Here is a 55,742-nt window from a genome sequence, read left to right on the forward strand (position 1 = left end):
CCCAGTTCAGCCAGTGGCCCGGCTCGTTCAGCCAGTCCAGCATGATGTTTTCCGCTACCGACAGCGTGGGGATCAGCGCGACGTCGACCTCTTGCTGCACCACGTGAATACCGTGACGGCGCGCCTGCAACGGGGAGTGGATCGCCACCGGCTGGCCGTCGATCAGGATCTCGCCGCGATAATGATCGTGGGCGCCGGAGAGGATCGCCATCAGCGTCGACTTGCCCGCGCCGTTGGCGCCGACCAGCGCATGGATTGATCCGCCCTGCAGCGTGAAGTCCACGTCCTGTAGCGCGTTGAAGCCGGCGAAGGCGATCGAGATATTGCGCATCTCGAGGCGTGAAGGCGTTGCGGTTGACATAGGGTGTTAAGGCCGTTTAGATGTTTAGATGGCTGTTTTGCTCTGTTGTAACATAGATTGCGCCGTTGGCAACCAACAAAATGGCATAACGGCGATGAAAAAATCGTGGGTGGGCAGGGGCGCAACCCGCGTCAGGCTGCGCCGGTGCGAGAAGCGGTCAGAAGGTGGTAGGGGTGTGTGCGCTGACGATGCGGCAAACGCGAGCCGAGGTATTGCTGAAGCTGTGCGGAATGCCGGTGTTGATGGCGTAACTCTGACCGGCGCTCAGGCAATAGCTCTGGCCGTTGATGGTCAGCACGATCTCGCCCTCCAGCAGGGTGCCGATCTCTTCGCCCTGATGCTTGATCTTTTCGCCGGTGGTGGTGCCGGGCTGGTAGGTTTCCAGCATCATCGCCAGGTTGCGCGTCGGGCTGCCGTTGTGCACCAGCTTCATCGACACCCCCTGGCTGCCGATCTCAATCAGATCCTCGGCGTCGATCACCACGCGCGGCTCGTCGACGGCCTCCGGTTCGGCAAAGAATTCCGACAGCGACAGGCCATACACCTTCAGCAGCTTTTGCAGCGTGCTGATGGCCGGGCTGACCTTGTCCTGTTCGATGGTGCTGATCGCACTGTGGGTTAACCCGGACAGTTCGGCGACCCGGCGCTGCGACAAACCCAATTGCTGACGGATCTGTGACAGGCGTTTGCCCGGTGCCAAGCTGGCTTCGCTCATAGCGGTACTTCCTTCTGGTAGGGGCGACAGGCAGACATGAATATCGTTATCGGGCGCCTGTCTGGGCGATAACGATGCTGCATGATATCGATAGTTAGGGCAGGTTTGGAAAATATATTGCCCATGTTCACTCTCGGTGCGTTGGACGAAATAGTTGACGTAAAAATGGCAGCAAGGCCTTTTCGGTCAATATTTTATCAATTTAGCAGCCGGTGGTGAATAATCAAACAGGATTGTAACATTTGCAAACCCATTCTGTTAATACTATGTTTCATATTGTGGATGTTATTTTGAGCGCCCGGCAGCGGCGCGACTTGGCGAGAAATCCAATCATGTGTTGAATCGAACGGCGGACGGGCGCTAACGCGCCTTAAGAGCATAATGGCGGGTGACGTATGCAAACCAATAGCGCAGCAGTTGAACATTTTGCACAGCATCATGAAGAGAGGCGAAGTAGCGCGTTCCAAAATGAGGTTGCTCATTATTTGGAACGCCATCCCGCCACGCAGTATGTCGATATCCTTCTTACCGATCTCAATGGTTCCTTCCGCGGCAAACGTATACCCGTCTCAGGGTTGAAAAAACTGGAAAAAGGCAGCTACTTCCCCGCGTCGGTGTTCGCCATGGACATCCTCGGTAACGTGGTGGAGGAGACCGGTCTTGGGCAGGAGCTCGGCGAGCCGGATCGCATTTGCCTGCCGGTGCCCGGTTCGCTGACGCCGTCGGCCGCCGATCCGGAGCATATCGGCCAGGTGTTGCTGACCATGCTGGATGAAGATGGCACTCCCTTTGACGTTGAACCCCGTAATGTGCTGAACCGCGTGTGGCAGGCGCTGCGACAGCGCGGCTTGTTCCCGGTGGCAGCGGTAGAGCTGGAGTTCTATCTCATCGACAGGCAGCGCGACGCAGAAGGCGATTTGCAGCCGCCGTGTGCGCCCGGCACTCAGGAGCGCAATACCCAAAGCCAGGTGTACTCCGTCGATAACCTGAACCATTTCGCCGAGGTGCTGAACGATATCGACGCGTTGGCGAAGCTGCAGGGGCTGCCGGCGGACGGCGCGGTGGCGGAGGCGTCGCCGGGGCAGTTCGAGGTCAACCTGCGCCATTCCGACGACATCTTGCTGGCCTGCGACCACGCGCTGGCGCTGAAACGGTTGGTGCGGCTGGTGGCCGAGAACCACGGTATGCACGCCACCTTTATGGCCAAACCCTATGAGGATTACGCCGGCAGCGGCATGCATGTGCATGTCAGCATGCAGGACGGGGCGGGCAACAACCTGTTTGCCGACGGCGAAGGCGAGGATTCACCGTTGCTGAAACAGGCGCTGGCCGGGATGATCACCCTGATGCCGGCGTCGATGGCGCTGCTGGCGCCGAACGTCAATGCCTATCGGCGTTTCCAACCGGGGATGTATGTGCCGATCCAGGCCGCCTGGGGCCACAACAATCGCACCGTGGCGCTGCGCATTCCCTGCGGCGAACCGGAGAATCATCGGGTGGAGTACCGCGTGGCCGGCGCCGACGCCAACCCCTATCTGGTGATGGCGGCGATCCTGGCCGGCATGTTGTACGGGTTGGACAACGCGCTGCCGTTGCCTGAGCCGGTGACCGGCAACGGGCTGGAGCAGGAGGGGCTGCCGCTGCCGATCCGCCAGAGCGATGCGCTGTACGAGTTTGAACATCAGCATGCGTTGACCCACTATCTGGGCGAGCGTTTCACCCAGGTTTATCACGCCTGCAAGACGGACGAATTGCTGCAGTTTGAACGGCGGGTGACGGAAACCGAGATCGACTGGATGTTGAAAAATGCCTGAATGGGCGTATAAAGTAAGAAGTATGTGCGGGCGACCGGCCTGCCGGTAGCGGATTAATTCGCCTGCCGGGCTGGTTTTCCGTTCGATCGACAAAAAGAATTTGTATTTGAGGGCTTCCGGATCTTGTCATCCGGAGGCATTCTGGTGCAAAATATCTCAAATGCAGATAGCCGACGTTTTGAAAGCGTCGGTTATTTTTTTTGCATTAAGTTTTACCAACGTAGCGTTTCATACACCAAGCGAGGCCGGACACCGATCCGGATAGATAAATAGTTTCGTGCACGATCAAACAAAACTTTATGGTCGTGACTCATGAGGATTAGAAAGATGGGGCAATTTTTCACTTTAGCGCCGGTGCCCGCCGGTTTCCGCTGTGGCCGCAGCGACTATGGAGCAGCCGAGGTTACCTCGACCCGTTATCCAGCTTACAATCCCCTTCTTTTAGAATTAAGTCGCTCGTTGCGAAGTTTCCCCGCAACCTTAAGTCTTGGCGTGTCCGCCATCCGCAAGGCTCAAGGTAAGGGGGGGCTGAACAATGTCCGATAACACCCTTAACGCCGCTCCGGCTCAGCGCACTCAGCTGCGTAAAACCCTGACATTAGTTCCGGTAGTGATGATGGGTCTGGCTTATCTGCAGCCAATGACCATCTTCGATACCTTCGGCATCGTATCCGGCCTGACCGATGGTCACGTCGCGACCGCGTACGCCTTCGCTCTGCTGGCGATCCTGTTTACCGCCCTGAGCTACGGCAAGCTGGTGAAGAAGTTCCCTTCCGCCGGTTCCGCCTACACTTACGCCCAGAAAGCCATCAGCCCGCACGTCGGCTTTATGGTGGGTTGGTCATCGCTGCTGGACTACCTGTTCATGCCGATGATCAACATTTTGCTGGCCAAGATTTACCTGGAAGCGATCTTCCCGGGCGTCCCGTCCTGGATCTTCGTGGCGGTGCTGGTCGGGTTGATGACGATTTTCAACCTGCGCGGCATCAAGCTGGTGGCCAACCTGAACTCCATCATCGTGGTGGTGCAGGTGGCGATCATGATCGTGTTCCTGGGTCTGGTGATCAACGGCGTTTACCACGGCGAAGGCGCCGGTACGCTGGTCAGCAGCCGCCCGTTCTGGTCCGATAACGCTCACGTGGTGCCGATGATTACCGGCGCGACCATCCTGTGCTTCTCGTTCCTGGGCTTCGACGGCATCAGCTCGCTGTCCGAAGAAACCAAAGACGCAGAGAAAGTGATCCCGAAAGCCATTTTCCTGACGGCGCTAATCGGCGGCATCATCTTTATCGTGGTGTCTTACTTCGTGCAGCTGTACTTCCCGGACATCTCGCGCTTCAAGGATCCTGACGCGTCGCAGCCTGAAATCATGCTGTACGTGGCGGGCAAGTTCTTCCAGTCGGTGATCCTGGTGTTCTCCTGCGTGACGGTATTGGCGTCAGGCATGGCGGCGCACGCGGGCGTTTCGCGTCTGATGTACGTGATGGGCCGCGACGGCGTGTTCCCGACTCGCTTCTTCGGCTATGTGCATCCGAAGTGGCGTACCCCGGCGCTGAACGTGCTGCTGGTTGGCGCCATCGCGCTGTCCGCGGTGTCGTTTGACCTGGTGACCGCGACCGCGCTGATCAACTTCGGTGCGCTGGTGGCCTTCACCTTCGTCAACCTGTCGGTGATCTCGCAGTTCTATATTCGCGACAAGATGAACCGCACCGTGAAGGACACGTTCAACTACCTGATCCTGCCGGTGATGGGCGCACTGACCGTCGGCGCGCTGTGGATCAACCTGGAAGCCAGCTCGATGACGCTGGGCCTGGTTTGGGCGGCCATCGGTCTGATCTACCTGGCCTTCGTTACCCGCAGCTTCCGTCTGCCGGTGCCGCAAGCGAGCGAAGACGCCGCCTAAGCGCGAGCCGTCTCCTCAGCCACAAAAAAGGCCGCTTTCGCGGCCTTTTCCTTTTCTGCTTGCTGCGGGTTTTATCCCACCAACTCTTTGCCGTAATCGAACAGCGCTTTCAGCAGGGCGGTTTTCTCTTTGTCGCCTTCGTGCAGGTTATACAGCGATTCGAGCTGCAGCAGGTAACTCTGCACGCGCTCCGCGCTCAACGTTTCCTGGCGGTGTTGCAGCCAGCGGCGCTGCTCGGCGTCGTCCAGCGTATTCGGATAGTTGCGCGCGCGGAAGCGGAACAGCAGCTCTTTCATGCGGCCGTCGCTGAAGGCCAGATCCAGCGCCGGCAGGTTCTGCGGCTTGGTCTGCTGGATAATCCTCATCGCCGCCTTGTCGGCGTCGCTGAAGAAACCGTCGTACAAGCGGGCGTCGACGTCCTCGGAACCTTTGAACGGCTCGGCTTCGGCGAACAGCGCCACCACTTTCTCGCGCACTTCCGGGTGCTGTTTCAGCAGCTGCAGATTTTGCAGGCTGGCCCGGCGATCGATGCCCAGCCGCTCGGCGTTCTCCGGCAGCAGGGTTTTGGCCGGCGCCAGCACCGGGCATTTGTTGATGTGCACCAGCTTGATCGGCACCGGCGCCTGATCCGGCGCCAGATCGTCGCGGCGGGTGTAGAGCCGTTCACGCAGCTGCTCAGCGCTCAGCGTCAGCAGCGGCGTCATGTCGCCGGCGAGATCGCACATGATCACCGCGTTTTTGTTGTCCGGGTGCCAGGCCAGCGGCGACACCCAGCTGGTGTTGCCGCGCGCCGCGCCGAACATGCCGGAGACGTGCACCAGCGGCGTCATTTCGGCGACGTCGATCAGGGCGTTCAGTTTGTGCTTGTTGCGGTGCTGCAGCAGGAAATCGAACAGCCGCGGCTGCGCCTGCTTAACCAGCTTGGCCATGGCGATGGTGGCGTATACGTCTGACATCGCGTCGTGAGCCTGCGTGTGTTCGACGCCGTTGGCGCGCGTGAGGTGTTCGAGGCGGAAGCTGGGGAAACCGTCTTCGTTTTCCGGCCAGACGATGCCGTCCGGGCGCAGGGCGTAGCAGGCGCGCATCACATCCAGCAGATCCCAACGCGAGTTGCCGTTTTGCCAGCTGTAGGCGTAGGGATCGTAGAAGTTGCGATAGAAGATATTGCGGCTCACTTCGTCATCGAAGCGGATGTTGTTGTAACCGAGAATGCAGGTGCCGGCCACGCTGAAGGCCTGATGGATTTGGCGGGTGAACTCGGCCTCGTTAACGCCTTTGGCGCGCGCCACCTGCGGCGTGATGCCGGTGATCATCACCGCCTCGGGTTCCGGCAAGTAGTCGTCGGCCGGGGCGCAGTAGATGACCAGCGGCTCTTCGATAATGTTGAAATCCATATCGGTGCGCACGCCGGCGAACTGCGCCGGGCGGTCCAGCGACGGGCTCTTGCCGAAGGTCTCGTAATCGTGAATATAAAATGTGGCCGTTGCCTTGCTGCTCAAAATCGCGTCTCTTCAGTGGCGGATACAATATGCCTCTATTGTAACGGCGTGGGGAGCGATGCCAAGCGGCGGTTAGCGAAATGCGCGCAATTACGCACGGCGATAGTAATCCAGCCGCTGATGAAAGTAGGGGAGCAGGTGATCGGGGATCTGTTGTTCCGTTTCCGTCTGGGTCGAGGCGATGCCGTAGCGCTCGTTGTAGATCACGCTGATGGCCAGCAAATCGGTTTCTATTTTCTCGCGTTGCGCCTGCGGTAAGCTATCCAGCTTTCGAGCCATCGTTATCTCCCTGTTAATCTTAGGGTATAATAGGATCGTTAGCTGGTCTTGTCCCTACCCATTCCGGGGGGCGGCGGAGGCCTGAACGCTTTGCTGCGGGCAGGGGGGCAGACTGTGGCGGGCGGCGAACTCGCTCTGCGCCTGGTGCGCATTGAGGCGATCTGTCCGATTATACAGCGAACAGGCGCCGCTTATCACTGCCGCCCAAAACAGGGTGCACAGCAGCAAAACCCCCAACCAGATTTTTTGGTTATAGGTCATAAGTCCTCCACGGACGAGAAGAGAAATAACATTGACCGTTAAATTTAATCAGGCACTACATCAATGGTATTTAAACGGCGGAGATTAATCATGGAGTCTACGCGGTTCTTTTGTTACTAAACCCATGATGGATGTTTCAAAAGATTCCTTAAGATAATATTAAGAAAAGTGTTTAAGGGCGCCGTAATTCTATTTAATATTTGTTTAAATATCCGCGGATACAATCAACCACATTCAATGCCAATGTGGGTGACAATGATGAAAACGCTACTGTTGACCGGCGCTACCGGCTTTCTTGGTGGTGCGGTTCTCGAAAAATTATTGATTGAAAATCAGTCTGTTAATTATCTTTTGCTGGTGCGTGCAGACGATGCGCAGCAAGGGCTGGCCCGTATTCGCGCGAATATGGAAAAGTTTAATATCGATGCGAATCTGCTGTCTAAAATTACGATTGAAAATATATTATTGGGCGACCTTTCCGAACCGGCCGACTTTTTAACTGACGCGCGTATTAACAATGTTACGCACGTTATTAACTGCGCGGCCGTTGCTTCATTTGGTAATAACCCGCTCATTTGGAAGGTAAACGTAGAAGGCACTCTGGCCTTTGCCGAAAGAATGGCGCAGGTGCCGGGATTAAAACGTTTCCTGCACGTCGGCACCGCCATGTCCTGTTCGCCGGAGCCGGGTTCGCTGGTGGCGGAGAGCGGCGAGTTTGAGGAAGACGCCGAACACCTGGTGGAATATACCCGTTCCAAATCCACCATCGAACAGCTGATGCGCCAGCGCTGCCCGCAAATGCCGTTGACCATCGCTCGTCCGTCGATCGTGGTGGGGCACACCCGCCTGGGCTGCCAGCCTTCCAGCAGCATTTTCTGGGTGTTTGGCATGGCGCTGATGCTGCGCAAGTTCATGTGCTCGCTGCAGGACAATATCGACGTGATCCCGGCGGACTACTGCGCGGATGCGCTGGTGATGCTGATGAACAGCGAAACGCTGGAGAACGACGTTTATCACATCTCTGCCGGTGAGGAGAGCAGCGTCAGCTTTGCCGAAATTGACAACGCCATGGCGGCGGCCCTGGAAAAAGCGCCGGTGGGCGATGAGTATGCGCAGGTGACCTATGACGCGCTGGTGAAAATGCGCCGCCAGCTGAAAGACATTTTCGGCCCGTGCAACGAGCGGCTGATGCTGAAGGCGATGCGCCTGTACGGATCGTTCGCCATGCTCAACGTGCGTTTCAGCAACGAGAAGATCCTCAAGCTGGGCATGCCGAAACCGCCGCGTTTCACCGACTACATCGCCGGCTGCGTGCAGTCGACGCGCGGGCTGTCTATCCAGCAGCAGATGGTGGTGGACTTCAAATAACCGCCGGGCGCAACGGGCGCCCGAGGTTACCGTCCGTTACCAGGACGAAGACGACCAGAAGACGCGGCCGAGCACCACCAGTTGCTCCTTGCGCTGCTGATAGCTGAGATGCTCGTCCTGGTACTCTTCCCGGTTGAGGGAGCGGATGACGACGCCGCCGTCCGGCTGTTCGATCAGCACCTTCACCCGCAGCAAATTGCCGTGGCGGATGGCGTAGGTCTTGCCCTCGCGGATGCGCGTGTCGTCGGTATTGATGCCGACCACGTCGCCGTCCTGCAGACGCGGTTCCATGCTGGAGCCGGAGATGCGGATAATGCGCGCGGCGTTGACCGCCACCCCCATCTTGTGCAGATAGTAACGGCGGAAGATCAGCGAAAACTCCTCGCGATCGACGATTTCGTAGCAGCCGTCGCCGGCGGAAAAATCGATATCCAGCAGCGGGATCTCCACAAACTCTTCCTTGTCTTGTTCGGTATCTTCCCATACCACCGGTTTCAAACGGGCGGGCTGGAAGTCCGACTCCGCCGCCACGTTGTCAAACGGGCGCACCAGCTGCTTTTCATGAAACACGTCGAACCAGCCCTTGGGCAAATTCAGCCTGGCCTCGATCCGCCTGGCCAGATTGTCGCCAAGATTGCGGGAGGATTTCTCCCCGATGATTTGGCTCAGCGTCGGCGCGGAAGACTCAACCAGCGTGGCGAACTCATTCTGGTTGACGCCTTGCCGGGCGTAGCGGGCCATTAATTCGCGCAGATTGTTGCGCCTGATTTCTTTAGTTTCCATCGTGCAATGATCGCACTCTTTAGCAAAAAGGTAAATAACGGTTTTGCTAAAAAACGCTTGCGCATGATTTAGCAATTAGCTAAAACAAAAAGGGTGAGCCAAGGGTTCACCTGTGCGGAGCGGCCTGTCATGATGAGAGGCCGCTCAGTGAAATCAAACGAGAGAGGGACTTTACGATGTACAAGATTGATTACAATAGCTACCGATCGGTCGCCAGCTTCGGCCACCGCGTGCGCTTTCTGGTGCTGCACTACACGGCGCAAAACTTCGCCGACTCGGTGACGTCGTTGACCGGAAAATCGGTCAGCGCGCACTATCTGGTGCCGGATCCGACCGATGCCACCTATCAGGCCGCCGGCTTCAGCGGCGTGCGCATTTTCAACCTGGTGGACGAGAACGAGCGCGCCTGGCATGCCGGCACCAGCCAGTGGGGCACCCGCAGCAATATCAACGACACCTCGATCGGCATCGAGATCGTCAACCTGGCGAGCGGCGACGGTGGAAACATCACCTTCCCGCCGTTCAATCCGCAGCAGATCGAGGCGGTCACCCAGCTGGCGCAGAACATCCTGCAGCGTTATCCGGACATCTCGCCGGTGAACGTGGTGGCGCACTCCGACATCGCGCCGGGCCGCAAGAGCGATCCGGGCCCGCAGTTCCCGTGGCAGCAGCTGTATCAGGCCGGCGTCGGCGCCTGGTATGACGAAGCGACCAAGCAGCAGCGCCAGCAGGAATACTGCAGCCAGGGTCTGCCGGCGCAGGCTGAGCTGCTGAAACTGTTCGCCCAATACGGCTACGACACCTCGGCGGCGAACACCGCAGAAGGCTATCGCCAGCTGGTGCGCGCGTTCCAGCTGCACTTCCGTCCGCAGAAGTATGACGGCGTGATGGATGTTGAAACCGCCGCCGTTCTGCGCGCGCTGGTCGACAAATACGCCGCCTGAGCCTGAGTGCGAATGAGGGACGCCTCATTCGCCTTTTCCTTGCCGGGCTTCCTCCGCTAAAATAGCGGCCTGGCTGGTGTTTATCGGAGGCACTGTGCGCCTCGATCGAAAAATCTCTTCACTTGAACTGCTGACCTATCGCCACTATCGCATCGTTCACGGCGTGCGCATCGGGCTGGCGTTTATCCTGACCTTTCTGCTGATCCGCCTGCTGGCGGTGCCCGAAGGCACCTGGCCGCTGATCACCTTGGTGGTGGTGATGGGGCCGATCTCGTTTTGGGGCAACGTGCTGCAGCGGGCGCTGCAACGCATTGCCGGCACGGTGTTCGGCGCGGCTTCCGGCCTGATCGCCCTGTATCTGGAACTCTATTCGCTGCCGCTGATGCTGGCATGGTGCGGCGTGGTGATGTTCGTCTGCGGTTACCTGACGCTCGGCAAACGGCCGTATATGGCGCTGCTGGTGGGGATCACGCTGGCGGTGGTGTGCGGCGCGGGCGCCGGTGACATGCACACCGCGCTGTGGCGCAGCGGCGACGTGATCTTCGGCTCGCTGCTGGCGCTGCTGTTCACCAGCATCTACCCACAGCGCGCCTATATTCTGTGGCGCATGCAAATGGCGGACTGTCTGCAAACCGCCGCCCGTATCTACGGCGCGTATTTTTCGCCGAACGTCATTGAGCGGCCGCGGTTGGAGCCGCAGCTCAAGGATCTGTTGAATCAGGTGGTGAAGCTGCGCAGCCTGATCGTGCCCGCCAGCAAGGAAACCCGCATCCCCAAAGCGGTGTTCGAGGCGGTGCAAACCCTCAGCCGCAATCTGGTGTGCACGCTGGAACTGATGGCCGATGCCTACTGGGCCTCGCGTGAAACGCACTTCATTATGTTGAACGCCCGCACGCTGCGCAGCACCCAGCTGCTGACGCTGAGCTCGCTGGAGTCGTTGGCGGTGCTGATGCGCGAAGGGCCGCAGGCGCAGCGGCAGGCGGCGGCGGGGCAGCTGGCGGAAATCGCCGGCGAGCTGAAAACGCTGATGCAAGAGGTCAGCCTTGGCCAGCACGGCGAAGCGCCGATTTACGGCTATGTCTGGCTCAGCATGGAGCTGGCGCAGCAGTTGGAAGAGCTGGGGGATCTGCTCCAGGTCTGCACCGCCGCCGGGCGCGAATAAGGGGTCAGATCATGAAGGCGGCGCTTTGGGTTTTGGCCGCCGGGGCAAAGTGGGTAAGATAAGCCAATCACTGTTGTGCCGGACCGCCACAAACCTGTATCTTGGTGCCATGTGGCCGTAAGCAAATGAATCTGTGTATTACTAAAGCAAGGGTATAAAGATGGATAATGCAAATAAGCCGAGTTTCCAGGACGTGCTGGAGTTTGTGCGTATGTTCCGCCGCAAAAACAAACTGCAACGCGAGATCGTCGACAACGAAAAGAAAATTCGTGATAACCAGAAGCGCGTGCTGCTGCTCGACAACCTGAGTGAGTACATCAAGCCCGGCATGAGCATTGAAGACATTCAGGGCATCATCGCCAACATGCGCAGCGACTACGAAGATCGCGTTGATGACTACATCATCAAAAATGCCGATCTGTCCAAAGAACGCCGCGAGCTGTCCAAAAAGCTGAAAGCGATGGGCGAAGTGAAGTAGCCCGCCTTATCGGGCCAGGCGTCTTGCCTGGCCCGCATCCTTATCCCGCCTGATTTTCCGTTCTTGCCGACACTGCCGTTTCCGTTGGGGCGTTCCCCGGCGGCCGAAGGCGCCTCCCCATCCTGCAGGACCTGCAGGTGACCGCCGGGGAACGCGTGTTACTGCTCCGCGCCGTACATGTCGAAATCGAAATACTTGTCGTTGATTTTCTTGTAAGTGCCGTTGGCGCGGATCGCCTGCAGCGCGGCGTTGAAGGCGTTAAGCAGCGCGGTATCCTCTTTGCGCACCCCGATGCCGTCGCCGACGCCGAAGTATTTGCTGTCGCTCAATTCGGCGCCGATAAAGGCAAAGTCTTTGCCGCCGGGCGTTTTGAAGAATTCGCTGGCGCTGACGCTGGCCAGCAGCGACGCATCCAGGCGGCCGTTGGCCAGATCTTCGTTCACCTCCTGCTGGCTTTGGTAGGCGACCACGTTGACGCCGGCCGGCCGCCACAGCGCGTTGGCGTAGGTCTCCTGGCTGGAACCTTGCTGCACGCCGACCGATTTGCCTTTCAGCGAGGCGGCGGTAGGCTGCAGATTGCTGCCTTTATGCGCCACCAGCCGCGCCGGGGCGTTGGAGACTTTGCTGGAGAAAGCGATCTGCTGCCGGCGCTGCGGCGTAATGGTCATCGACGAGGCGATGGCGTCGAACTTCTTCGCCTGCAGGCCGGGGATCATGCCGTCCCAGCTGCTTTCCACCCACACGCATTTGGCCTGCATCTGGTCACACAGCGCCTGGGCGATATCGACGCCGAAGCCGGTCAGCTTGCCCTGCGGATTTTTATACTCCAGCGGCGGAAAGGTGGGATCGATGCCCAGCTTGATCACGTTGCCGCTGAATTCACCGCTCAGCGCGGGAAAGCTCGCGGCCAGCGGCAGCAACAACAACAGCCCTTTGATGATTTTCATGTCATTTCCTCTGTGTTGGCGATTAAACCGCGGGGCGAGCCAAAAAGCGCTCGACCAATTTGACCCAGTAAGTGGCGCCCAACGACAGACTGTCGTCGTTGAAGTCATAACCGGGGTTGTGCAGGGAATTGCCCGGCGTGGCGGGGCCGTTGCCGATCGAGATGTAGCTGCCCGGGCACTTCTCCAGCATAAAGGCGAAATCTTCGCTGGCGGTGAACGGCCGCAGCGTGGGGAGCACTCGGCTCTCTCCGGCCCATTCCAGCGCCACCGCGCGCGCCAGTTCGGTTTCTGCCGGGTGGTTCACCAGCACCGGGTAGCCGTGCTGATAGTCGATCTCCGCGCGGGCGCCGAAGCTGGCGGCCTGCGCCGTGACCAGTTCAGTGATGCGCTGTTCCAGCCGCGCACGCACCGCCGCCGTCAGCGCGCGCACGCTGAGCGTCAGGGTGGCGGTCGCCGGGATCACGTTGGCGGCCTGGCCGGCCTGCATCGCCCCCACGGTGACGATCGCCGTTTCCTGCGGATCGATATTGCGCGCCACGATGGTTTGCAGGCTCATAACGATGGCTGCGCAGGCCACCACCGGATCGACGGTGCTCTGCGGCACCGCGCCGTGGCCGCCGTGGCCGTGCAGGGTGATGTGCACCGTATCGGCCGAGCACATGAAGGGGCCGCCGGCGAAGCCCAGGTGGCCGGTGGGTAAGCCGGGCACGTTGTGCATGGCGAACACCGCGTCGCAGGGGAAGCGCTCAAACAGGCCGTCTTCGATCATCACTCTGGCGCCGCCGCCGCCTTCTTCCGCCGGCTGAAAGATCAGGTGCAGCGTGCCGCAAAAGTTCGGCTGCCGCGCCAGATAGCGCGCCGCTGCCAGCAGCATGGCGGTGTGCCCGTCGTGGCCGCAGGCATGCATCACCCCGGAATGGGTGCTGGCGTAAGGCAGTTCGGTGGTTTCGGCAATCGGCAGGGCGTCCATGTCGGCGCGGATGCCGAGCGATTTTCCCGGCCCGCGCTGCAGTGTGGCGACAACGCCGGTTTGTCCTACGCCGCGCGTGACGCGGTAACCCCATTCCTCCAGCCGCCGCGCCACCAGATCCGAAGTGGCGAACTCCTGGAATCCCAATTCCGGGTGGGCGTGAATATGGCGGCGAAGCGCGACCATCTCATCATGAACGGCGGCGATCTCAGGCAGTAGCAGTGAATGCATCATCACGGTCTCCGGCAAAAGGGGCCCGGCCAGTGGGCGGGGAACGGGGCAGAGGGGATAGGCATCGAGACTAGCAAACTCCGTTTTTGCCGGGTAGCCGCCGTTCAGTTATGCTGACAACCTATGATTGTCAGGAGGTGGACATGAAACTGCACCAACTGCAGGCGCTGGTGGCCAGCGCCGACAGCGGCAGCATTCGCGCGGCGGCGCGGCATCTGGGGCTGTCGCAGGCGGCGGTGACCCGTGCACTGCGCGAACTGGAGCAAGAACAGGCGCTGCCGCTGCTGATCCGCACGCCGACCGGGCTGGGTTTTACCCCCTACGGCAAAACCCTGCTGGCGCACGCCCGGCTGGTGCTGAACCAGTTGGAGCAGGCGCAGGGCGAAATGGCGGCGCTGCGCGGGAGTGCGGCGGATCTGGTTAAGGCGGCGATCACTCCCTGGCTGATGCTGACGGTGCTGCCGCCGGCGGTGATGGCGTTTCGCAGCAAGGTGCCGGCGGTGCGGCTGGAACTGTCGGAAAGCCTGATGGCCAACGCCCAGTCGCAGCTGCGCGAGGGCACGATGGATTTCGCCATCACGCCGCTGCCGGCGTCGTCGGCGCCGCAGGAGTTTCACTGCGAGCCGCTGCTGGAGTATGAAACGGCGTACATGGTGCGGCGCGGCCACCCGCTGGCGCACAGCACCTCGCTGCATCAGCTGCTGGAGCAGGATTGGGTGATGAGCTATACCCAGGAAAGTTTCGATGCGCTGCTCGACGAGGTGTTCCACCGCCACGGCGTGCGCCTGCCGCGCCAGCGCATTATCCAGGCGCATTCGTTCGGTATGCTGCAGGCGCTGGTGGAGTCCGCCGAGATGTGTACCTGGTGCCCGCGGCCGATCGCCGCGCTGCCGCAGTTTGCCTCCCGCGTGCAGCCGCTGGCGCTGCGGGAGAGCTGCCAACCGGCGCAGCTGAATATCGTCACCCGGCGCAACAGCATTCTGAGCGCCGCCGCCCATGCGTTTATCGACACGCTGGTGCGCACCCTGCGCCAGCAGGTGCGATCGTCGCGGCCGGAAGATCGCCAGATCTACGATCGCGTGCGCCTGCTGATTTAGCGGATCTGCCCGGATCGCCGATCCCGTAAATGGGATCGCGATCCGCATTTGTAGCATTTTTAGCCGCAATGTTAACGAACTGTGATTTTGCTCAAATAATTATTTTTGCAGCTTTGGTTATATGTCGCTCTATGTTCACGTTGTCATTTTTAGTTATCGGGATGTGTAATGGTTAATTTGTTGAAATTTATAATTTTATAACTCAGTTTGTTTTTTGTTTGATAAAAATGACAACGTCAACATTTATAATTTTCAAGCGTTTAACGAGAATATTGGAGGGATAGATGAGCCAGTTGCCGGAAAAAATGCGCGCGGTCGTTTGCCACGGCCCGCAGGACTACCGTTTCGAACAGGTGCCCACGCCGCTGCCGAAGGCGCGCGAGCTGGTGATCAAGGTGGAAGGCTGCGGCATCTGCGCAGGCGACTGCAAGTGCAAGAACGGCGCGCAGATGTTTTGGGGGGAGACCCCGTGGGTCAAACCGCCGGTGGTGCCGGGGCACGAGTTCTACGGCCGCATCGCCGCGCTGGGCGAGGGCGCGGAAGGCAAATACCGGATCGGTGAGCGGGTGATCGCCGAGCAGATCGTGCCGTGCTGGGAGTGCCGTTACTGCAAATCCGGCAGTTACTGGATGTGTGAGACGCATAACATTTACGGCTTCCAGAAAGACGTGGCGGAGGGCGGCATGGCGGAATACATGCGCTTTTCCGAGAACGCCATCGTGCACAAGATCCCGGAAAGCCTGAGCCATGAAGACGCGGTCTTGATCGAACCGATGGCCTGCGCCATCCACACCGTGGCGCGCGGCGACATTCAGCTGGACGACGTGGTGGTGCTGGCCGGCGCCGGGCCGCTTGGGCTGTGCATGGTGCAGGTGGCACGCCTGAAGACGCCGAAGAAACTGATCGTGATCGACGCCATCGACGAGCGGCTGGCGCTGGCGAAGGAATTTGGCGCCGACGTGGTGATCAACCCGCTGAAGGAAGACGCCGACCAGATCGTCAAATCGCTGACCGGTGGCTACGGCTGCGACGTCTACATCGAGGCCACCGGCGCGCCGATCGGCGTTACTCAGGGGCTGCAGATGATCCGCAAGCTGGGCCGCTTCGTGGAGTTCAGCGTGTTCGGCAAGGAAACCACCGTCGACTGGTCGATCATCGGCGATCGCAAGGAGCTGGACATTCGCGGCGCGCACCTGGCGCCCTACAGCTATGAGATCGCCATCGATCTGTTCGAGCGCGGGCTGGTGACCTCAAGCGGCGTGGTGACCCACAGCTATTCATTGAACGACTGGGACGAAGCCTTCGCCCTGGCGGACTCGACCGACTCCATCAAGGTGATCCTGGTTCCCTGACCCTCCCGCCGTACCGCTGTTGCAGTCACGATCGCCGGCCCGCTCCGCAATGGGGGGGCCGGCCGGTCGGCCAAACGTAAAGACATGCTGTTGCTCTGATAACCACAACAAGAAGCTTCCCTACAGGAGAATTGGCTATGTTTTCATTATTCAAAAAGACCCTGCCTTTTATCGTCGCCGGTGGAATGTTGGCGGCCAGCCATGGGGCGCTGGCCAAGCAAATCACTATCGGTATGTCGTTCCAGGAAATGAACAACGACTACTTCGTCACCATGAAGCAGGCGCTGGATCAGGCGGCGGCGGATATCGGCGCCAAGGTGTATGTGGCCGATGCCCGCCATGACGTCGCCAAGCAGATCGGCGACGTGGAAGACATGCTGCAGAAGAAGGTGGATATCCTGCTGATCAACCCGACCGACTCGGTGGGGGTGCAGTCGGCGGTGATCTCCGCCCATAAGGCCGGCGCGGTGGTGGTGGCGATCGACGCGCAGGCCGAAGGGCCGCTGGACTCGTTCGTCGGCTCGGAAAACTACGACGCCGGCTTCCAGGCGGGCGAATACCTGGCGAAAGCGCTGGGCGGCAAAGGCAAGGTGGCGATCCTCGACGGCATCCCGGTGGTGCCGATCCTGGAGCGCGTGCGCGGCTTTGAAGCGGCGATGAAAAAATACCCCGACATCAAGATCGTCACCAAACAAAACGGCAAGCAGGAGCGCGACACCGCGCTGACCGTCACCGAAAACATGCTGCAGTCGGCACCGGATTTGGCGGGCATCTTCAGCGTCAACGACGTCGGCGCGCTCGGTGCCCTGGCGGCGATCGAAAGCAACGGCGCCAAGGTCAAGCTGGTGAGCGTCGACGGCCAGCCGGAAGCCATCAAAGAGATCCTCAAGCCGAATTCGCCGTTCATCGCTACCTCGGCGCAGTTCCCGCGCGACCAGCTGCGCATCGCGCTCGGCATTGCGCTGGCCCGCTACTGGGGCGCCACGGTGCCGAAAACCGTGCCGGTCAAAGTGAAGCTGATCGACCGCAGCAATGCGGCCGGCTTTAGCTGGTAACAGCGGCCAGGTTCGCCCCGCTGCGGCGGGGCGTTCGGCGCGGAGGGCAATGCGGCGACACCTTTACTGGAACTGAAGCGAATAAAAAAGAGCTTTCCCGGCGTGAAGGCGCTGGACGGCATCGATCTGGCCATTCAACGGGGCGAGGTGCACGCCCTGCTGGGCGAAAACGGCGCCGGCAAATCGACGCTGGTGAAAATCATGTGCGGCATCCATCAGCCGGACGAGGGCGACATTTTTATCGACGGCGAGCAGCGCCGCTTTAACAACTATCGCCAGGCGATCGAGGCCGGGGTCGGCATTATTTTTCAGGAATTCTCGTTGATTCCCTACATGAGCGCCATCGACAACATCTTCCTCAACCGGGAGATCAGGAACCGCTGGGGCCTGCTGGATCGGCGGGCGATGCGGCGCAAGGCCGAGGCGATCTTCAAGCGGCTGACGGTGGCTATCGATCTCGATTGCCCGGTGGAGCAGCTGAGCGTGGCGCAGCAGCAGTTTGTGGAGATCGCCAAGGCGCTGTCGCTGGAGGCGCGGGTGCTGGTGCTGGACGAACCGACCGCCACGCTGACGCTGGGCGAGGCCGAACACCTGTTCAGCGTGATGAACGATCTGCGGCTGCTGGGCGTTGGCATGGTGTTTATCTCGCACCATTTGGACGAGATCTTCACCATCTGCGATCGCATCACCGTGCTGCGCGACGGCGCCTACATCGAAACGTTGGCCACCAGTGACACCAACGTGGAAGAGCTGGTGCGGCTGATGGTCGGGCGCAAAATCGAGAACGCCTTCCCGGTGAAACAGCATCCGGTCGATACCGCGACGGTGCTGCTGGAGGCGGAGATCCAGCGCGAGAAGCACGGCGCGACCGACCGTTTTCGGCTGCACAAGGGTGAGATCCTCGGCTTCGCCGGGCTGGTGGGCTCCGGGCGCACCGAGACCGTCTCGGCGCTGATCGGCGCCAGCCGCTGCCACCGCAAACGCGTCAGCCTCGGCGGCCAACCGGCGGCGCTGCGCTCCCCGGCGCAGGCGCTGGCGCAGGGCATCGGCCTGCTGCCGGAGAGCCGCAAAACCGAGGGCCTGGTGCTGCCGTTTTCGGTGGCGCAGAACATCACCCTCAACCGGCACCACCGGCGCGGCAAGATCTTCGTCAGCGCCCGCAAGGATCGCGACGTGGTGCAGCGGCTGATCCGCGCCGTGGGGGTGAAAACCCCGGACGCCGAGACCGCCGTCAGCACCCTGAGCGGCGGCAACCAGCAGAAAGTGGTGATCGCCCGCTGGCTCAACAACGACTGCAACATCCTGATCTTCGACGAGCCGACGCGCGGCATCGACGTGGGCGCCAAGGCCGAGATCTACCAGCTGATGCAGCAACTGACCCAGCAGGGCATCTCCATCATCATGATTTCCTCCGAACTGCCGGAGATCATCGGCGTGTGCGACCGCGTGCTGGTGTTTCGCGGCGGCCACATCGTCGCCGAGCTGACCGGCGACGACATCGAATCCAACCACATCATGCTTCACGCGACCGGGAGTGCCTTATGATCGGAATTGAACAACCCGCCGTGGCGCGCCGCGCCGCCGGCCCCAGCCTCGGCAAGCGCTGGGAAAAACTGCTGCATCACCCGGCGGTTCTGCCGTTTATCGGCTTCGCTGTCCTGTTCGTGCTGATGAGCCTGCTGAACGACAGCTTCCTCAGCGTCAACAACCTGACCAACGTGGCGCGCCAGGTGTCGATCAACGCCATCATCGCGGTGGGCATGACCTGCGCCATCCTGACCGGCGGCATCGATCTCTCGGTGGGGCCGGTGATGGCGCTGGCCGGTTCGGTCGCCGCCGGGCTGATGCTGGCGGCGGTGCCGATCCCGCTGGCGATGGTGGCCGCGCTGGCGCTCGGCGCGCTGTTCGGCCTGGCCAACGGCGCCTGCATCGCCTACCTGCGCATGCCGCCGATCATCGTCACCCTGGCGTCGATGGGCATCGCCCGCGGCTTGGCGCTGCTCTATACCGGCGGCTACCCGATCTCCGGCCTGCCCGACGTCTTCTCCTTCTTCGGCCGCGGCACGGTGCTGGGCATCCAGGTGCCGATCCTGATCATGCTCGGCGTGTACCTGCTGGCCTGGCTGATGCTCAACCAGCTGCCGTTCGGCCGCTACGTCTATGCAATGGGCGGCAACGAAGAGGCGGCGCGCCTGAGCGGCATCCGCGTGCCGCGCTACAAGATGCTGGTGTACGTGATAAGCGGCCTGACCGCCGCGCTGGCCGGGCTGGTGCTGACCTCGCGCCTGATGAGCGGGCAGCCCAACGCCGGCGAAGGCTTCGAGCTGGACGCCATCGCCGCCGTAGTGCTGGGCGGGGCGGCGATCTCCGGCGGGCGCGGCGCCATCGTCGGCACGCTGGTGGGGGCGATGATGCTCGGGGTGCTCAACAACGGCCTCAATCTGATGAACGTGTCGCCGTATATCCAGAACGTGGTGAAGGGCGGCATCATCCTGGCCGCCATCTACCTCAGCTCCGTGCGGCGCAAATAGGAGGCGCGATGTCAGTCTTTCTTGGCATAGACGTCGGCGGCACGGTGATCAAGGCCGGGCTGTACCGGGCAAGCGGCGAAGAGCTGGCGATCGCCGAGCGTGACGGCGCGGCGATCGCCGCCCAGCCGGGCTTTAGCGAGCGCAATATGGACGCGCTGTGGGATGACGTTTGCGCGGCGATCCGCCAGACGCTGCACGCGGCGGGGCTGGAGGCCGGGCAGGTGCGCGGCGTCAGCTTTTCGGCGCACGGCAAAGGGCTGTACGCCATCGACCGCCACGGCAAGCCGGTCGGCAACGGCATTCTGTCTTCGGACAACCGCGCGGCGGCCACGGTGGCTGAGCTGCGCTGCGCCGGCGTGGATGCGCAGAGCTACCCGCGCAGCCTGCAGCCGCTGTGGCCCAGCCACCCGGCGCTGCTGCTGCGCTGGCTGAAGCAGCGGCAACCGGCGCAGTACGCCGCCGTCGATCGCATCCTGATGGCGCACGACTACCTGCGCTTTCGCCTCACCGGCGAGGCGGCGGCCGAAGTGACCAACATCTCCGGCAGCAACCTGTTTAACCAGCGCAGCGGCGCTTACGATCCGGCGCTGATGGCGGCCTTTGGCATCGAAGAGGCGCAGGAGAAGACCGCGCCAACGATCGGCTCGGCGCAGCTGGCCGGGCGGGTGACGGCCGCTGCGGCGGCGCAGTGCGGCCTGCGAGCGGGCACCGCGGTGTACGGCGGCCTGTTCGACGTGGTGGGCGCGGCGCTCAGCTCCGGCGTGGCCGACGATCGCACGCTCAGCGCGGTGGCGGGCACCTGGTCGATCGCCACCTGCGTGACCGAGCGCATCATTCCCGCCGATTACCCCTACGCCTGGGGGCGCTACTGCATCGACGGCCGCTATTTCGTGCACGAAGGCAGCCCGACCTCGGCAGGCAACCTGGCCTGGTTCCTGCGCCAGTTCTGCGCCGACGACCGGCAGCGCTACGCCCAGTTCAACGCCTGGGTGGCCGAGCGCCGCGAGCAGCCCAGCGGGCTGCTGTTCCTGCCGTATCTGTACGGCTCCAACCTCGGCGGCAACACGCCGGGCGGGCTGATCGGCCTGAGCGCCCACCACGAGATGGCGGACGTGGTGCAGGCGATCTACCAGGGCATCGTGTTCTCGCACCTGATCCATCAGGAGCGCATGGTGCAACTGAACCCGCGTATCGAGCGGGTGCGCATGACCGGCGGGCCGACGCAGTCCGAGGTCTGGATGCAGATGTACGCCGACGCCGGCAACCTGCCGCTTGAGGTGGTGGAAACGCGCCAGAGCGGCTGCCGCGCCGCCGCCCTGTGCGCCGCCGTCGGCGCCGGGGAGTACGCCGGGTTCGCCGAAGCGATCGCCGCCGCGCCGCCCAAACTGCGCTGTTATTATCCCGCGACCGCCGCCCATCGGCGCCTGCGCGCCCAGCAGGCGCGCTATCTGGCGGTCGCTCAGGCTTTGAGTGAGGTGACTGATGCAAACGACTAACGCCGCCTGTCTGGGGCTGTATGAAAAAGCGCTGCCCGCCGATCTGGACTGGCCGCAGCGGCTGGCCACCGCCGCCGAGCTGGGCTTTGAATTTGTAGAGATGTCTATAGACGAACAGCCGGCGCGCCAGCAGCGGCTGGACTGGGATCGCCGCCAGCGGCTGGCGTTTATCCAGGCGCGGCTCGACAGCGGGGTGACGGTGCCGAGCCTGTGCCTGTCGGCGCACCGGCGCGATCCGTTCGGCAGCGCCGAGGCCGCCACCCGCGAGCGGGCGCGGGTGCTGATGAGCAAGGCGCTGGAACTGGCGACGGATCTCGGTATCCGCAACATCCAGCTGGCGGGCTACGACGTCTATTACGAACCCGCCGATCGCTACAGCCGCGAGCGCTTTATCGAGGGCATGCAGTGGGCGGCGGCGCAGGCCGCCAGGGCGCAGGTGATGCTGTCGGTGGAGGTGATGGACACGCCGTTCATCAACAGCATCAGCAAATGGCGCGACATCGCCCGCCACGTCAACAGCCCGTGGTTCACGGTGTATCCCGATCTCGGCAACCTCAGCGCCTGGGGCAACGACGTCGCCGCCGAGCTGGCGCTGGGCATCGGCAGCATCACCGCCGTGCACCTCAAAGACACCGTGGCGGTGGGGCCGGGTAGCGCCGGGCAGTTCCGCGACGTGCCGTTCGGCGAAGGCTGCGTGGATTTCGCCCACGCTTTTTCCGTGCTCAACGCGCTCGGCTATCGCGGCCCCTACCTGCTGGAGATGTGGGCGCGCGAAGACGGGCAGGATAAGCAGCGCATCGCCCAGGCCAAGGCCTGGATCGAACAACAGATGAATGAGGGAGGCATCGCATGCTGAACGACCTCAAGCGGCAGGTGCTGGCGGCCAACCTCAGCCTGCCGACATACGGGCTGGTGACCTTTACCTGGGGCAACGTCTCGGCGATCGACCGCCAGAGCGGGCTGGTGGTGATCAAACCTTCGGGCATCGCCTACGAGGCGATGACGCTGGAGGATTTGGTGGTGGTGGATCTGGAGGGTAAGGTGCGCGAAGGGCACCGCAAGCCCTCATCCGACACCGCCACCCACCTGGCGCTGTACCGCGCCTTCGCCGATATCGGCGGCGTGGTGCACACCCACAGCCGCAACGCCACCATCTGGGCGCAGGCCGGGCAGCCGATCCCGGCGCTAGGCACCACCCACGCCGACTACTTTTACGGCGACATTCCCTGCACCCGGCCGATGAGCGAGGCGGAGATCGCCGGGGATTACGAGGGGGAAACCGGCAAGGTAATCATCGAGACCTTCAGTCAGGCGGGGCGCGATCCGCAGCAGGTGCCGGGGGTGCTGGTATACTCCCACGGCCCGTTCGCCTGGGGCAAGGACGCGGCGGATGCGGTGCACAACGCGGTGGTGCTGGAGGAGGTGGCGATCATGGCGATGGCGACGCGCCAGCTGGCGCCGGCCATCGCCCCGATGCAGCCGGAGCTATTGGACAAACATTTCCTGCGCAAGCACGGCAAACACGCCTACTACGGGCAATAACACCCGTCAGCGATTCAACAGCGAGCCGGTGAAGAACTCTCTGCGCACCGGCAGCTCGCCGCGCGGGCTGTTAATGGCGCTGAACAGCAGCTCCGCGGCGATCTCCCCCAGTTTCTGCGTATCGTGATACACCCCCGGAATGTGCAGGCCGTAAGCGCCGGCGCGCGGCGGCTCGTCTATCGAGAAGAACTTCACCTGCTGATAAAGCCCCATCTCGTGGCAGATGGCGATGGCGCCCAGCGTGATGATGCCGTTCAGGCCGATGATGTAATCCGGGCGGTTCTCCGGCTGCGCCAGATAGGCGCGCACCTCGCTCTCTTGCGAGGTGAAATCGTAGTCGCCGTTGATGATATGAATCTCACGCCCGCTGCCCTGCAAGGCCGCGACGATGCCGGCGGTGCGCGTTAGCGTAATTTCCGAATCCGCCGGGCCGCCGATAATCAGCAGCTTCTGCTCCGGCTGCTCCGCCAGATAACGCCCGGCCAGCACGCCGATCTCGCGGTTATCGAGGAACACGCCGCTCAGCTGCTGATCGTAGAGATCGCGGTCGATCAGGATCAGCGGCACGCCGTACACCTCGGCCAGCTCGAGATAGGCGGGGCGGTAGCGCTTGTCGTCGCGCACCGCCGAGAGCAGGATGCCGCGCGCCTTGTAGCCGAACAGCGCCTGAATGGCGCGCATTTCCGCCTCTTCGCTGCCGTCGGTGTCGAACAGCATGATCTGGTAGCCCTGCTGACGCGCAATGCGCGACACGGTCTTGATCAGGCCGGAATAGAACGGGTTGTACATGCTGCTGGTGACGATGCCGATAATCTGGCTGCTGCTGCTTTTCAGCCCCTGCGCGAACGCGTTGGGCACATAGTTCAGCTCTTTGGCGATGGCGTGAATGCGCTCGCGGGTTTCCGGCTTGACCAGCTCGGGCTTATTGAAGGCGCGGGAAACGGTGATATTGGTCACCCTGGCGCGGCGGGCGATATCCACGATAGTGGCATTGGGATTGGCTTTCGACACCGTCTTTCCTTGCGTTATGCCTCAACAGATCCCTTATTGTAGGGAAAGGGCGGGGGCGGTGCTAGGGGGGAGTTGGGGGGATGGGCTGGAGCGGGGGAGGGAAAATAATGGAATGAATATAGAGATAATAATGTCGTTGGTTTATTAATTGTGAATTTAATCATTTTATGTGGTTGTATTTTGTTGGCGGAGAGTTTGGTAAGGTGTATCGCATGGTCGAGGTTAGGTGTTAATGGCTGCTTTGTGCTAAGAGCGGACGTTGGTTCAGTACTGCCTTTTTCCATCCAATGGTTCCAGCACTCAATCCCTTAATGTGCTTTGATAACCTCCAGTGTCCTATATTCAACAAGGTGTTGACAGATCTTTTTGGGGTGAGAAAACCACGACCGTACCACAGATTGCAGATATGATGATCTCGAATAACTCCCTCTACGCTGTTTAAATTTGCTCTCGGGGAAAACTTAATTGATGCAATTATACACAGAACTTCGAATTTCCTTAATTTTGTGTTAAATTTCAATGGTGAGTATAATTGGAGGTCGTTATGAAAATTGATTATGACGTAAATCTTTACAGAGAAATTGCAAATTTTAGTGTAAATAAAGTGGTTCAAGTATCTAATAGAAAAGGTATAAAAAGCACTATCCATATCACAAATATAACGCAGCTTTCGTGGCAAAATTTGCAATTGCTAGTATCCAGTGGTTCGGATAGATTCAGTAAAATGGTATTTCTCTATCGAGAGTATTCCCAGCAGAGACAGACTTCTGAGTCAGTTATTAGAGGAAAATCTCTTTCTTTGAATGAAAATAAGGAAATCAACGAGTACATAAAAATTTATCGAGAGCATGGTTGCACGAAACACCACGAAGTTAATGAAATTATAACCAAAAATAAATTGTGGGGTAATTTCAAAACTATTCGTTCGCTAAACGATCATGGTAAATTCAAAGGAATCAAAGGCATTCAGCCGCAATATTTTGAAATTATTTGTAATATCCTTAAAATTTCAGGAGATAAAGGCTTACCACTTGATGGCTATCAAAAGTATTAAAGTAGCTAATGGGGCTAATGGCGTCTATACGAAAACGCATAATCTTCTTAGAATTCCTATGAATGTAGACTAGACTTCACTTGAAGTGAACTTCCGCTTCTCGCTCAAAACCGCCCCTCTAATACCGCCGTTCAAAGCAATAAATCAACACCAGTAGCTGTGGAACGGAGGTGTTGTGGGGCTAATAGGGGAAAACCGCAATTCCCGCTTAAGAATGATAGAATAAGCAACGCAGGTGATGAGCTCTATGCTCGATTACCGATAACAACACCGCTAATTTGAATTTGACAGCGACTTTTCACCCCCAACCCCCCGCCACAATCCCGGCAACAACCCCAACGTCTCATCAATCAGCGCCCGTCGGTCATTGCCAGGCTTCCAGATGGTCACCATGGTTTGGCTGATCCCCTGGCTGCCTACTTCGGTGCGCAGCGTGTTGACGTTTTTCCACTGTTCGGCATGCATATGCGTCGGCAGGAATCCCCAGCCGCAGCCCTGTTCGAGCAGGGCGCGCAGCATTTCCAGCTCGTTGGTGAAGATAGTGTGCCCGGAAATTTGCAGGCGTCGCGCCACCGGTTCGTCAGAATCCGGGTGCATGATTATCTGCGGCGTGAGCGAGAGCTCCAGCAGCGAGAGCGGCTGTTCCGCGCCGGGGAAAAGCGTTATGGCGGCGTAAAAATCCATCTCTATCGCCCCTAAGGCGCGCCACTCCATGGTGTCGCCCACGCTGCGGTGGCGTGCCTGGCAGATGCCCAGATCGGCCTGGCCGCTTGCCAGCAGCCTTTCCGCTTCGTCGCGCGAGACGTTAATCAGGCTCAGGCGCGTGTTGCGTTGGGCCATGGCGGCAATCAGCGCTTGCAGCAATGCACGGGGCGTGAAGGGATCGTAGACCAGCGAGATTTCCTGCGCCGCGCTCTTCGGCACGTCTTTGGCAAACGCCTCAAACGCTTTCACCTGGCGCATCAGCAGGTGCGCCTGGCGTTGCAGTTGCTCGCCTTCCGGCGTCAGGTGCAGGCTGCGCCCCTCGCGCAGGAACAGCGCATAGCCCAAGCCATCCTCGAGAAAATCAATCAAATCGCGCAGCGTCGTGCGGTCTTTGCCCAGTTTGAGCGCGGCTTTCGCCAGGCTGCCGTGCTCGGCTACGGCGGTGAAGGCTTCCAGTTGGGCAAAGGAATAAATCAGGCTTGGCACGCGGTTCTCCCGTCGATTTTTCGGGGGATTTTCCCCCATCAGGCGTTTTTTATTATAGGCCGCGTTTTTTTAAGCTGAACGCCTTCCTGAGCTAAGCGAGAAAAAATATGAAAAGCAAAGTGTTTAACCGCAGCCTGCTGGCGGGCGTTGTCATCAGTCTCTGCAGCGGCCTGTTGGCGCCCGCCGCGCTGGCCGCCTGTGCGGGCACCGAACTCAGCGCCTGTCCCGCGCCTTTCGATGCGCAACTGCCGGACACGCACAAGATGCTCACCTGGAGCCAGAGCGACCGGGTGATCGGTTTTCGTAACGACTACCGCAACTATGCCGGGGATGTGTTTCATCACGGCAACGCCGCGCCGCTGCCGGCTGCCGCTAAACCGCTAACCGACGCCAGCTATCGGGTGAATGGCAAAACCTACCACCTGCAGGATTACCTGCAGCGCCAGAACGTCAGCGGCATGCTGGTGCTGAAAGACGGCAAAATCGCCTGGAAATATCTGGGGCAGGGCAATACCGACGCCACGCTGTGGACGTCGCGCTCGGTGGGCAAATCCGTGGTCGCCACGCTGGTGGGCGTGGCGATTAAACAGGGCAAGATCCTCTCGCTCGACGATCTCATCACGCAATACGAACCCGATCTGAAAGGCACTGCGTGGGACGGCGTGACCCTCAAGCAGCTGATCACCCATACCTCCGGCGTGGCGTGGAATGAGGATTACACCAACCCGAAATCGGACTTCGCGCAGCTGACCGAGTGTGAAGCCAAACCCGGTACTTATGCCTGCGTGCGTAAGCTGGTGGCCGGTTTGCACCGCGCACACCCGGCCGGGCAGAACTGGTCTTATTCCTCCGGCGGCGCGTGGCTGCTGGGCGACGTGTTGGAGCGCGCCACTGGCATGCCGCTGGCGGCCTATTTGCAGCAAAGCATCTGGCAGCCGTACGGCATGGCGAGCGACGGCGTGTGGCATGCCTACGCCAAAGGGCTGCACGACGTGGGCGCGCACGGCTTTAACGCCACGCTGGAAGACTGGGGGCGCTTCGGTGAGTTCATTCTGCATAACGGGACGTTGCCGAACGGCAAACAGATCTTGCCGGAAGATTGGGTAGCCCAGTCGTCCAACTGGACGCGGGCGGCGGGCTCGGTGTCGGCGGCGCATCCCAACGGCATTTACGGCTACCAGTGGTGGAACAACGAAGTGCCAATGAATGCGACTAACGTAGAACCCGCTCCGCAGGCGTCCCTCAAGCATTCCCTGTGGGCGCTGGGGATCTTCGGCCAGATGATCATGGTGAATCAGGCGGAGAATCTGGTGATCGTCCAGTGGTCCACCTGGCCGCAGGCGGAGCCTTCTTTCAGCGCGCAACCGCTGGAGGCCTCGCTGATGTTTAGCGCGATAGCGAAGGAGTTGCGTTAGCGTCGGCAACTATCGGCAGAGCGAGCAGGGGCGAAGGAGTTGGACGTATAGGGATATTCTTTGTTGATGATGGATGTTGTAGCCCGACGTCAATGGAAACGTTACTTGATGGAGAATGCATCTGGGCTGCGAATATTTAAGCCAGATGCAATCGGACAGCTCTGTATAAATAACCGGCAGCTGTCAGATCCGAGTTAGTGAAATTACTGCGTTTCCTTTGCTCCTTTTAAAAGCATGAGCTCGAGTATTTTCTTACACTGTTCATTGTATTCTGAGCCATCTTGGCTGTCTTTTATTTGCCGATTCACTGCTGTTAACAGCGAAAGATTGTTTATATTTACCGGGTTAGGATTCGCACCCCGATTGAGCAGTAGGGTCATGTGCTCAAAGGCTGAGCTAAAAAAAGCATCCATTAATAAGGTTTGTTGCAAGGAGTCTCTGATATTTATATCCGCGCCATAATCCAGCATTACCTTTAACGTTTCAGTGTTCTTGGCTTTGATTGTTTGGAATACAATGGGCTCATTGAATACCTTATCTTTTGCGTTTGGCGGTAAACCGCCGTCGAGCATGGCTTTGACCCAAATCCCCTTGTCGGCTTTCATGACGAACTCCGCTGGGCTGCTTCCTCCTTCTGGTCTGGGTTGCAATGGGTCTGCGCCTGCTTTAACCATGTCGGTTATAATACTCAGTCTTTTTGGCGTATTTTTATCGTAGATTGCGTTTAGCACCGACCAAAACAACAGGGTCATGTCCGCCTTAACCTGTCGATTCAGTTCTTCCTTGCTGACAGAGGGAAGTTTCTCTTTCAGTTTCACTTCATCACCATCATAAATCAGCTGTGCGATGTCCAGTTGACGGCCTTCAAAAAAATCCTGTGGTTCATATTCCATGTTTTTTTTGCATCCTTGCATCATGAGAACAGTAAACAGTAACGCTATTGCCATTATCAACTTGCTCATATTCTCCCCTTGATAGTGGCGATAGAATAGAGTCAGTTTTCTACAGGTAGTGGAGGCCAATCACCACCCTTTTTAATTAATAACTCTTTTATCTTGTCAATTTTCTCTTTATCCTCGGCATCGCCTACACCTCTATCTATAAAGCGCTGAAGCTGATTGCCCATAGTCCAACCAAATTTCCCTTTTATTTTGCTATCTGCACCTCTCTCTAACAAAAAAATCGTATGATCAAACGAATGAGAATCCAGTGAGCTTATCAATAAGGTGTTTCCCAATGAGTCTCTTGTATTTATGTCTGCGCCATAATCCAGCATTACCTTTAACGTTTCAGTGTTCTTGGCTTTGATTGTTTGGAATACAATGGGCTCATTGAATACCTTATCTTTTGCGTTTGGCGGTAAACCGCCGTCGAGCATGGCTTTGACCCAAATCCCCTTGTCGGCTTTCATGACGAATTCCGCTGGGCTGCTTCCTCCTTCTCGTCTGGGTTGCAGCGGGTCTGCGCCAGCTTTTACCAAGTCGGTTATTATTTTCAGCCTTTCTGGCGTGTTTTTATCATAAATTGAGTTTAGCACCGACCAAAACAGCAGGGTCATGTCCGCCTTAACCGGTCGATTCAGTTCTTGCTTACTTATTGAAGGAAGCTTTTCTTTCAGTTTCACTTCATCGCCATCATAAATTAGCTGTGCGACTTCCAGTTGCTGGCCTTCAAAAAAATCCTGTGGTTCATATTCCATTTTTTTATTGCATCCTTGCATCATGAAAACAGTAAACAGTAACGCCATTGCCATTATCAACTTGCTCATACTCTCCCCCTGATAGTGGCGATATCCTCGTCTTTCTGATCTTCAATCAACTTTATTGTCTGGTCTATACCGTGTTTATCGAGCAGGGTTCCTGTCCCTCCGGCAAGCGTGTGCGGTATGCCGGCAGCATCAGGCAGCGCTAGTGATGACCACTCTTTCAAGGTGAAAGGCAATGCTACCCCCCAGGGTTTTTGTAACGAATCGGGCAGGGCATTTTTTATAAGCTCATAATCACTTTCGTTATTAACCTCCTGTAACGTGGTTAACAGCTCACCTTCCACTCGATAGGCTTGTATGTTCTTGGCTGAACCAAGAGCCCCCCCTCCGTATTTTCTAATTGTTCCGCTGTTGAGTCCGGCTGCATTAAACGTCCAGGCGGGTTTTCCACTGGTCATTGATGCGGCGGAGGCCATGCCGCCACCTAATGAATGACCAGTAATATCAATGCCGGGGGTTTTTGATATGCTTTCGCCAATATTGATGGCCTTTTTATAATACTCGGAGTTTGCCCCCATCCCCTGAGCGCCATTATTTATCCAGTCATTCACATTTTTAACCCCTGATAAGTCGCCCTTAAGGGCCTTTTTGGCGGCGCTGCCGATTCCCTGCGGGAACTCTGGCGCTCTTGACCCTCTGAACACGACCGTCGGATTCATCTCTTTACCAAAAACACTGCTATCAGGTTGATATACCCTTGCCAAAAAATCCGGCGATTCATCCTTGTCAAAGAGCATATTTCTGTTTAGCCCAATTTTACTCAGGGCCGCATTATCGTTACTGATATCTTTCCAACCTTCAGGAACGCCGGGAGTATCCTTTAGCGGGTTCGTGGTCTTGTAGATATTCTCCGCCAGCTTTGCCTTCTCGACGGCGACATTGTTTGCCGCCAGGCGTTCCGAGGCGATTCGGGCGTCGGGGTAGATACTCCGTTGCCCGCGGCCAATGAGGTACTTTCGCTCCTGCCAGCGTTGTGCCTTGGTCAAGGGCCCTGACACGACCTGCTGTGCAGCTCTTCCACCTTGCGCCGGGATATCCGGGCCAAGGGCCGGTTTGGCCCGCGTGACTTGTGCGGGGAAGACGGACGGGCGCGCCCGGCGGCCGCCATAAGACTTCACGGCCTCTTCGTACCGTTTCACTATCCTGTCCACCGGGTAGTTGGGCTCTTGTCGCCCCTGTGGTATCAGATAACCGTCGATGTCGGCGTAAAATGGCCCCATCGTCGCCAACACGCCGGGCCGGGTTTCGACCGCTACGACAACGCCGCTCATCAGGTCACTCTGCACCTTTGCGCGCAGGTTGGAGCTTATTCCGTTTTGCGTAACGCCGACTTCACGGCGGATCCGTTCACCACCGCGGAAACCAGAAAAAAGCGACAGAATGTCATTGTCCGGCATGTATGAAAGGCCGTGACAGGCGCTGGAGGGGCTGACTATACGGGGGAATTCATCAGGTGAAATAATATCATCGGCGATATACAGCAGTTTCAAACTGGAAAACATAGTGTGTCTCTTCCTTTGCTTGCTGCGTCTTAGCCTGTTCAGGCGGGCGCTCGCACTCCTTGCACTCGATGGCCCCCTGAGGGGCATGTTATCGAACGGCAGCCAGCGATAGCTAACGGCGCATAGGACACCAAATAAGGGATAATAACGGCTCAGGCCAATTTGTAAAGCCGGCCAACTATTAACCGGAAAGTTCTTGTTTTCTAAAGGCTGCTGTAGGGTGTTAACTTCGCCGCTCAAATCGATAAACCAACGCCAGGATCAGTAGCGGCGGGGAAACGCCCCTGTTTCTGTCCTTAACGCTATCAATCTTTGCCATACCAGGATTTAAAATACTTCAGGAAACTGTAGGCCACGGCATAAAACCCAGTGACGGCGCCGACTTTGCCTTCCTTCCATGCCCCGCTCAGTATGTACCATTTAAAAAATGCGCCGATCGCGCTAACGATGCCACGAAATATCGAGGGCCTAATGTTTCTGTATTTTACTACCCTTGTCGTATAGCTATTGAGCTTGTTGAATATTTCATGGAGAGAGTAAAAGGTATCGTGCTTAACATTGCCGGGAATGACCGACGTGTGAATATAGCCTTCAGCGGCATCATCTACCGGAGCATCATTGAACCTGACCTGCGTTCTATTGAACAGCCGAACGGGGTAGTCCGGTGAGGAGATGGGATAAATCGTTCTGACTGGCTGTCCGAGAACAAACCAATTCCTTTTAATTCTAAAGGCTTGCTGTGGCGGTGGGTTTTCCTGCGCTTTGAATTTTAAAATGGATGCTATGGTTTCGGCATCAAGGATTTCGTCGCTGTCCAGGCACAACACCCAGTCATGATGAGCTTGAGAAATCGCAAAGTTCATTTGCCGTCCGTGAGTCTCGAAACGATGATAAATAGGGCTTATTCCAAAGCTTTGGCAAATAGACAGCGTTTTATCCGTACTGCCGGAGTCCACCACAATCCACTCATCCGCAATGCCCATGAGTGGAGAAAGCACCTCGTGTAATAAACGAGAGGAGTTAAAAGTCAGTATACAAACAGCTATCTTTGCCATTAACTAACATCCTTAAAAATCGCGAGCAGGTGAGTGCGTGATGTTTTCTCTGGAATGGAAATTGCGATTCTCTTCTTATCCCTTATCAACCTCAGAAAATGCTTAACCCCGCCGGTCAAACCGATAAACCAGCGCCAGCGCCAACGCCAGGAGCAAAAGCGGCGGGGCGAGGGCGGTGAAGGGCGCGTTGAGGGCGAACAGCAACCCCAGGTTGAGAACGATCTGGTAAGCGATGTAGGTCAGCAGCCCGATGATGACGCCAAGCGCTAGCCGGCTGCCCATGCCGGGGGCGCGCGGGGCGGTGAAGGTAAACGGGATGGCCAGCAAAATCATCGCCAGCACCAGCAGGGGCTGGCCGAGTTTTTTCCACAGCGCCAGGCGGTATTCGGTGCTGGGTTGCCCCGAGCCTTGCAGGTAATCGATATAGCGATCCAGCTGTTGGAGCGAGAAACTGCCCGCCGGCAGGGTCAGCTCTTTCAGGCTCGGCACGGCGAACAGTGAGCGCCAGAGCAGGCTGTCTTGTCGCGCAATCGTCTCCTTTCTGCCTTGCCAGCTTTTCTGCATCACGTTGTGCAGCAGCCAGCTGCCGTCGGCGGCGGTGCTGGCGCTGTCGGCGTAAATGTAAGACTCCAGCGCGCGGTTGGCTTGATAACGGAAGATCTCAATGCCGTGGGGCTGGTCGTTCTCATCGACGGTCTTCACTGTCACAAACTCGTTGCCGCGCCGCGCCCACAGCGGGTTAACGGTAACGTCGTTATTATTCGACTGCGCCAGGGCGTTATTCTTCATTTGCAGCGCGCGTTGCTGCAGCGGCGAGGCGGCCCATTCATCGAGGGCGCCGAGCGAGAGGTTCATCAGCAGCCCGGCGGCGAGCATCACCAGCGCGATGCGGAATATCGACATCCCGGCGGAACGGATCGCCGTCAGCTCCAGGCTTTTGGAGAGCTGCCCCAGCCCGACGATGCCGCCGAGCAGCGCGATAAACGGCCCCAGATCGACCAGGCTGCGCGGCAGGGTCATCACGGTCACCAGCAGCGCCTGCTGCCAGCGGTAGCCGCCTGGGGTCACGTCCTCCAGCTCGTTGATCAGCGTAAAGGTGGTGAACAGCGGGATGAGCAGCCCGGCCGCGGCGGCGAAGCCGATGAACACGTTGCGGATCAGATAGCGGCTAAAAAGGGTCATCGGGAGGGTTTCCGCAGCAGGGAGAGGTCGCGCGCCAGCAGCAGGGCGATACCGACAGCCATCGCTATCGGCACCAGCCAAACGCCGGGGATCGTCGGCAGAGAGCCGTTGGCCACCAGCGTGCGGCAAATGTTGCCGCCATAGAAAATCACGGTAAACAGAACCGTGAGGGGCAGCAGCGCGGCGTAGCGCCCCTGCCGCGGCTTGATGCGGCTAAAGGGGATCGCCAGCAGCACCATCAGTACGGTGGTCAGCCCGCGGCTCTCGCGCCATTGCAGTTCGGCGGCGTCGCCCGGATCGGCGGAGCGCGCCAGTTCCGCCGGCGAGGCCGACTTGTGCCGGCTCTCGGCGCTGGGCACGAACGGTTTGAGCGCGATGTCGAAGTTGTCGTAGTTCTGCCCGTTGTCGTCGGCGCCCTCACGATCCAGCACATAGGCGGTGCCGGTTTTCAGCCGCACGGCGGGGCTGGCGGGGGAGGCGTCGAGCACCTCCACCGACTGCGCGCGGTACAGGTTGGTGTGATGGCCGCCGCGCACATAAATCAGGGCGTCCGTCAGGTGGTTGGCCGTTTTGTTGACGTGATTGGCGAGGATCATGCGGCCGTTGCCGCTGACGTTGAATTTGTCGGCCTGCAGGTGGCTCACGTCCAGCACCGATTGCGACTGTTGCTGCAGCTGATAAATATTGGCGTACGCCCAGGGCCTGCCATACAGCGACAGCAGCGTGACCGCTATCGCCAGCGGCACGGCGAGTATCAGCACCGCCTTGTACAGCCGCAGCGGGCTGGCGCCGGCGGCCAGCATGGCGGTGATCTCCGCATCGCTGTACATCTGGCTCAGCGCGACCGCCACCGAGACATACAGCGCGACGGGCAATATCATCTCCAGCGCGATCAGCGACTTATAGAAAACCACGTCGGTCACCACCCGCAGCGCCAGCGTGCCGTTGGCGGCGTCGGTCAGGTAGCGCTGAGCGGAGTAGCTGGCGAACATGAAGATCAGAAACCCGGCGATCATCATCACCAGGCGGCGGATCTCAACCGTGATATAGCGTTCAATCAAAGACATGCGTTATCGGTTCCCGGCGGCGTGCGCTTCATGGCGTCTCCTGCGCGATCAGCGCGCGCAGCAGGGTGATCACCTGGTCAACTTCTTGCGGGGTGAGTGCGCCGTCCTTCGCCCACTGCACGCGCCCGGCCTTGTCCAGCACTACGATGGTGGAGCTCTCCTCCGGCAGCCGCCAGGCCATGCGCCCCAGCCCGTCGCTGTCGACGATGAATTGCGCCCAGGGGTAATGCCGTTTGTTTTTCTCGATCTTGCCGCGCACGAAGAAGCCGGAACCCGGTATCGCGTCGTCGGTGTTGACGATGGTGGTCGGCTGGAAGCGATCGCCCGGCAGGTTCGCGTCCTTAACGGCGTTGATCAGCAGCGAGTTCTTCTTTTTGGCGGAGGTGCGCCCGGCGATGTACTGGATCACCCGCACCTTGCCCGCCAGTTTTGCGCTGTTCCACGGCCGGTAGCTGAAATCGCCGTTGCGCAGCAGCAGCTCGCCGCGATCGGCGATGGCGATCGGCGCCACCGGCCGGCCATGCACGAAGTTATGCGCAGATGCCGTCAGCGGCGACAGCAGCAGCGCAAGGGTCAGCAAGCGACGTAACGTCATCATGGCTCCGTGCAACCCGCTTATCTGCCCGCCGCGATGGCCGGCTGGGAAAACGACAGCGGAAAACGCGCCAGCAGCAGCTCCAGGCGCTGGCGGATGTCGATATCCAGGATCGCCGGCCGATCATAGATATCGCCGCCGGCCAGCTTGTCCGCCACCATCACGTCATGCCGGTCGCCCATCAGGCCGTTAATCGCCGCCAGGAAGCGCGAGATCTGCCGGGCCTCGCGGTTGTCGGGATCGATCGATCTCAGCGTGTCGTAGAACGAGACCTGGCGGCTGACGATTTTGCGCACGTCATGGAACTGATGCCCGGTCAGCGCCGGGCCGGCGATCAGCGTTTGCAGCTGGCGCATTTGCTCCTGGCGGTAGGTGATAAAGCCCTGTGCGCTTTCCAGCCGGGTGTGGCGCAGCGCATAGCGCACGTAAGACCACACCGGCTTGCTGAGCAGCAGCCGCAGCAGGTTGCCGTAAAGCGTCAGGTTCTTCTGGTTGCCGTTGCGAAACGCGTCCTGAAAATGGCCGAGCACCACGGTGGTGGTGTGGAACAGGCGGTTGGCGCGGTGCGGGGTGCCGTACAGCTGCTGGGCGAAGCGCAGGTGCTTATAGCGGGCGCGGATATATTTGTAGCGCATGCGAGTAGCCGCCGCCAACTGCGGGTCTTGCAGGAAACCGTTCACCAATTGCAGCAGCTCGCGGCGGGAAAAGCCGTCTTCCCAAAACTGCAGGCACAGCGCGTAGTTGTCCCGAATGCTCTCGGGGGAGCATTCCAGATCAATCTGCTGCGGCAGGCTGATATTCGCCTCAACCAGGTCGTCCTCTTCCACCGCGACAAACAGCGCCTGGGTGGTTTCGGCTGAGAACTTTTTCCAATTATTGCTAGCGGTCATTGATTACTCTCTTTGGGCACATTCAGCCCCAACATAAAGCGATTGCGGTAGGCGCCGATCGTCGGTATCAGGGATAACAGAACGTCTAAACATTGCCCAAGTAAATAAGCGAAGGCGGCGCCCTGCACGCCGAAGGCATACGCCATCGACACCAGCAGCGCAATGTAGGCCGCCGAGGCCGTCGCCTGCGCGATCAGGAAGGCGCGCTGTTTGCCCGCCATAAACAGTAAGGATTCCTGCGGGAAGCCCATCATGGAGACGATGATCGCGCCCAGCATGATTTGAATCAGGTCATAGGCTTCCAGGTATTGCTGCCCGAATACCGCGGAAATAAGCGGCTTGCCCACCAGCAACATCAACACCGCAACGGCCAGGCCGATGCCGCCGGCCAGCAGCGAAGAGCGCAGGCCGAGCAGCCACGGGGTCTTGGTGCGCGGATCCAGGCGCATGATCTCGGGATAGAAGCTTTTCTCCAGCAGCTTGGCCGGGGTGCCCGTCGCATCGAAGAAGGTCATGGCGATCTTGAACAGCCCGGCTGCGGCCGGGCCGAGCACCACGCCCACCAGCACGGTGGTGCAGGAGTTGCGGGCGGCCCAGATGGTATGGGCGATGTTGGTGGTCCAGACGAAGTTCCAGGCGCCCTCGATGCGGCGCGCGACGTTGAACAGGCGCGGCCTCAGCGCGCCATGGATATCGCGGCGGCGCAGCTCGCGCGCGGTGAACCACCAAAACAGCGTGCCGCCGATCAGGTTAGAGGCGTACCAGGTGACGATAAAGCCGGGGAACCCCAGATCGAAATAATAGGAGATGACGCTGCCCACCGCCTGCAGGAACGGTTTGATCGCCTGCTGGATGGCGATTAAATCGAAGCGGTTGAAGGCGCGCAGCACGCCGGTCGGCGTGGACGAGGTCATCGATGGGATCAGGGTGCAGTACAGCATGGCGAGCCAGAAGCTTTCGCTGTCCAGCCCCAGAGCGTGAGACAAGAACGGCAGCATGATCATGCCGCCCAGCACGGCGATGACGCCGCTGGCGATATCCAGGCCAAAGGAGAAGGCGACGACGTCGCGGAAGCGCCCGGTATTTTGATGTTCCAGCGCCGGAGTGCCGAATTGCACCACAAACTGCCAGGTCTGGAATTTGATGAAATCGCTGACCGCTTTGGTATAGGCCTGAATCACCACCAGCACGCCGAACATTTCAGGCGACATGCCTTTACCGGCGCAGGAGAGCGCCAGCAGGCCGAGCAGTGCGCTGGCGACGCTGCCGGAGCCCAGGTAGGCGGCATTACGTAAAATGGAACGAAACGCGCCGTCGGAAAACCACCGTTTCATAGCCAAAACCAGCCGTTATCGTTGTTTTGCTGCATTTTGTATTCCGCAGTCATGCGTTTGCCCTGTATTCGTTTAATAAACCTGAGTTTCTTTACCGGCGTTCTCGCCGGGTTGCCCGAGATCACTCTGCGGGCGCTTCGCGGGGTTCACCACGGCGGAAATGGCGTTGAGCGCATTGCTCAGCACCTCGTCGTAAGGGGCTCTGGCGTCCAGCTCGATGATGCGCGAGCCGTTGTATTGCAGGCGCACCATGGCGGCGATCTTGTCTTTCAGCTCTTCGTAACTGTGATCGGGCTTGCGGGAAAAGGCCGTATCGACGTCGATATCAAGGCGAATGATCAGCTCCGGCCGATAGACGGCCATGCGTTGATATAAACGGCGTTCGCGCGCCGCCAGGCGGCTTAATAGCCACCCTTTTGCGCGTTCCACGCCGATGCCGGGCCCATCGTAGTAAAAACCTGAGATTTCCGCCTGCGGGTAGCGATCGCTGATCACCAGAACGCCGCTCTGCGCCAACCGCCGCACCTTGCGCAGGTTGGATGCGCGCCACAGCGAAAAGCCGTACATGATCAGCGCCGCCCACAGCGCCGGCGGCCTGTTGCTCATGCGCTGGGTTTTGTCGGATTTGGCCGCCAGGCGCCGTTCCAGCCACACGCCGATGAACGGTAAACGCTTGATTTTGTCGCCATCTTCGCCGGAGATCAGCCCCAAATAGCGCCGCTCCGTGGGGCGATGTTGCTGCAGGTTTTTCACCAGGTCGGCGGTCAGCGTGGACTTGCCCGTGCCGTCGCTGCCCACCACGGCAATCAGCCCGGTGATGCAGGTGGGAGAGGTATCCTGTTCGGCGGTGAGTTTATTTTTTTTCATCTGTTTCGGTACGGAAAGGTTATTTGTCGGCTAGGCATTGGCGGCCCTCAGCGATATTTTAACGGCGCGCAGCGATGCGTCGAAAATACGGTCGGCCGGTTCGCGGCCGTCTAAATCCAATATGTTAGCGCCGTTAAACGTTAGGTGCGGGATGACGGCGATCTTTTCACGCAACGCCGCCAGCGAGTGATCGGGTTTGCGTGAATAGGCCGTTTGTTCGTCAATATCCAGCCGAATTAATAATAAGGGCTGATAAGACGCCATCCATTGGTACAGGTTTTGTTCGCGCTTTCTCAGCCAGCGGATCCAGCGATTGCCGCCGGCGGTTTTCGCCAGCTGCGGGCCATCGAAACGAAACCCCGCCACTTCGGCTTGCGGATAACGATCGGTGATCAGTAATGCGCCGCTGCGGCTTTTCTTCAGCATGCGACGAAATTTATAAACGCGCCAATAGGAGAGTAAAAATATCACCAGCGCCGTGGCATTATCCGGCGGTGTGGAAGGGCGCTCATGCACGCGTTCCGATTTCTTCAGCAAATAACGCCCGAAGGGCGCGCCAATAATCGGCAGCGAACTGATCCATTCGCCAATACGCCCGGAAGACTGGCCGAGATACAGCAGTTCGGCAGGTTCTTGTGCCGATAAAGCGTTGACCAGGCTGGCGGCTAACGTGGATTTTCCCGAGCCGTCACAGCCGGTTATCGCTATTACGCGCACGGGCGAGCGATCAGATGAAGGTCTTATCTGCTGACTCACAATAATTGATCCAATGCGAAAAAAACTATTGTATTCCAATACGCCTTGGGTTCAAGATATTTATTGTGCTTTGCTGCGATAAAATAATGAGATCGGTATTCCTTTTCGTTATTTGAATTGATATTCATGGCGTTTGTTCTTGTTATTTTGTGCTAATTGTTCGTGCGTGGGCTGGTTTCGCTTTTTATGTTAATTCTCGGCATGGCTCACGGCGAAAAAAGAGCAGAGGTTTTCAATTTTCGCTTAATCTTTTGTGCTTTTTGGCGCTGCGTATGGCAAATTTTTTTTCACGCAGCCACCGCGGCAATGATAAGCGATCGTTCGCTTCAAATATGGCACGCCGTTTCTGGTGTATTGAAAGAGAGTCTTATTATGAGTGCAAAATTTCCGCCGCTGATTGCGGTTATCGGCAGCGACGGATCGGGTAAGTCCACCGTTTGTGAACATCTGATCGAGTATGTGAAACATTATGGCCCGGCGGTGCAGGTGCATCTGGGCAAACAGGCGGGCAATGTCGGGCGCGCGGCGGCGAAATTGCCGCTGCTCGGGCGCTCGGTGGGCAAGGCTATCGAGAGCAATACCAAAAAAGTCAAAACGAAAAAATCCCGGATCGGCCTGTTGCCGTCGGCGGTGATCATCGCTTTCGTGGGGCGGCGGCTGCTGCGTTTTCGCCGCATGCTGGCGTATCGCCGGCAAGGGTTCATCGTGTTGACCGACCGTTTTCCGCAGGCGCAGATCCCTGGCGCTTACGACGGCACGGTTTTTCCCGTCGACGTTGAAGGCAGCCGTTTCGTCCGTTGGCTGGCGGCGCGTGAACGGGCGGCGTTTCAATGGATGGCGGGGCAAAAACCGGATCTGGTGCTCAAGCTGAATGTCAGTCTGGACGTGGCCTGCGCGCGCAAACCCGATCACCGCAAAGCGGCGCTGGAGAAGAAGATCGCCGTCACGCCGCTATTGACGTTCGAAGGCGCCGACATCGTGGATCTCGATGCCGATCGGCCGATCGAGGAGGTGCTTTCGGCGGCGGAAAAAGCCATCGCGGAATTTATGGCGGCGCAGGGGTATCGCTATTCGGCTGATGGGGTATCAACGGCTGCGCACTGAGGTGCGCATCGGTTCGGCAGGGCGGCGTGGCCATTTTCGGCACCGCCGCCGCGGCCGAGAAGGAAAGACTTTATTTTTTCAGCGCCGCAAAGGCGCGCACGATGGTGTCGATTTCTTCATCGCTGTGCGCGGCATTGACGCTGCAGCGCAGCAGGGTCACGCCCGCCGGCGCGGCCGGCGGCAGCACCAGGTTCACATAGACGCCGTGGGCGATCAGCTCGCGCCAGAAACGCAACCCTTCTTCCTTTGAACCGATCATCACCGGCACCACCGGGCTGATGCGCGGCCCCAGGGTATAGCCCAGCTCGGCGAGGCCGTGGTACAGGCGGTGCGCATTGCTCCACAGTTTTTCCCGCAGCTCGGGATGGCGGGCGATTTTTTGCAGCGCCGTGCGCACCGAAGCGATGCTGGACGGCGACGGCGAAGCGGTAAAGATATACGGCCGGCTGCTGTAGCGCAGCACGTCCATCCCCTTGCCGCCGACGGCGAAGCCGCCGATCGAAGCCAGGCTTTTGCTGAAGGTGCCCAGGATGATATCCACGTCTTGCTCGACGCCCAGCGCTTCGGCCAGGCCGCGGCCGTGCTCGCCCATCACGCCGAAGGAGTGCGCTTCGTCGACCAGCAGATACCCGCCCAATCGCCGCTTGATGTCGACGATTTCCACCAGCGGGGCGACGTCGCCCAGCATGCTGTAGATGCCTTCCACGATAATGATCGCCTCGCGGGCGCGTTCGCCCAGGCGCACCATGCGGCGCTCCAGATCGGCGGCGTCATTGTGGCGGAAGCGAATAATTTCCGCGCCGCCGAGGGCGCAGGCGTCGTAAATGCTCGCGTGGCTGTCCGCGTCGATCAGCACCACGGCACCCGGCCCCGCCAGCGTGCTGATGACGCCCAGGTTGGCGGTATAGCCGGTGGAGAACACGATGGCGCTCGGGCGATCGAAGAATTCCGCCAGCTCCCGTTCCAGCGTCAGGTGCGATCCGTAACTGCCGTTCGCCATGCGCGAGCCGGTGGTGCCGGTGCCGAGCGCGGCCAGAGCCGCCTGGCCGGCGGCGATCGCCTGCGCATCGAACGTCAGGCCAAGGTAATTATTGGTGCCGGCGAGGACAATCTTTTGATCGCCGATGCGCCCTTGGGTGGCGGAATACACTTCGTCGATACAGGTGCCGAACGGATTCAGACCGGACGTTTGAAATTGTTCACGGTCATTGGCGAGCCGCGCAAACTTATCATACAGTCCCATGGTTTTTCTCCAGATAAGGGCGCAGCGCGTCAAGCAGTTGCTCAGGCGTTCTGACATCAAGCAATATATTGATAGGAATGGAGATATCTAATTCATCTTCCAGCATCATCAGCAGATCCAAGACTCTGATGGATTCCAGGCCAAGATCATTGACGAGATCGCTATCAGGTTTTATTTCCACTCCGCCTTCGACGATACCTTGCAAACACGTCAGGATATAATCCATTACAGCATCGCGATTTAGCATAAGAACGTTGACACACCTCTACTTGGAATAATTAAAACAGCCCTTCACGCAGCGCGCGTTCCAAACTCACCTGTGGAAACCAATTAATCTGTTGCGACAGCGCCTGATTACTGGCGGACCAGTCGCGATGCGTTAATTCGCGTATTTTGCTGCGCGTCAGCATCGGCTCTTTTTTTACCAGGCGGTTCCACACCACGCTGATATCCGCCAGGGCTTTCAGCAGCGGCAGCGGAATGCCCACCAGCCGCACCGGCCCGTGACGCACGGCGGCGCCGATGTCCCGCAGGCGCAGCCAGTTATAGCCTTCGGCCACGCCGTCGCACAGTTCGTAAATATTTGGCTGCGCGGGTTCGGTTTGCACCCATTGGCTGACCGCCTTTGCCAAATCGCTCACGTGCAGAAAAGAGAGCCTGGCGTCAGGCGCGCCCAGCCGGGGCAGCACGCCGCGCAGCAGGCCGTTGAACAGCGGTTTCAGCTCTTTATCGCCGGGCCCGTAAACCGCCGTCGGGCGGAAAATCCCCAGCGCGATATCGCCCGTGGCGGCGATGAGTTGCTGCTCGGCGGCCTGTTTTGAATGGGCGTACCAGGACAGCGCCGGATGGCGGGCCGCCAGCGACGACATGAACAAGAAGCGATTGCAGCGGCCGTTCTGTTTGGCCGCCTGCATCAAATTCAGGCTGCCGGTGACGTTGCAGCGGGTGAACACCGCTTCCGCATGCCCGCGCACCTGGCCCGCACAATGCACGACGCACTCCGCGCCGCGCACCAGTTCGGTGAGCGAGGGCCGATCTTCCAGCGCGCCGGGGATCCACTGCAGGTTGTCTGCGGCGGCTTTTCCGGCTTGCCGCGTCAGGGCGCGCACGCTAAACCCTTGCGCCAGCAGTTCCTGGACGATGTGCCGGCCGATAAAGCCGGTCGCGCCCGTCACTGCCACGGTGCCGCTCATTGCGCGAAACCGGCCAGCTGCGGCATTTGCGGGTAGAGCGAAGCGCTCAGCCAGCGTTTCTTGGCCTCCGCGCGTGCGGGTTTACCCGACGACGTGCGGGGAATGCTGTGCGGCGGCAGCAGCTCGATGTCCACCGCGATGCCGAACTCGCTTTGAATGCGCGCGCTCAGCGAATGCACGATTTGTTCACGGCGTTCTTCCGAACTGACTCGACACTGGATCTGCAAAATGATCCTGGCCGCTTCGTCGTGTTCTTCGGTCACGAAGGCAATCGCATCGCCGGAACGGATTTCCGGTTCGGATTCCGCGACGTACTCAATATCCTGCGGCCAGATATTGCGGCCGCGAATAATGATCAAATCCTTCTTGCGGCCGGTGACGTACAGATAGCCGTCCAGCAGATAGCCGAGATCGCCGGTGTCCATCCAGCCGGTCACTTGGATCTGCTGCTGGGACTCATCGTCGCAGAAATAGCCGTTCATCAGGCTGGGGCCGGAAATCGTGATATGGCCGACCTGACGTTCCGGCAGCGGTTGCCCGGTTTCGCTGCGGATCTCGATGCGGTGGCCGGGCAGCGCACGGCCGCAGTTGACGAAGGTCGAGACGGCGCGGGTCTTCTTGCCCGGCGCGACCGCTTTACCCTCGTATTCCAAAATATCGCGGTCGACCTCGTTGGTTTGCGGGCCGGAGCAAGGGTCGGAAAAACTCACCGCCAGGGTGTTCTCGGCCAGGCCATAGCACGGCATGAAGGCTTTGCTGTCGAAGTTGATGCTGCTGAAGTGTTCGCCAAACTGGGCGAGCAGCTCGGCCGGGATCGGCTCGGCGCCCACGCCCGCAACCCGCCAGCTGGAAAGATCCAGATCGGCCAGCTCTTTGGCGTTGCTGCGGCGCAGACACAGATCGTAGCCGAACGGCGGGGCGACGGACACCGTGCCGCGATTCTTGGCGATCAGTTTCAGCCACTGCATCGGGCGCATGGCGAAATCTTGCGTGCGCAGGTAGTCGACGGACAGCTGGGTCGCCACCGGCGTAAGCAGGAAACCGACCAGGCCCATATCGTGATAGAAGGGCAGCCACGAAACGCAGCGGTCGCCGGCGCGCAACTTGATCCCGTCGCGACTGATCGCGTTCAGGTTCGCCATGGCCGCCCGCTGGGTAATGATCACGCCGCGCGGAAAGCGGGTGCTGCCCGAGGTGTATTGGAGATAGGCGATATCGTCGGGCGAAGGCGCCGGCAACGCGATTTCCGGTTCTGGCAAGGCGTTAAAGTCTGCGTCGCTGAGGATGTGCATCGCCGAAGAGTTTTCCGTGGCCGACGAGATGAGCGGTGTCCACTCTTCGCTGCTGATGATCGCCGCAGGGTTGCAGCTGGCGATCAACCCTTTCAGTTTGGCGGTGTAGGAGTCGCGCTGGCCAACGCCCATCGGGATCGCCAACGGCACCGCCACCAGGCCGGCATATTGGCAAGCGAAAAAGGCTTCGACGAAGCCCGGGCTGGTTTCGGCGATAAGCGCCACGCGATCGCCTTTCTTGAGCTTCAGGGACAATAAACGCCGCGCGCCCGCGATCGCTTTTTGCTGCAGCGTGCGATAGTCGAGAACGGTCACGAGTTGATTGCGACGGTCGTAAAAATTCATTCCCGTATTACCGAGTGCCGCGTAATCCAACGCGTCCACTAACGTGGGGAAGTCCGCATAGCGCATGGGAAGAGAATGAACGGAACTTGTTTCAGACATAGACAAACTTAGCCATAGATTAAAAATCACCAAAAGAGAGAAATCACTCTTGGCGAGGTAATTGATGTTTTACTATGAATAGGTTTTGAATAAGTTTGTTATTCAACCATCTTCATTCCGCGAACAGCGTATATTGCCGTGCTCGAGCGGCATGCCGGTTATTAACCGGGCAGAGCGTGAGTAGCCCGAGTTATCAGCCTTGAGCGGCACCCTGGCGAGATATGAGAGACTATTGTAATATCCGGACTTCGCCGTTCTTTAGTCTGCATCTGTCGGGCAGGAAATAACTGTCGGCTCATAGGTTATGACCTCATGCATGGCTATCTTGGAACTTAAACACTTCCTAAACAGTATGCCGCAAGAAATTCAAAAGTGAACGATTCATTTAAGGCTAATCTTAAAAATAGCATTAAGTGGTAAAAATGGCGGCGCACCTCCTGATTAAAGTCGGTACACTAAAAGCGGCGAGTTTCTTTTACCATAACAGCACGAAATAATAAAAGAGCACTATTAGCGTAGCCTGACTGCGCCGCTTTCTGTTTCCTTTTTTTATCAATTATGGACATCACAGGGTGAATGTCAGGCAACACGTTGCTGATTCGCCGAGGGGGAATATTCGGTTTTTCTTATCAGTGAGCCGGAGGCAATACACAATTCAATAAAAGGCAACAGCATAAAAAATGCTAAAGGCGTTGTCGCGTGCTTATTTAATTATTTTATTAAAACGTAAGGCTATTTATGATCCGTATTGAGAAAGTTCTGGATAAACGCGAACTTAAAGAATTTATTGCTTTCCCCTCGCAACTGTTTCGCGATGATCCGAACTGGATTGAGCCGCTGCATGTAGAGCGCGAAGAGCACCTGTCAAAGAAGAATCCCGGGACCGACCATATTGAATGGCAGGCATGGGTGGCCAAAAAACAGGGCAAAGTGGTTGGGCGCATCACTGCGCAAATCGATTCTCTGCACCGGGAGCTGCATGGTGAGGATACCGGCCATTTCGGCATGATTGACGCCGTTGACGATCCCGCCGTGTTCAGCACCTTATTCACGGTAGCGGAGGAGTGGCTGAGGTCGAAAGGCGCGCGTAAAATCACCGGGCCATTCAGCCTCAATATCAATCAGGAAAGCGGCCTGTTGGTCGAAGGGTTCGATACCCCGCCTTCTGCCCTGATGACGCACGCGAAACCTTACTACGCGGCCCAGATAGCGCAGCAGGGCTACAGTGAAGGGATTGATTTGCTTGCCTATTGGATGAAAAGAACCGACCTGCATTTTTCGCCGTCGTTAACCCGGATGATGGATCAGGTGCGTAAAAAGGTGACCGTCCGCCGTCTCAATCGCAAGCGCTTTCGCGAGGAGATGCAGGTGCTGCGCGAGGTGTTCAACTCCGGGTGGCAACATAACTGGGGGTTTGTCCCGTTCACCGAGCACGAGTTCGCCACCATGGGGGATCAGCTGAAGTTCCTGGTGCCCGACGATATGATCCATATCGCCGAGGTGGATGGCGCCCCCTGCGCCTTTATCGTCGGTCTGCCGAACATTAACGAAGCGATTGCCGATCTGCAGGGGCGTTTATTGCCGTTCGGCTGGGCGAAGCTATTGTGGCGCCTGAAAGTCAGCGGCGTGCGCACCGCGCGCGTGCCGTTGATGGGCGTACGCCAGGAATATCAATTCAGCCGCATCGGGCCCATTATTGCGCTGCTGCTGATTGAGGCGCTGCGCGAGCCTTTCGCGAAGCGCAATATCGACGCGCTGGAAATGTCGTGGATCCTGGAAACCAATACCGGCATGCGGACGATTTTAGAACGCATCGGCGCGGTGCCGTACAAGCGTTACCGCTTGTACGAGAAAACGCTTTAAGCGGCTGATATCGCGTCCCTTTTTGACGCTCCCAGAATAATAACCGCGCCAGGGCATTTTCGGGCGGTGGCGTTTCAGGAGCAGGGGGACGGCGAGTGAGTGAATGCATCGTTTCCTGAAAGAGAACGGTTAAGGTTTTTAATTAATAAACTCGAGATAAATTCACGCTGCGTGATTTATTTGCGAGTGACTGTCGCAGTTTTGACGAGAGCTGATTGTATGCCTGTGGAAAAGAAAAAAGGAATAAGCCGATTAACCTACAGCATTAGGAATTCCTGGGCCGGGTTTATTGATGCTGTGCTTACCGAAGATGCGTTCCGCCAATTATTGGTTATTAACGCCATTTTACTGGTTGTTACATTTGGTTTAGATATTACAAATATAGAAAGGCTGTTATTAATCACCTGCAGTTTTCTGCTATTGGTGGTTGAGCTGCTTAATACGGCGATTGAAACCGTAGTCGATCGCATTTCGCTGGAATTGCATCCGTTATCCAAACGCGCCAAAGATTTGGGCGGCGCAGCGCAGCTGGTAGCCGTGGTGATGACTATCATTATTTGGGGAATGGTGCTGCTGGGGCGATAGGGGCTTGGGTGGTTCAACCACCCAGTCGGTGAACGTGGCGATATAAGCGGTTATCATCGCTGTTTTGCGTCTTCTGCCATTTTCAGCAAGGAGAGTTGGTCGTTATGCCCGTGAATTTTGATCTCAACGATCTCTATGCGTTTCGCGCGCTGGTGGAGTACGGCAATTTTCGGCTGGCCGCAGAGTCCATCTGCCTGTCGCAGTCGGCGCTGAGCCGCAGGATTGAGAAGCTGGAAAACGCGCTGGACAGCAAACTGTTCGATCGCACCACCCGGCGCGTGACCTTGACGCTGTACGGGCAGGCTTTTGCCGAGCGTTCGGATCAGCTGCTGATGAACGTCGAAGCGGTGTTGGCCGATATCGACAAGGTCAGCCAGGAGCGGGTGGGGCTGGTTACCGTCGCCACGGTGCCCTCGGCGGCCTACTATTTCATGCCCGACGTGATACGCCGTTTCCGGCTGCGCTATCCGCGCGTGCGCGTCAAGCTGATCGACGGCAGCGCAGGTCATGTCATCGAGGCGGTCACCGGCGGCCAGGCCGATTTCGGCATCTGCTTCGCCGGGCGGCTGCAGCCTAATCTTGAATTTGTGCCGTTGGTGGGGGACGTCTACGTGGCCGCCTGCCGGCGCGACCATCCGCTCGCCGCTAAAAAGAGCCTCACCTGGCAAGAGTTCTATCAGCAGGATTACGTCTCGCTGGATAAAACCTCCGGCAATCGCAATCTGCTCGATCAGCGCCTGGAACACCTCGTGCCGGAACGCCCCAGCGTGTGTGAAACTCGCCATGTGACGACCATGCTGGGCATGGTTGAGGCGGGCATCGGCATTGCCGCCGTGCCCGCCATGTCGATGCCCGCTTCAGAGCACTCGGTGTTGACGTCGGTGCCGCTGGTCGATCCAGTGGTGAAACGTACCGTGGGTCTCATCAGACGCGGCGGCCGCATGCAGTCTTTCGTCGCCGCCGAGCTGGAAAAGTTGATTACTGAACAGTATCACTCTGCTTGACCGGCTGCGGCGCCGGCACGGTTCGCATGCCGGTCGCGCGAATGGTCGGCTGCGCCTGAGGGGAAGCGAGGAAGTCCAGCAGCGCTTTGCCTTCGCGGCGGTGCTCCGCCTTGGCGGTTACCGCGCCCGCGAAGCGGGTGATGTACTGCACGTTTTCCGGCAGCTCGCCGATAAAGGTCACGCCCGCCACGGGCAGCAATTCGCTGACCTGCTGGAAGCCCAGCGCGTATTTCCCCTGCGCCACTTCAGAGGCCACCGGAATGCGCTCAACCTTATGCGCCTTTCCTTTCACCTGTTCCTCGATGCCCAGCTTTTTGAACAGTTGGCCGCTGACATAGCGGCCGCTGGCGCTGTCGGAATAGGCGAAAGAGTCAGCCTGCAGCAGGACATTGCGCAGCTCGGCATCCGTTTTTATCACCGGCTTGGGCGCACCCTGTTTCACCACCATGCCGATCGGCGAATCGGCCAGCTCCACGCGTGAACCCGGCTGGGTCCAGCGCTCTTTTTCCAGTTGGGTGAGCGCGTCGCCCACCATGATCAGCACATCGGCTTGCTCTCCGCGCGCCAGCCGCGCGGGGATCGCCTGCGGCGTTTTGCCCATCGAGGGGCCGGACACCAGAATGATTTTGTCGCCGCTTTGAGCTTCATATTCCGGAGCCAGCTTCTCTAGTGCGGCTTTGAAGCCGCCGGAGATCATCACGGTCACGTCTTTGGCCAGCGCCGCCGTACTGCAGGAGGCGCACACCAGCGCGGCGAGGATCGAACGAGTGAGTTTTTGCATGGCATCATTCCTTTTGAGATGGCGGCTTAGCGCGCGGTTTGCAGCGGCATGGCGATGCGGCGATACATATACAGCGTCGCCAGCAGGGCGCACAGCGCGGCGAAGCTCATCCAGTAGCCCGGTGAAGCCTTGTCGCCGGTATATTCGATCAACGCGGTGGAGACCACCGGCGTAAAGCCGCCGAACACCGCCGTCGCCAGGCTGTAGGCCAGCGAGAACCCGGCCACCCGCACTTCCGTTGGCATGATCTCCGTCAACGCCGGGATCATGGCGCCGTTGTAGAGGCCGTAAATGAAGGACAGCCACAGCAGCACGGCCAGCATCATGCCGAAGCTGGGGGCGGCGGCGAGCAGGCTCAGCGCCGGGTAGGCGGTGGCCAACGTCAGCAACGTCATGGCGACCAGCACCGGTTTGCGGCCGAAACGATCCGACAGCGCGCCGCCGATGGGCAGCCAGATGAAGTTAGAGATCGCCACCAGCAGGGTGACCAGCAAGCTGTCGGAGGCGCTGAGCAGCAGCACCTTTTTGCCGAAGGTTGGCGCATAGACGGTGATCAGGTAAAACGCGGTGGTGGTCATGGCGACCATCAGCATGCCGGCGATCACCACCGGCCAGTTTTTCAGCAGGGTTTTAAACACGTCGCGCATCGCCAGGTGGTGACGGCGAGCGGTAAATTCCTGCGTCTCTTCCAGCTTGCGGCGCAGGAAGAAGATGAAGGGAACGATCAGGCAGCCGAACAGGAAAGGCAGGCGCCAGCCCCATTCGCGAATGGCGCTTTCTTCCAGCGCCGCATTGAGCGCGAAGCCCATGGCCGCCGCCACCATGATCGCCACCTGCTGGCTGCCGGACTGCCAGCTGGTGTAGAAGCCTTTACGGCCCGGCGTGGCGATTTCGGCCAGATAGACGGACACGCCGCCCAGCTCCGCGCCCGCCGAGAAGCCTTGCAACAGACGCCCGCACAGCACCAGCAGCGGCGCCCAAAGCCCGATGCTCTGGTAAGAGGGGATCAGCACGATCAGGAAGGTGCCCGCGGCCATGATCGACAGGGTGACGATCAGCCCTTTGCGGCGGCCGACTTTATCGATGTAAGCGCCCAGCACGATGGCGCCGATCGGGCGCATCAAAAAGCCCGCGCCGAATACCGCAAAGGTCATCATCAGCGAGGCGAACTCGCTGCTGGCCGGGAAAAAGGTGTGTGCGATGTAGGTAGCGTAAAAGCCGAACAGGAAAAAATCGAACTGCTCTAAAAAGTTGCCGGAGGTGACGCGCAGTATCGCGCCGGATCTGGCCCGGATGGTCATGGGTGAGGTAGAGGAATGCATCGTTATCTCCAGTTTGTTATTGGCGCCTGACGCCGCGCCTGTTGCTGAAGACTCGCTCAGGAAAATAAAGTAAATAAGCGCAATAAACGCATGGCGCGATGCGTTTAGCGCATCAATCGGCGTTAACAATGTTGCCTAACCCGATGTAACGTGGCGTTAACAAGTTTGTCGCTCATCGCCCGCTGCGCAGAACGCCGAAAACGTTATGCGCTTTTTGTGACAGGGTTCATAAAGGGGCGGCGGGGAAGCGCCCCGTGCCTCTGAACGATTATTCGATACCGCGCGTAAAAAGGTGAATGCCGCGCACTGCGTTTGCAAAATGCGTGGATGTACGTTCAGCCTTGCAGTAACAACGCATGCCTTTGCATGCCATCCCAGTGCCTCTCTGCTATAGCTTTACATCTATATAGCTATTGATCTATATTTTAGGGGGCCCGTGTGGGAAATTAAAACAACGGATGCATTTGATCATTGGTTAAGATCACTCAGCGATGCCGACCGGGCCTGCGTGCTTGCTGCATTGATGGTCCTGCGGGAAAAAGGGCCCGGCTTGCCCAGGCCCTATGCCGATACGGTTAAAGGCTCGCGTTACAGCAACATGAAAGAGCTGCGTATTCAGAGCCGTGGCGAACCGTTGCGGGCATTTTTCGCCTTCGATCCGAACCGTATCGGCATGGTGCTTTGCGCGGGCAATAAAGCGGGCGATGAAAAACGTTTTTACGATCGAATGCTGCAGATTGCCGATCGGGAATTCACGAATTGGCTGAACACACTAAAAGAGAAGGAGTGACGCGATGGGCAGAACGCTGGAACAGCTTATTGCGGAGGAAAAGCCCGAGGTCGTGGCCGAAGCGCAGGCAATGGCGACGGACATTATGCTGAACATCCATCTTGCCGAGCTGCGCGAGAAGGTGCAGAAAACCCAGGTTGAAATGGCGCAGGCGCTGGGTATCAGGCAACCGACCGTCGCCGTGATGGAAAAACCGGGCCGCGATCTGAAACTGTCTTCGCTTAAACGCTATGTTGAGGCGGCCGGCGGCAAACTGCGCCTGGATGTCGAACTGCCGGACGGTTCGCACTACGAATTTGTGCTGTAAGCGCTAACGGCAAAACAGCACAAAGCCCGCTCAGGTCTTCCTGAGCGGGCTTTTCTCAACCAGAGTTTCTCTGACAGGAGACGATACCTGTGCCTGTCGGAGTGGATTCAGGCGGCAGCACGCTATTTGGGCTTCTGCGCGTCGTTAAACCTAAGCACATCGATAAGCAAAGAAAAGGCCGATCCTGGGTGCTTGCGGTGTGGGTAGTAAAGATGATACCCCGGTAAGTCCGGGGTGAACTTGTCCAGCACGCGGACGAGTTTTTTCTCGTCAAGGGCGTTCTGCACCTGATCGCAAGGCAGGTAGGCCAGGCCGTGCCCGTCGAGAGCGGCGTCCAGGATCAGGTCGATGGTGTTTAACAACAGTTGGCCTTCCATGCGAACCCGAACTTCACGTCCCCCGCGCATGAGCCGCCAACGGTTGGCGGTGCCCGATGTAGGAAGATAGAGGTTAATCGCCTGATGATCGACCAGTTGCGCCACCGAGGTCGGGGTGCCTCGCCGGGCAAGATAATCCGGCGCGCCAACGATCGCCATCGGAATATCAGGCCCAATCCGCACGGCAATCATATCCTTATCCATCTCTCCCCCCAGACGGACGCCGGCATCGAAACGTTCTGCGACCACATCGCTAAGACCATAATCGATGATGAGCTGCACGTTAATTTCTGGGTGAGATTTCAGCAGCATGCGCATGGCGGGCAGCAAAAGGGTTTTAGCGGCATGCTCCACCGTGGTGATGCGTATGGTGCCGGAAGGGCGGTTGCGCAGCTCGCCCAGTGAAGTCATGACGGAATCCAGGTCTTGCAGCATGGGACCCAGGGTCGACAAGAGCTGCTCTCCGGCCTCGGTGGGCACTACGCTGCGCGTGGTGCGCGTCAGCAGACGAAACCCCAGCCGTTCTTCGATGCGGCGGACGATCTGGCTTAACGCTGACTGCGCCATGCCCAGGCGGGCCGCGGCCCGGGTGAAGCTGCGCTCCTCGGCGACCACCACAAATGCCACCAAATCGGCTATCTCATCACGTTTCATCTCTGTTTTCCGTTCGGCTGATTAATCATTTAAGTGATAGGTCTAATCATTATTTTGGGTCTAATCATCTTAATGTTCAATGTCTATAGTGAGAATCAGAAACGATGCAGTTAACCGACCACCCTGATGAGGAACCGGATGATGAACCAGAAAATCAGCTTCACGAATAGCAATAACCCAACCATCGATCTTTCCGCAGTGCTCTACTTCCCGCCGGCCTTCGACGCGGGCCGTCAGTATCCGGCCATCGTCGTTTCTCACCCGGGGGGCGGCGTGAAAGAGCAAACCGCCGGCACCTATGCCGCAAAACTGGCGGAGCAGGGGTTCGTGACCGTGGCTTACGATGCCTCTTATCAGGGGGAAAGCGGCGGCGAACCCCGTCAGTTGGAAAACCCTTATATCCGCACCGAAGACGTCAGCGCGGTGATTGATTACCTGACCACGCTGCCTTATGTCGACAACGAGCGCATTGGCGCGATGGGCATTTGCGCCGGTGCGGGCTATACCGCCAACGCCGCGATCCAGGATCGCCGCATCAAGGCCATCGGCACCGTCAGCGCCGTCAATATCGGCTCGATGTTCCGCAACGGGTGGGAAAACAATGTGAAGTCCATTGATGCGTTGCCGTACGTTGAGGCGGGCTCCAACGCCCGCACCAGCGATATCAGCAGCGGTGAACATGCCACCATGCCGCTGGCGCCGATGAAAGAATCCGATGCGCCGAACGAAGAGCTGCGCCAGGCCTGGGAGTATTACCACACCCCGCGCGCGCAATATCCGACGGCGCCCGGCTATGCGACGCTGCGCAGCCTCAACCAGATCATTACCTACGACGCCTACCATATGGCCGAAGTGTATCTGACCCAGCCGATGCAGATCGTGGCGGGCAGTGTGGCGGGCAGTAAATGGATGAGTGACGATTTATACGACCGCGCCGCGAGCAGCGACAAGCGTTACCACATCGTCGAAGGCGCGAATCATATGGAATTGTATGACGGTAAAGCCTATGTCGCCGAAGCCGTTTCCGTCCTGGTGCCGTTCTTTGAGGAGACGCTGTAATGAAAAATATCCGCATCCAAAACGCCGATATGGCCTGGCACATCGCCGCCCACATTCAGCTGCCGCCGGGGTTCGATGAATCCAAGCGCTACCCGACGGTGGTCAGCGTCCATCCTTTCGGCAGCTGCAAGGAACAAACCTCCGGCAATGTTTACGGTAAGGCGTTGGCGGAGCAGGGGTACGTCGTTATCGCCTATGACGCCAGTTTTCAGGGGGAGTCGGGCGGGGCGCCGCGCTGGATAGAAGATCCGACCCAGCGGGTGGAAGACATCAGCCGCGTCATCGACTATGCCGTCACCTTGCCGTATGTCGATGCGGAGCGTATCGGCGTGCTGGGCATTTGCGGCGGCGGCGGTTATGCCGTCAATGCCACGCTGACAGAGAAACGCATCAAAGCCGTGGTGAGCATCACCGGCGTTAATATTGGGCGACTCTTCCGCGAAGGCTTCAGCGGCTACGATCCGCTGGGTGCGCTGAATGCGATGGCTGCGCAGCGCACCCGGGAAGCGCGGGGCGGAGAGCTTCAGGTCAATGAACTGCTGCCCGCCAGTCCTCAAGAGGCAACGGCCCATGGGCTCACCGAACGCGACGTTTTCGAAGCGACAGACTATTACAAGACCGCGCGCGGTCAACAGCCGGGTGGCGCGACGCGCATGTTGTTCTCGCATGCGCAAAAAACGCTGGCCTGGGATGCCTTCGCCTTTACCGAGGTGCTGCTGACTCAGCCGGTGATGGTGGTGGTGGGCGAGAAAGTCGGTGCCTTCGGCGCCTATCGCGATGGCATGGAAGTCTATGGGCGCGCAACGGCTTCAGCGCATCGCGAGCTGGTCTCGTTAGCGGACTTTTCACATTACGAGCTGTATGACAAACCGGAAGCCGTTCGCGCAGCGATGGACTACGTGCTGCCGTTTTTGGCCGCGCACCTGGGTGAATAACCGATGGAGAACACCATGAAGAATGTATTGATCCTTGGCGCCGGCGGCCAAATCGCCCGCCATGTTATCGACAGATTGGCGGATGAACAGTCGCTTGTGCAAACGTTGTTCGCTCGCCAGCCGGAAAAAATCCGGTCGCGCCCGGCCAACGGCCGGATCCTTATCGGCGATGTGTTGAACCCGTCCGCATTGGAACAAGCGATGCAGGGCCAGGATCTGGTGTATGCCAACCTGACGGGAGAGGATCTGGATGTGCAGGCTGAGGCGGTGATTGCCGCCATGCAGGCCAGCGGCGTCAAACGCCTGATCTTCGTTCTTTCGCTGGGGATTTATGATGAGGTCCCGGGAAAATTCGGTGAATGGAACAACGCGATCATCGGTGAGCCCCTCAAGCCATTTCGTCGGGCGGCTGACGCGATTGAAGCCTCCGGGCTGGACTACACCATTCTGCGCCCGGCCTGGTTAACGGATGAAGACCTGGTTGACTATGAGCTTACCGCCCGCGATGCGCCGTTCAAAGGAACCATCGTATCGCGCAAGAGCGTCGCCGCTTTAGTTGCCGACATCATCGAGCAACCGAAAAAACATCTGGGTGAGAACATCGGCGTCAACCAGCCGGGCACTGACGGTGACAAGCCGTATTTTATGTAAACACCCGCCATAAAATTTTTCTATAGAGGCAGGACGATGGAGATGAACAGTCTCAGCGGCAAAGTCGCTGTTATCACCGGGGCTTCAAGCGGTATTGGTGAAGCTGCCGCCCGCCGATTGGTTGCGGAAGGCGTTTCGGTCGTGCTGGTAGCAAGACGCAAAGAGCGAATCGGAAGCCTGGCTGCCGAACTGGGCGGGGCCGCCGTCGCCTTTGACGCTGACGTTGCTGATTTAGCTCAGGTCCGGTCACTTTTTAATGAGGTGAAGAGCCGTTTCGGCGGTGTGGATCTGCTTTTCAACAACGCGGGCATGGGGATTTTCGGTCGGTTCGAGGAGAGCTCACCCGAGGGCTGGCAGGAGCAGATCAATGCGAATATGTACGGCGTGTTGAACTGTTCCTACGAAGCTATCCCTCTGATGAAAAATCGCTCCGGCGCAATGATCTCCACGGTATCCAGCGTCGGGGGGAAAAGCAGCGCGCCTAACTGGGCCGTGTATTGCGCCACCAAATTTGCAGTCAGGGGGTTCTGTGACGGTTTGCGGCAGGAGCTGGCTGAAGAAGGGATACGCGTGTCATTGATTCATCCGGGGGCGGTGCATACGGAATGGGGACACAATGTTTCTGCGGACATGATGCGCGAACGTCGTGATGCCATTCAGGCTCTCATGCCGGATGATGTGGCTCGTGCATTGGTCTATTCATTTGCTCAACCGCCCGGCGTATTACTCGATGACATCGTGATACGCCCTAGTTTGCAATTGACGCTTTAGTGCCTCGACACCTCGTACTGCGATGAGGCAGTACGAGTTTTTAAACCGATTAAGGTGAACAGATATGAATCGCATTTGGTTTGTCACCGGCGCCGCGCGCGGCATGGGCGCCCATATTGTCAGGGCTGCGTTGCAACAGGGGGACTGTGTGGTTGCAACGGGGCGGGATAGGGAAAAATTGCGCCGGACATTCAGCGATGTTGCAGCGGAAAAGATTGAGCTGCTGGAGCTTGATGTTCGTGATGAACATCAGGCGCTGGCTGCTGCAGATGCGGCCGTGAGCCGTTTTGGCCGCATTGATGTATTAGTGAATAATGCCGGGTTCTGTCTGTTGGGGCGTTTTGAAGAAGCGACAGCCGAACAGATAGAGCAGCAATTTTCAACCAACGTTTTCGGCATGGCCAATGTATTGCGCGCGGTGCTGCCGGTGATGCGGCGCCAGCGGAACGGGCGCATTATCAACACCTCTTCCATCGCCGGCGTAAAAGCCGTCGCGAACGCCACATTTTATTCCGCGTCGAAGTTTGCCGTGGAAGGTATGACCCTGGCGTTGGCTGATGAGGTCGCGCCTCTTGGAATTACCGTCACCGCCGTTGAGCCCGGCTTTTTCCGCACCGAATTTCTCAATGACAGTTCTGCCCGGTACGGGGAAAGAAGCATTGCCGATTATGCCGCTTTTGGCAGCGCGCGCGAGCTACTGGCATCCGCCGATGGTCAGCAACAGGGCGATCCTGCCAAACTTGCGCAGGTGATTTGCCGGTTGGTGGAAATGGACACGCCTCCGCGCCAGCTATTAATCGGTAATGATGCTATCGATTTCGTCATGCCGACGTTGCAGTCCCGCATTGAAGAAACGTGGGAGTTTGAGGCGCTCAGCAAGACGACCGATTTTGAT

At 58.7% G+C, this 55,742-nt stretch carries 55 protein-coding genes (2 of these 55 cut by a window edge); 27 read left to right on the forward strand and 28 right to left on the reverse strand.

Annotated elements, in window-relative coordinates; translation table 11 throughout:
* On the reverse strand, positions 1 to 361 hold the 5' end (the start) of the coding sequence (locus tag AC2CGI_RS02710) for a sugar ABC transporter ATP-binding protein (RefSeq protein WP_004935652.1). The gene continues 1,151 nt to the left of window position 1, outside the view; 361 of the gene's 1,512 nt are visible here — the first part of the coding sequence; the start codon lies at positions 359 to 361; the stop codon falls past the left edge of the window.
* 157 nt (positions 362 to 518) lie between these two features.
* The gene (gene puuR / locus AC2CGI_RS02715; protein WP_004935648.1) at positions 519 to 1,076 is read right to left on the reverse strand and encodes an HTH-type transcriptional regulator PuuR; all 558 of its coding nucleotides are present in this window, start codon (positions 1,074 to 1,076) and stop codon (positions 519 to 521) included.
* 395 nt (positions 1,077 to 1,471) lie between these two features.
* On the opposite strand from puuR, the gene AC2CGI_RS02720 reads away from it, so the two are divergent.
* Both AC2CGI_RS02720 and AC2CGI_RS02725 read left to right on the forward strand, forming a co-directional pair.
* A complete protein-coding gene (locus tag AC2CGI_RS02720; RefSeq protein ID WP_031300715.1) occupies positions 1,472 to 2,890 on the forward strand; it encodes a glutamine synthetase family protein in 1,419 nt (472 codons plus the stop codon).
* A gap of 535 nt (positions 2,891 to 3,425) precedes the next feature.
* Positions 3,426 to 4,793, forward strand: a complete 1,368-nt coding sequence (locus AC2CGI_RS02725) for an APC family permease (RefSeq protein ID WP_004935642.1) — start codon at positions 3,426 to 3,428, stop codon at positions 4,791 to 4,793.
* Positions 4,794 to 4,864: 71 nt separating this feature from the next.
* On the opposite strand, the gene sbcB is transcribed toward AC2CGI_RS02725, so the two are convergent.
* The 3 genes from sbcB to AC2CGI_RS02740 form a co-directional block, all read right to left on the reverse strand.
* Positions 4,865 to 6,292, reverse strand: a complete 1,428-nt coding sequence (gene sbcB, locus AC2CGI_RS02730) for an exodeoxyribonuclease I (RefSeq protein WP_484593931.1) — start codon at positions 6,290 to 6,292, stop codon at positions 4,865 to 4,867.
* Positions 6,293 to 6,382: 90 nt separating this feature from the next.
* The gene (locus AC2CGI_RS02735; RefSeq protein WP_004935635.1) at positions 6,383 to 6,571 is read right to left on the reverse strand and encodes a DNA polymerase III subunit theta; all 189 of its coding nucleotides are present in this window, start codon (positions 6,569 to 6,571) and stop codon (positions 6,383 to 6,385) included.
* Between the two features lie 54 nt (positions 6,572 to 6,625).
* Positions 6,626 to 6,832 (reverse strand): hypothetical protein, encoded by a 207-nt coding sequence (locus tag AC2CGI_RS02740; protein ID WP_076740640.1) that lies wholly within the window; start codon positions 6,830 to 6,832, stop codon positions 6,626 to 6,628.
* A gap of 258 nt (positions 6,833 to 7,090) precedes the next feature.
* On the opposite strand from AC2CGI_RS02740, the gene AC2CGI_RS02745 reads away from it, so the two are divergent.
* Entirely contained in the window at positions 7,091 to 8,200 is a 1,110-nt protein-coding gene (locus tag AC2CGI_RS02745; RefSeq protein ID WP_004935629.1) for an SDR family oxidoreductase, read from the forward strand.
* Positions 8,201 to 8,236: 36 nt separating this feature from the next.
* Here AC2CGI_RS02745 and AC2CGI_RS02750 read toward each other — a convergent pair whose 3' ends face one another.
* On the reverse strand, positions 8,237 to 8,983 hold the full coding sequence (locus AC2CGI_RS02750; protein WP_004935623.1) for a S24 family peptidase: 747 nt from the start codon (positions 8,981 to 8,983) through the stop codon (positions 8,237 to 8,239).
* Between the two features lie 176 nt (positions 8,984 to 9,159).
* Here AC2CGI_RS02750 and AC2CGI_RS02755 point away from each other — a divergent pair, with 176 nt between their 5' ends.
* From AC2CGI_RS02755 to tmaR, 3 genes are all read left to right on the forward strand, one after another.
* On the forward strand, positions 9,160 to 9,927 hold the full coding sequence (locus AC2CGI_RS02755) for an N-acetylmuramoyl-L-alanine amidase (protein ID WP_021505907.1): 768 nt from the start codon (positions 9,160 to 9,162) through the stop codon (positions 9,925 to 9,927).
* Between the two features lie 94 nt (positions 9,928 to 10,021).
* Complete coding sequence (locus AC2CGI_RS02760; RefSeq protein ID WP_021505906.1) at positions 10,022 to 11,089, forward strand: FUSC family protein; 1,068 nt, start codon at positions 10,022 to 10,024, stop codon at positions 11,087 to 11,089.
* 160 nt (positions 11,090 to 11,249) lie between these two features.
* Entirely contained in the window at positions 11,250 to 11,567 is a 318-nt protein-coding gene (gene tmaR / locus AC2CGI_RS02765; protein ID WP_004935612.1) for a PTS system regulator TmaR, read from the forward strand.
* Positions 11,568 to 11,725: 158 nt separating this feature from the next.
* Here the strand turns inward: tmaR and AC2CGI_RS02770 are convergent, their stop codons facing one another.
* The gene (locus AC2CGI_RS02770) at positions 11,726 to 12,514 is read right to left on the reverse strand and encodes an ABC transporter substrate-binding protein (protein WP_076740641.1); all 789 of its coding nucleotides are present in this window, start codon (positions 12,512 to 12,514) and stop codon (positions 11,726 to 11,728) included.
* A gap of 22 nt (positions 12,515 to 12,536) precedes the next feature.
* Positions 12,537 to 13,718 carry a M20 aminoacylase family protein gene (locus AC2CGI_RS02775; RefSeq protein WP_076740642.1) on the reverse strand — a complete coding sequence of 394 codons (1,182 nt, stop codon included), beginning with the start codon at positions 13,716 to 13,718 and terminating at the stop codon, positions 12,537 to 12,539.
* A gap of 140 nt (positions 13,719 to 13,858) precedes the next feature.
* Between AC2CGI_RS02775 and AC2CGI_RS02780 the strand changes: the two genes are divergently transcribed.
* The 8 genes from AC2CGI_RS02780 to araD all read left to right on the forward strand — a co-directional run bounded on the left by AC2CGI_RS02780 (position 13,859) and on the right by araD (position 22,788).
* Entirely contained in the window at positions 13,859 to 14,812 is a 954-nt protein-coding gene (locus AC2CGI_RS02780) for a LysR family transcriptional regulator (RefSeq protein ID WP_075686129.1), read from the forward strand.
* A gap of 284 nt (positions 14,813 to 15,096) precedes the next feature.
* Entirely contained in the window at positions 15,097 to 16,164 is a 1,068-nt protein-coding gene (locus AC2CGI_RS02785; RefSeq protein WP_033632578.1) for a zinc-binding dehydrogenase, read from the forward strand.
* A 137-nt stretch (positions 16,165 to 16,301) separates the two neighbouring features.
* On the forward strand, positions 16,302 to 17,219 hold the full coding sequence (locus tag AC2CGI_RS02790) for an ABC transporter substrate-binding protein (RefSeq protein ID WP_015378502.1): 918 nt from the start codon (positions 16,302 to 16,304) through the stop codon (positions 17,217 to 17,219).
* Positions 17,220 to 17,321: 102 nt separating this feature from the next.
* Complete coding sequence (locus AC2CGI_RS02795; RefSeq protein WP_484593932.1) at positions 17,322 to 18,764, forward strand: sugar ABC transporter ATP-binding protein; 1,443 nt, start codon at positions 17,322 to 17,324, stop codon at positions 18,762 to 18,764.
* Positions 18,761 to 19,750, forward strand: a complete 990-nt coding sequence (locus AC2CGI_RS02800) for an ABC transporter permease (protein WP_015378500.1) — start codon at positions 18,761 to 18,763, stop codon at positions 19,748 to 19,750. The genes AC2CGI_RS02795 and AC2CGI_RS02800 overlap by 4 nt, the downstream gene beginning before the upstream one ends.
* Before the next feature lie 8 nt (positions 19,751 to 19,758).
* The gene (locus AC2CGI_RS02805) at positions 19,759 to 21,246 is read left to right on the forward strand and encodes an FGGY-family carbohydrate kinase (protein ID WP_075686122.1); all 1,488 of its coding nucleotides are present in this window, start codon (positions 19,759 to 19,761) and stop codon (positions 21,244 to 21,246) included.
* The gene (locus AC2CGI_RS02810) at positions 21,233 to 22,102 is read left to right on the forward strand and encodes an L-ribulose-5-phosphate 3-epimerase (protein WP_076740643.1); all 870 of its coding nucleotides are present in this window, start codon (positions 21,233 to 21,235) and stop codon (positions 22,100 to 22,102) included. Before AC2CGI_RS02805 ends, AC2CGI_RS02810 begins: the two co-directional genes overlap by 14 nt.
* Positions 22,096 to 22,788: an L-ribulose-5-phosphate 4-epimerase gene (araD, locus tag AC2CGI_RS02815; RefSeq protein WP_076740644.1), complete on the forward strand. Its 693-nt coding sequence runs from the start codon at positions 22,096 to 22,098 to the stop codon at positions 22,786 to 22,788. The genes AC2CGI_RS02810 and araD overlap by 7 nt, the downstream gene beginning before the upstream one ends.
* Before the next feature lie 6 nt (positions 22,789 to 22,794).
* On the opposite strand, the gene AC2CGI_RS02820 is transcribed toward araD, so the two are convergent.
* Positions 22,795 to 23,799 carry a LacI family DNA-binding transcriptional regulator gene (locus AC2CGI_RS02820; protein ID WP_004935582.1) on the reverse strand — a complete coding sequence of 335 codons (1,005 nt, stop codon included), beginning with the start codon at positions 23,797 to 23,799 and terminating at the stop codon, positions 22,795 to 22,797.
* A gap of 544 nt (positions 23,800 to 24,343) precedes the next feature.
* Between AC2CGI_RS02820 and AC2CGI_RS02825 the strand changes: the two genes are divergently transcribed.
* Positions 24,344 to 24,853, forward strand: a complete 510-nt coding sequence (locus AC2CGI_RS02825) for a hypothetical protein (protein ID WP_130054810.1) — start codon at positions 24,344 to 24,346, stop codon at positions 24,851 to 24,853.
* Positions 24,854 to 25,126: 273 nt separating this feature from the next.
* Here the strand turns inward: AC2CGI_RS02825 and AC2CGI_RS02830 are convergent, their stop codons facing one another.
* Positions 25,127 to 26,044 (reverse strand): LysR family transcriptional regulator, encoded by a 918-nt coding sequence (locus AC2CGI_RS02830; protein WP_076740645.1) that lies wholly within the window; start codon positions 26,042 to 26,044, stop codon positions 25,127 to 25,129.
* A 107-nt stretch (positions 26,045 to 26,151) separates the two neighbouring features.
* Here AC2CGI_RS02830 and AC2CGI_RS02835 point away from each other — a divergent pair, with 107 nt between their 5' ends.
* The gene (locus tag AC2CGI_RS02835) at positions 26,152 to 27,459 is read left to right on the forward strand and encodes a serine hydrolase domain-containing protein (protein WP_076740646.1); all 1,308 of its coding nucleotides are present in this window, start codon (positions 26,152 to 26,154) and stop codon (positions 27,457 to 27,459) included.
* A 203-nt stretch (positions 27,460 to 27,662) separates the two neighbouring features.
* Here AC2CGI_RS02835 and AC2CGI_RS02840 read toward each other — a convergent pair whose 3' ends face one another.
* The 11 genes from AC2CGI_RS02840 to AC2CGI_RS02890 all read right to left on the reverse strand — a co-directional run bounded on the left by AC2CGI_RS02840 (position 27,663) and on the right by AC2CGI_RS02890 (position 38,472).
* Positions 27,663 to 28,421: an ankyrin repeat domain-containing protein gene (locus AC2CGI_RS02840; RefSeq protein ID WP_076740647.1), complete on the reverse strand. Its 759-nt coding sequence runs from the start codon at positions 28,419 to 28,421 to the stop codon at positions 27,663 to 27,665.
* Between the two features lie 32 nt (positions 28,422 to 28,453).
* Entirely contained in the window at positions 28,454 to 29,227 is a 774-nt protein-coding gene (locus AC2CGI_RS02845) for an ankyrin repeat domain-containing protein (RefSeq protein ID WP_076740648.1), read from the reverse strand.
* The gene (locus AC2CGI_RS02850) at positions 29,224 to 30,726 is read right to left on the reverse strand and encodes a Tle-like phospholipase domain-containing protein (protein WP_076740649.1); all 1,503 of its coding nucleotides are present in this window, start codon (positions 30,724 to 30,726) and stop codon (positions 29,224 to 29,226) included. The genes AC2CGI_RS02845 and AC2CGI_RS02850 overlap by 4 nt, the downstream gene beginning before the upstream one ends.
* 305 nt (positions 30,727 to 31,031) lie before the next feature.
* The gene (locus tag AC2CGI_RS02855) at positions 31,032 to 31,781 is read right to left on the reverse strand and encodes a glycosyltransferase family 2 protein (protein WP_015378491.1); all 750 of its coding nucleotides are present in this window, start codon (positions 31,779 to 31,781) and stop codon (positions 31,032 to 31,034) included.
* Positions 31,782 to 31,883: 102 nt separating this feature from the next.
* A complete protein-coding gene (lptG, locus tag AC2CGI_RS02860) occupies positions 31,884 to 32,963 on the reverse strand; it encodes an LPS export ABC transporter permease LptG (protein WP_004935566.1) in 1,080 nt (359 codons plus the stop codon).
* Complete coding sequence (lptF, locus tag AC2CGI_RS02865; RefSeq protein ID WP_076740650.1) at positions 32,960 to 34,030, reverse strand: LPS export ABC transporter permease LptF; 1,071 nt, start codon at positions 34,028 to 34,030, stop codon at positions 32,960 to 32,962. The genes lptG and lptF overlap by 4 nt, the downstream gene beginning before the upstream one ends.
* 28 nt (positions 34,031 to 34,058) lie before the next feature.
* A complete protein-coding gene (locus tag AC2CGI_RS02870; protein ID WP_049242478.1) occupies positions 34,059 to 34,625 on the reverse strand; it encodes a YtfJ family protein in 567 nt (188 codons plus the stop codon).
* Positions 34,626 to 34,645: 20 nt separating this feature from the next.
* Positions 34,646 to 35,515 carry a hypothetical protein gene (locus AC2CGI_RS02875; RefSeq protein WP_075686266.1) on the reverse strand — a complete coding sequence of 290 codons (870 nt, stop codon included), beginning with the start codon at positions 35,513 to 35,515 and terminating at the stop codon, positions 34,646 to 34,648.
* Complete coding sequence (locus AC2CGI_RS02880; protein ID WP_004935553.1) at positions 35,512 to 36,849, reverse strand: lipopolysaccharide biosynthesis protein; 1,338 nt, start codon at positions 36,847 to 36,849, stop codon at positions 35,512 to 35,514. Before AC2CGI_RS02880 ends, AC2CGI_RS02875 begins: the two co-directional genes overlap by 4 nt.
* Before the next feature lie 72 nt (positions 36,850 to 36,921).
* On the reverse strand, positions 36,922 to 37,716 hold the full coding sequence (locus AC2CGI_RS02885; RefSeq protein ID WP_049242475.1) for a nucleoside/nucleotide kinase family protein: 795 nt from the start codon (positions 37,714 to 37,716) through the stop codon (positions 36,922 to 36,924).
* 30 nt (positions 37,717 to 37,746) lie between these two features.
* A complete protein-coding gene (locus AC2CGI_RS02890; protein WP_033632594.1) occupies positions 37,747 to 38,472 on the reverse strand; it encodes a nucleoside/nucleotide kinase family protein in 726 nt (241 codons plus the stop codon).
* A 372-nt stretch (positions 38,473 to 38,844) separates the two neighbouring features.
* Between AC2CGI_RS02890 and AC2CGI_RS02895 the strand changes: the two genes are divergently transcribed.
* Positions 38,845 to 39,576: a nucleoside/nucleotide kinase family protein gene (locus tag AC2CGI_RS02895; protein ID WP_015378484.1), complete on the forward strand. Its 732-nt coding sequence runs from the start codon at positions 38,845 to 38,847 to the stop codon at positions 39,574 to 39,576.
* 70 nt (positions 39,577 to 39,646) lie between these two features.
* Here AC2CGI_RS02895 and spt read toward each other — a convergent pair whose 3' ends face one another.
* Genes spt through AC2CGI_RS02915 form a run of 4 tightly spaced genes read right to left on the reverse strand, consistent with a single transcriptional unit; the run spans position 39,647 to position 43,748 of the window.
* Positions 39,647 to 40,819, reverse strand: coding sequence for a serine palmitoyltransferase (gene spt / locus AC2CGI_RS02900; RefSeq protein WP_004935542.1), 1,173 nt, complete (start codon positions 40,817 to 40,819; stop codon positions 39,647 to 39,649).
* On the reverse strand, positions 40,806 to 41,066 hold the full coding sequence (locus AC2CGI_RS02905) for an acyl carrier protein (protein WP_015378483.1): 261 nt from the start codon (positions 41,064 to 41,066) through the stop codon (positions 40,806 to 40,808). Before AC2CGI_RS02905 ends, spt begins: the two co-directional genes overlap by 14 nt.
* Positions 41,067 to 41,097: 31 nt before the next feature.
* Positions 41,098 to 42,012, reverse strand: a complete 915-nt coding sequence (locus AC2CGI_RS02910; RefSeq protein WP_004935535.1) for an NAD-dependent epimerase/dehydratase family protein — start codon at positions 42,010 to 42,012, stop codon at positions 41,098 to 41,100.
* On the reverse strand, positions 42,009 to 43,748 hold the full coding sequence (locus AC2CGI_RS02915) for a fatty acyl-AMP ligase (RefSeq protein ID WP_075686272.1): 1,740 nt from the start codon (positions 43,746 to 43,748) through the stop codon (positions 42,009 to 42,011). The genes AC2CGI_RS02910 and AC2CGI_RS02915 overlap by 4 nt, the downstream gene beginning before the upstream one ends.
* A 738-nt stretch (positions 43,749 to 44,486) precedes the next feature.
* On the opposite strand from AC2CGI_RS02915, the gene AC2CGI_RS02920 reads away from it, so the two are divergent.
* From AC2CGI_RS02920 to psrA, 3 genes are all read left to right on the forward strand, one after another.
* The gene (locus tag AC2CGI_RS02920; RefSeq protein WP_016927031.1) at positions 44,487 to 45,611 is read left to right on the forward strand and encodes a hypothetical protein; all 1,125 of its coding nucleotides are present in this window, start codon (positions 44,487 to 44,489) and stop codon (positions 45,609 to 45,611) included.
* A gap of 219 nt (positions 45,612 to 45,830) precedes the next feature.
* Entirely contained in the window at positions 45,831 to 46,196 is a 366-nt protein-coding gene (locus tag AC2CGI_RS02925; RefSeq protein ID WP_004935528.1) for a diacylglycerol kinase, read from the forward strand.
* Positions 46,197 to 46,300: 104 nt separating this feature from the next.
* Positions 46,301 to 47,200: an L-proline-binding transcription factor PsrA gene (gene psrA / locus AC2CGI_RS02930; RefSeq protein ID WP_015378480.1), complete on the forward strand. Its 900-nt coding sequence runs from the start codon at positions 46,301 to 46,303 to the stop codon at positions 47,198 to 47,200.
* On the opposite strand, the gene AC2CGI_RS02935 is transcribed toward psrA, so the two are convergent.
* Both AC2CGI_RS02935 and tcuC read right to left on the reverse strand, forming a co-directional pair.
* Complete coding sequence (locus AC2CGI_RS02935) at positions 47,175 to 47,981, reverse strand: substrate-binding domain-containing protein (protein WP_076740651.1); 807 nt, start codon at positions 47,979 to 47,981, stop codon at positions 47,175 to 47,177. The two genes, psrA and AC2CGI_RS02935, sit on opposite strands and share 26 nt — an antisense overlap.
* Before the next feature lie 26 nt (positions 47,982 to 48,007).
* Complete coding sequence (tcuC, locus tag AC2CGI_RS02940) at positions 48,008 to 49,303, reverse strand: MFS transporter (protein WP_004935508.1); 1,296 nt, start codon at positions 49,301 to 49,303, stop codon at positions 48,008 to 48,010.
* 436 nt (positions 49,304 to 49,739) lie between these two features.
* On the opposite strand from tcuC, the gene AC2CGI_RS02945 reads away from it, so the two are divergent.
* Together AC2CGI_RS02945 and AC2CGI_RS02950 are read left to right on the forward strand one after the other, a co-directional pair.
* Complete coding sequence (locus AC2CGI_RS02945) at positions 49,740 to 50,093, forward strand: type II toxin-antitoxin system RelE/ParE family toxin (RefSeq protein WP_076740652.1); 354 nt, start codon at positions 49,740 to 49,742, stop codon at positions 50,091 to 50,093.
* A gap of 4 nt (positions 50,094 to 50,097) precedes the next feature.
* A complete protein-coding gene (locus AC2CGI_RS02950) occupies positions 50,098 to 50,400 on the forward strand; it encodes a helix-turn-helix domain-containing protein (protein ID WP_004935502.1) in 303 nt (100 codons plus the stop codon).
* A gap of 122 nt (positions 50,401 to 50,522) precedes the next feature.
* On the opposite strand, the gene AC2CGI_RS02955 is transcribed toward AC2CGI_RS02950, so the two are convergent.
* Positions 50,523 to 51,431 carry a LysR family transcriptional regulator gene (locus AC2CGI_RS02955; protein ID WP_004935498.1) on the reverse strand — a complete coding sequence of 303 codons (909 nt, stop codon included), beginning with the start codon at positions 51,429 to 51,431 and terminating at the stop codon, positions 50,523 to 50,525.
* 138 nt (positions 51,432 to 51,569) lie between these two features.
* Between AC2CGI_RS02955 and AC2CGI_RS02960 the strand changes: the two genes are divergently transcribed.
* The 5 genes from AC2CGI_RS02960 to AC2CGI_RS02980 all read left to right on the forward strand — a co-directional run.
* Positions 51,570 to 52,490 carry an alpha/beta hydrolase gene (locus tag AC2CGI_RS02960; protein WP_076740653.1) on the forward strand — a complete coding sequence of 307 codons (921 nt, stop codon included), beginning with the start codon at positions 51,570 to 51,572 and terminating at the stop codon, positions 52,488 to 52,490.
* Positions 52,490 to 53,425, forward strand: a complete 936-nt coding sequence (locus AC2CGI_RS02965) for an alpha/beta hydrolase (RefSeq protein WP_076740654.1) — start codon at positions 52,490 to 52,492, stop codon at positions 53,423 to 53,425. Before AC2CGI_RS02960 ends, AC2CGI_RS02965 begins: the two co-directional genes overlap by 1 nt.
* Before the next feature lie 15 nt (positions 53,426 to 53,440).
* Entirely contained in the window at positions 53,441 to 54,076 is a 636-nt protein-coding gene (locus tag AC2CGI_RS02970) for an SDR family oxidoreductase (protein ID WP_015378474.1), read from the forward strand.
* Between the two features lie 42 nt (positions 54,077 to 54,118).
* A complete protein-coding gene (locus AC2CGI_RS02975; RefSeq protein WP_242517194.1) occupies positions 54,119 to 54,847 on the forward strand; it encodes an SDR family oxidoreductase in 729 nt (242 codons plus the stop codon).
* Between the two features lie 64 nt (positions 54,848 to 54,911).
* Positions 54,912 to 55,742, forward strand: partial view of an SDR family NAD(P)-dependent oxidoreductase gene (locus tag AC2CGI_RS02980; protein ID WP_015378472.1) — the 5' portion only. 3 nt of this gene lie beyond the right edge of the window; the window shows 831 of its 834 coding nt (coding positions 1-831); its start codon is at positions 54,912 to 54,914; its stop codon lies off the right edge, out of view.

Source organism: Serratia sp. LSHTC3, from assembly GCF_057197125.1.

What these genes read in the sequence shown, in the direction of transcription:
- AC2CGI_RS02905 (WP_015378483.1), bottom strand. Translation starts at nt 41,066, where the DNA reads ATGCTAAATCGCGATGCTGTAATGGATTATATCCTGACGTGTTTGCAA.
- AC2CGI_RS02780 (WP_075686129.1), top strand. Translation starts at nt 13,859, where the DNA reads ATGAAACTGCACCAACTGCAGGCGCTGGTGGCCAGCGCCGACAGCGGC.
- AC2CGI_RS02855 (WP_015378491.1), bottom strand. Translation starts at nt 31,781, where the DNA reads ATGGCAAAGATAGCTGTTTGTATACTGACTTTTAACTCCTCTCGTTTA.
- AC2CGI_RS02755 (WP_021505907.1), top strand. Translation starts at nt 9,160, where the DNA reads ATGTACAAGATTGATTACAATAGCTACCGATCGGTCGCCAGCTTCGGC.
- AC2CGI_RS02845 (WP_076740648.1), bottom strand. Translation starts at nt 29,227, where the DNA reads ATGAGCAAGTTGATAATGGCAATGGCGTTACTGTTTACTGTTTTCATG.
- AC2CGI_RS02920 (WP_016927031.1), top strand. Translation starts at nt 44,487, where the DNA reads ATGATCCGTATTGAGAAAGTTCTGGATAAACGCGAACTTAAAGAATTT.
- spt (WP_004935542.1), bottom strand. Translation starts at nt 40,819, where the DNA reads ATGGGACTGTATGATAAGTTTGCGCGGCTCGCCAATGACCGTGAACAA.
- lptF (WP_076740650.1), bottom strand. Translation starts at nt 34,030, where the DNA reads ATGTCTTTGATTGAACGCTATATCACGGTTGAGATCCGCCGCCTGGTG.
- AC2CGI_RS02810 (WP_076740643.1), top strand. Translation starts at nt 21,233, where the DNA reads ATGCAAACGACTAACGCCGCCTGTCTGGGGCTGTATGAAAAAGCGCTG.
- AC2CGI_RS02885 (WP_049242475.1), bottom strand. Translation starts at nt 37,716, where the DNA reads ATGAAAAAAAATAAACTCACCGCCGAACAGGATACCTCTCCCACCTGC.
- psrA (WP_015378480.1), top strand. Translation starts at nt 46,301, where the DNA reads ATGCCCGTGAATTTTGATCTCAACGATCTCTATGCGTTTCGCGCGCTG.
- araD (WP_076740644.1), top strand. Translation starts at nt 22,096, where the DNA reads ATGCTGAACGACCTCAAGCGGCAGGTGCTGGCGGCCAACCTCAGCCTG.
- AC2CGI_RS02895 (WP_015378484.1), top strand. Translation starts at nt 38,845, where the DNA reads ATGAGTGCAAAATTTCCGCCGCTGATTGCGGTTATCGGCAGCGACGGA.
- AC2CGI_RS02910 (WP_004935535.1), bottom strand. Translation starts at nt 42,012, where the DNA reads ATGAGCGGCACCGTGGCAGTGACGGGCGCGACCGGCTTTATCGGCCGG.
- AC2CGI_RS02870 (WP_049242478.1), bottom strand. Translation starts at nt 34,625, where the DNA reads ATGACGTTACGTCGCTTGCTGACCCTTGCGCTGCTGCTGTCGCCGCTG.
- AC2CGI_RS02960 (WP_076740653.1), top strand. Translation starts at nt 51,570, where the DNA reads ATGATGAACCAGAAAATCAGCTTCACGAATAGCAATAACCCAACCATC.
- AC2CGI_RS02880 (WP_004935553.1), bottom strand. Translation starts at nt 36,849, where the DNA reads ATGAAACGGTGGTTTTCCGACGGCGCGTTTCGTTCCATTTTACGTAAT.
- AC2CGI_RS02805 (WP_075686122.1), top strand. Translation starts at nt 19,759, where the DNA reads ATGTCAGTCTTTCTTGGCATAGACGTCGGCGGCACGGTGATCAAGGCC.
- AC2CGI_RS02825 (WP_130054810.1), top strand. Translation starts at nt 24,344, where the DNA reads ATGAAAATTGATTATGACGTAAATCTTTACAGAGAAATTGCAAATTTT.
- AC2CGI_RS02785 (WP_033632578.1), top strand. Translation starts at nt 15,097, where the DNA reads ATGAGCCAGTTGCCGGAAAAAATGCGCGCGGTCGTTTGCCACGGCCCG.
- AC2CGI_RS02950 (WP_004935502.1), top strand. Translation starts at nt 50,098, where the DNA reads ATGGGCAGAACGCTGGAACAGCTTATTGCGGAGGAAAAGCCCGAGGTC.
- AC2CGI_RS02770 (WP_076740641.1), bottom strand. Translation starts at nt 12,514, where the DNA reads ATGAAAATCATCAAAGGGCTGTTGTTGTTGCTGCCGCTGGCCGCGAGC.
- AC2CGI_RS02800 (WP_015378500.1), top strand. Translation starts at nt 18,761, where the DNA reads ATGATCGGAATTGAACAACCCGCCGTGGCGCGCCGCGCCGCCGGCCCC.
- AC2CGI_RS02745 (WP_004935629.1), top strand. Translation starts at nt 7,091, where the DNA reads ATGAAAACGCTACTGTTGACCGGCGCTACCGGCTTTCTTGGTGGTGCG.
- AC2CGI_RS02740 (WP_076740640.1), bottom strand. Translation starts at nt 6,832, where the DNA reads ATGACCTATAACCAAAAAATCTGGTTGGGGGTTTTGCTGCTGTGCACC.
- AC2CGI_RS02935 (WP_076740651.1), bottom strand. Translation starts at nt 47,981, where the DNA reads ATGCAAAAACTCACTCGTTCGATCCTCGCCGCGCTGGTGTGCGCCTCC.
- lptG (WP_004935566.1), bottom strand. Translation starts at nt 32,963, where the DNA reads ATGACCCTTTTTAGCCGCTATCTGATCCGCAACGTGTTCATCGGCTTC.
- AC2CGI_RS02970 (WP_015378474.1), top strand. Translation starts at nt 53,441, where the DNA reads ATGAAGAATGTATTGATCCTTGGCGCCGGCGGCCAAATCGCCCGCCAT.
- AC2CGI_RS02725 (WP_004935642.1), top strand. Translation starts at nt 3,426, where the DNA reads ATGTCCGATAACACCCTTAACGCCGCTCCGGCTCAGCGCACTCAGCTG.
- AC2CGI_RS02965 (WP_076740654.1), top strand. Translation starts at nt 52,490, where the DNA reads ATGAAAAATATCCGCATCCAAAACGCCGATATGGCCTGGCACATCGCC.
- AC2CGI_RS02750 (WP_004935623.1), bottom strand. Translation starts at nt 8,983, where the DNA reads ATGGAAACTAAAGAAATCAGGCGCAACAATCTGCGCGAATTAATGGCC.
- AC2CGI_RS02735 (WP_004935635.1), bottom strand. Translation starts at nt 6,571, where the DNA reads ATGGCTCGAAAGCTGGATAGCTTACCGCAGGCGCAACGCGAGAAAATA.
- AC2CGI_RS02955 (WP_004935498.1), bottom strand. Translation starts at nt 51,431, where the DNA reads ATGAAACGTGATGAGATAGCCGATTTGGTGGCATTTGTGGTGGTCGCC.
- AC2CGI_RS02840 (WP_076740647.1), bottom strand. Translation starts at nt 28,421, where the DNA reads ATGAGCAAGTTGATAATGGCAATAGCGTTACTGTTTACTGTTCTCATG.
- AC2CGI_RS02975 (WP_242517194.1), top strand. Translation starts at nt 54,119, where the DNA reads ATGAACAGTCTCAGCGGCAAAGTCGCTGTTATCACCGGGGCTTCAAGC.
- AC2CGI_RS02925 (WP_004935528.1), top strand. Translation starts at nt 45,831, where the DNA reads ATGCCTGTGGAAAAGAAAAAAGGAATAAGCCGATTAACCTACAGCATT.
- AC2CGI_RS02790 (WP_015378502.1), top strand. Translation starts at nt 16,302, where the DNA reads ATGTTTTCATTATTCAAAAAGACCCTGCCTTTTATCGTCGCCGGTGGA.
- AC2CGI_RS02875 (WP_075686266.1), bottom strand. Translation starts at nt 35,515, where the DNA reads ATGACCGCTAGCAATAATTGGAAAAAGTTCTCAGCCGAAACCACCCAG.
- AC2CGI_RS02835 (WP_076740646.1), top strand. Translation starts at nt 26,152, where the DNA reads ATGAAAAGCAAAGTGTTTAACCGCAGCCTGCTGGCGGGCGTTGTCATC.
- tcuC (WP_004935508.1), bottom strand. Translation starts at nt 49,303, where the DNA reads ATGCATTCCTCTACCTCACCCATGACCATCCGGGCCAGATCCGGCGCG.
- AC2CGI_RS02775 (WP_076740642.1), bottom strand. Translation starts at nt 13,718, where the DNA reads ATGATGCATTCACTGCTACTGCCTGAGATCGCCGCCGTTCATGATGAG.
- puuR (WP_004935648.1), bottom strand. Translation starts at nt 1,076, where the DNA reads ATGAGCGAAGCCAGCTTGGCACCGGGCAAACGCCTGTCACAGATCCGT.
- AC2CGI_RS02720 (WP_031300715.1), top strand. Translation starts at nt 1,472, where the DNA reads ATGCAAACCAATAGCGCAGCAGTTGAACATTTTGCACAGCATCATGAA.
- tmaR (WP_004935612.1), top strand. Translation starts at nt 11,250, where the DNA reads ATGGATAATGCAAATAAGCCGAGTTTCCAGGACGTGCTGGAGTTTGTG.
- AC2CGI_RS02850 (WP_076740649.1), bottom strand. Translation starts at nt 30,726, where the DNA reads ATGTTTTCCAGTTTGAAACTGCTGTATATCGCCGATGATATTATTTCA.
- AC2CGI_RS02915 (WP_075686272.1), bottom strand. Translation starts at nt 43,748, where the DNA reads ATGTCTGAAACAAGTTCCGTTCATTCTCTTCCCATGCGCTATGCGGAC.